Here is a 46,348-nt window from a genome sequence, read left to right on the forward strand (position 1 = left end):
AAAGTCCTGATCGGTGCCGTGGTCGCGGTCGTGGCCCCCATGGTCCGCGGTGACGATGATGACTACGTTTCCCTTGTACGCGCGGTTCGCGGCGGCGGCGATGCGGGCGACGGCGGCATCGGCGCGGCGGACGGCGAAGCGGTAGGGGGCGCTCATCCACCCGACCGAGTGCCCCGCGATGTCAGGGTCGGTGAGGTGCACGAAGACGAAGTTCGGGCGGCGATGGCGGAGGTAGTCCTGCACCTCCTGCGTGATTCGCGGCGCGGACCACAGGTCGTTGCCGTACGGCGCCATACGGAAGCGTGGCGCGTCGCGGCGGAGGAGGTGGCGGAACTTGGACTTCCCAAAGAACCCCGCCGTCGACTTTCCCGCGGCCTGTGCCAGGTCGAAGACGGTGGGGACCTGCACCGTGCCCACGTTCTCCACCTGCTCGAAGTTCCAGTTGATCCCGTGCACCTCGGGCGGGACGCCGGTGAGCATGGAGGTGTGCGAGGGAAGGGTGCGGCTGGGCATGATGGTTCGCGCGCGCAGCGTGTACGCCCCCTCGCGCATCATCCGCTGCAGGTTGCGCGCGCCCGATGCGGCGATGGCGTCGGGGCGCAGGCCGTCGATGGAAATGAGCACTACATTAGGGGTCTGCGCCTGCACCGGGGCGGCGACGACTGTAAGCGCCAGCGCGGCGCGGAGAATGCTGCGAAAGTCGGGCACGGACACCTCGGCCGAGTCTGTGGAGCGGATGGGCGGCGGATGAATCTTTCAGCCCGCTGCGTCGTATCAAAGCCGGTTCCCTTCCGGGCGCGGGCCCGGGCAAGGATGCAAGCGGCTTACCGGAGCGCAGGATGACCTGTCAAATGTGCGGAGCGAGCGTCCCCGAAGGGCGCACCTCCTGCTTGCAGTGCGGGGCGATGGTGGGGCGCGCCCCGGGAATGGCGGTGGCGGCGCGGAACACGTCGCACGGGCTGGACACGGTGCGCGTCTGCCCGCGCTGCGGCTTTCACGGCACCAGCGTGTCGTACTTCGCCACCGGCACCCACATCCTGGTGCTCGTAGGGCTCGCCGTCGTCACCAGCGGGATCGGGGCGCTCATCTACCTGCTGCTGCGCGGCGGGGAGCGGATCTGCCCCCAGTGCGGGCTCAAGTGGGGACGCGGCGGCTACCTGGCCCCCGCGGCGCCCCCGGGCTCCCCCGGCCAGGCGGCGGCTCCCGAGATCGCGGCGCTCTCCGACGGCGGGGCGAAGCGCGGCTTCGCATGGGTGCTCTGGGCGATGGCCGCGTTCTTCCTGATCATGGGGCTGGCAATGACCGAGGTGGTGCCGCTGGGGATTGCGATTATGGCGGGCGCGGGGGGGTACCTCCTCCGCCGCTCCGCGAACGAGGCGCGCGAGCAGCGCCGCGAGGCGCTCCTGCAGAGCCTGCAGCTTCCCGTGCTGCGCCTCGCCGCCCAGCGCAACGGGCGCCTGACGGTGACGATGGTGGCGCAGGACCTGGGTTGGACGCTCCCCCGCGCCGAAAAGGTGCTCCAGTCGATGGAGGACGGCTTCCGCGTGATGGGCGACGTGACGCCGGAGGGAGTGATCGTCTACGACTTCCCCGAGCTGAGGCACGCTGCCCCGCGTCCCGATCCGAACGCCACCCTCGCCGCTCCACAGGCCCCGGCTCCGCGGCTGATGGCGTGAACATGGCGGCGTAGAAATCGTAGAGGGCACGGAGACCGGATCTCCGTGCCCTCTGTTCCTTTGCATCATCCGCTGGTTACATTCAAAAGCATCAAACAGAGGGCGCAGAGGGAACCACAAGCCGCAGAGAAGCTCTCTCCGTTGTTCTTTCCGTACCCTCTGTGTCTCTGTGTGAGGCCCGCTGTTCAGGGAACCAGATCCGCCTCCGCGATCCCGGTGCCGCCCTCCTGCTTGGCGTCCTGCTTGAGCTCCGCGACGCGCTCGCCGAGGTGCTCCAGCGAGATCCACTTGGCCGGGTCCACGCGCAGGACGGCGGCGGAGAGGCGGGTGACCGGGAAGTAGCGCTCCACGCCGTAGCGGTCGCGCCCCCAATACGAGCCGGCCTCCACCGCCTCCTCCGGCAGATGGGGGATCAGGGCCTCGGCGAAGCGGCGCTGGGCATCCTTGGCGCGGACGCGGGCCTCGTCGGGGGGGGAGAGGAGGACGAAGTCGTCGCCGCCCACGTGCCCCACGAAGACGCCCGGTGCATCGCCGGCGGCGGCCACGGCGGCGCCCACCTCGCGGATCGCCGCGTCGGCCACCGCGAAGCCGAAGCGGTCCGCGAAGGGCTTGAAGTGGTCGAGGTCGAAGTAGCAGATCGCGAAAGGGGAACCCGACGCTCGCCGCCGCTCGACTTCGATGTAGAGCGCCTCGCCGCCGGGGAGCCCGGTGGTGGGGTTGCGGTCGCGGCCGCGGGCGGCCTGGCGCAGGAGGGCCGTGGCGCGCGCCACCAGCTCGCGCGGATCGAAGGGCTTCGCCAGGTAGTCGTCCGCGCCCGCGTCGAAGCCGCCCAGCCGGTCCTCGATCTTGCGCTCCGCGGTCAGGATGAGCACCGGGAGCCAGGAGAGCCCCGGATCGGTCTTGATCTGGCGGCACACCTCGAAGCCGTCCGGCGTTCCCATGCGGTAGTCCAGGACGGCCAGGTCGGGCGCGCGCTGCCGGAGCTCGGCGAGCGCCCGGGTGCCGTTCTCCACGGCGCGCACGGTGAAGCCGGCCGAGGTGAGCACGTCCGTCACCATCGACCGCAGCGCATCGTCGTCGTCCGCCAACAGAATCTCGTTCATCGTCTCCAGGCCGTGACTACTGCTTCTCTGCTCGCTTGCATCGCGCCGCGCCGGCTGGCCACGACGGCTGTTCTGGCGGTGGCACTTCTCGCGCCGCAACGCGCCGCCGGGAATCTAGCACCCCCGCGCCCCGCCGCCACCTCCCAATCTGCGCTTGCGGAGCGGATCGACTCCATCCTGCAGCGTCCGGCGCTCCGCCAGGCGCACTGGGGGATCATGGTGCAGGACGCGGCCACGGGGCGCGTGCTGTACGAACGGCAGGCGGAGCGGCACTTCATCCCCGCCTCCAACCTGAAGCTGGTGGTGAGCGCGGCCGCGGCGCACCACCTGCCGGCCGACTTCCGCTTCCGCACCACGGTGTACGGAACCGGGCCGGTGCAGGACGGCACGCTGCAGGGCGACCTGGTGCTCTTTGGCCGCGGCGACCCGATGATCTCCGACCGCTACTTCCCCTCGCGCACCGCGGTGTGGGAGGCGCTGGCGGACTCGCTGCGCGCGCGCGGCGTGCGGCGCGTGGCGGGCGCCGTGGTGGCGGACGAGAGCTGGTTCGACGCGGATCACGTGCGCGGCGACTGGGAGTCGTACGACACGCGCTGGTGGTACGGCGCGCCCGTCTCGGCGCTGGGCTTCAACGACAACTCGATCGACTTCCGCATCGAGGCCGCGGCGGCGGGCGCGCGCCCGCGCATCACCTGGGAGCCGCAGTCGTCGTACGTGTCGCTGGAGAACACGGCGGCGATGGGCGAGTCCGGGGCCCGCAACACGCTGGACTTCGAGCGCGGCCGGGGCAACGGCGTGCGCGCGTACGGCGTTTTCCCCGCCGGCACGGCGCCGCAGACGGAGCACTTCGCGGTGGCCGACGCGGCCGAGTACGCCGGCACCGTCTTTCGCGAGACGCTGGAGCGGCGCGGGATCGAGGTGGCGATCGACTCCGTGCGCGTGGTGTCCGATCCCGCGCGCTCCTCCTCGCGCACGGCGAGGGTGCTGGCGGAGCACCGCTCCCCGCCGCTGCCGCAGGCCATCGAGCCGATCCTCCTCCGCAGCCAGAACTGGTTCGCGGAGCAGCTTCTGAAGGCGATGGCGCGCGAGGTGGCCGGCGAGGGGAGCTGGGAGGCGGGGCTGCGCGTGGAGCGCGAGTTCCTGACCCGCGTCGTGGGGATCGACACGGCGGATGTGGTGCTGCGCGACGCCTCCGGCCTCTCTGCCGGGAACCTGGTGACGCCGCGCGCCCTGGTGCGTCTGCTGGAGTACGTGCGCCGCACGCCGCGCCAGGCGATGGTGCGCGACGCGCTTCCCGTGTCCGCCGGCAAGGGGTCGCTGCAGGCGCGCTTCACGGAGATGCCGGGACGGGTGCGCGCGAAGACGGGGTACATCGGCAACGTGGACTCGCTGGCGGGGTACGTGACCCGGGCGGATGGGAGCGAGGTGATCTTCGCCATCATCGCCAACGGCTCCGGCCAGCCGTCGTCGCGCATGAAACCGGGGATCGACGACATCGTACGGGCGGTAGCGGCGGATCGCGGACGTTGAGCTCCCAGAGCAGGCGGCAACGTCGACCGCGTCATTCAACAGGACATCCTTGAAGATCATCTACACGCTGGCCGCCACCCTCCTCGCCGCGGCGGGGGCACAGGGGCAGGCGCCCGGCTCCGCGGCCCGGCTCGCGACGTTCGACTCCGCCTGGTCCACGATCCACCGCACCCACTACGACACCACCTTCAACGGCGTGGACTGGCCCGCCGTGCGCACTGAGCTGCGCCCGCGCGCGGCGGCGGCCACCAGCGACGCACAGCTTCGCGGCGTCATCCAGGAAATGCTGGGGCGGCTGCGGCAGTCGCACTTCTACATCCTTCCCGGCGAGGTGGAGGCGGGGCTCACGCGCACCGTGAGCACGCGCGAGGCTGGCGACGGCGATGCGGGGATGGAGCTTCGCCTGGTGGACGGGAACTTCCTGGTGACGCGAGTGGCCCCCGGCGGCGCGGCGGCGAAGGCCGGGGTGCGCACCGGGTGGATCGTGGAATGGATCGGCCGGACGGATGCGGCCGGCGTGCTGCGGAAGCTCGCGCAGCTCCCCGCCGGCACGGACCCGCGCCTGCGCGAGCTGCGCGGGTGGAGCGCGATCGCTCCCGCGCTGATGGGCCCGGCGGGCACGATGGTCCCCGCGCGCTTCGTGGACGCGGGCGGCCGCGCGAGGAACGTGCGCCTGGTGCTGCGCCCCGCGCCGGGGGTGTTGACGCAGTTCGGCAACCTGCCCCCGATTCGCGTGACTGCGGAGCACGAGCGGGTGCGAGCGCCCGGCGGGGCATCGGTGGGCGTCATCCGCTTCAACTACTGGTTCCCGGCGATCGCCGCGCAGATCGACGACGCGGTGAACGAGCTGCGCGGCGCGGACGGCATCGTGATCGACATGCGCGGCAACTTCGGCGGGCTGGGCGGGATGGCGATGGGAGTGGCGGGGCACTTCACCGAGCGGCGCGACACCATCGGCACCATGATCATGCGCCAGAACCGGCTGCAGTTCGTGGCCAATCCGCGCCGCTCCACCCGCGCGGGGGCTTCGGTGCGCCCCTTCGCCGGGCCGGTAGCGGTGCTCACCGACGCGCTCTCCATCAGCACCGCCGAGATCTTTGCCGGCGGGCTGCAGAAGCTGGGGCGCGCGCGCGTCTTCGGAACGCCCTCGGCGGGACAGGCGCTGCCGTCGCTGGCCACGAAGCTCCCCAACGGCGACGTGCTGGTGCACGCGGTGGCGGACTTCCTCGGCCCCGGCGGCTACCGGCTGGAAGGGCCCGGCGTGGTGCCGGACGTGGCGGCGCCGCTCACCCGCGCCGCGCTCCTGGCCGGGCGCGACCCGGCGCTCGAGGCGGCGCTCAGGTGGATCGACGAACAGAAGGGTGCCGGCTCGCGCTGAGCCGTCCCGCAGACCGTGCCGGCAGCCGCCGGCCCACGTGCCCGCAGTGGGCGCACACTCGCAATCCTGGATGGAATCACATGAAGCATAGCTTCGGCCGTACCCTGGCTCTCACGGCGCTGGTGCTCGCGGGTTCCGCGCGCGGCGCCGCCGCGCAGGACCTTCCGCCCGCCAAGCAGATCGTCGACCGGTACGTGGAGGCGATCGGCAAGGGCGCGGCGTCCCGGCAGAACTTCCGCCACGTGGTGGCCGAGATGTCCATGCCGACCGGCACCATGACGATGGACATGAAGTTCGCGCGCCCCAACAAGTTCGTGATGAGCATGGAGATGCCGGGGCTGGGCTCCATGCGCAGCGGCTTCGACGGCGCCCGCGGCTGGTCCGTAAATCCGATGACCGGCGCGCAGCTCATGGACGGCAAGGAGCTGCAGCAGCTCGCCCGGCAGGCCGACTTCGACGCCAGCTTCAACCTCTCGGCTCAGTTCCCCTCCATGACGACCATGGAGCGCTCCACCGCAAACGGGCAGCCCTGCTACCGGGTGCGCATGGTGTCGGCCCAGCAGGACACCGTCTTCTCCTGCTTCGACGTCGCCACCGGGCTGATGTCGCAGATGCAGACCACGCAGGAGTCGCAGATGGGACGGATGCAGACGACCGTGAACATGCTGGACTACAAGGACTTCGGCGGGATGAAGATGCCCACCCGCACCGTTACGCAGGTGATGGGGCAGGAGCTCACGACGACGATCAAATCGGTCAGCACCGATCCCATCGCGCCGTCGCAGTTCGATCCGCCCGCGGAGATCAAGGCGCTGATCCAGCAGCAGCCCGCCGCGCCGAGGAACTAGGCGGAACGGCGGGTCTCACGCGGAGACGCGGAGGCACAGAACGGAGGCACAGAGGACGACTCTGTGCCTCCGTTTTCACTTCCTGAAGGAAACGCCAAGTGCTAGACCGCCCCCCCCGCGATGAAAGTGAACTCGCGGTCGAACACCTGGACTGCCTGCCAGCGCGTTGCAAGGCACCCATGGTCGCGGCTCGGCGTGCATCGGCTGCCCGGTGCCGGTAGCACCGCGTAGTAGTAGTTGGCGTCCTCGTAGAACTCCATGCCCGCCGGCGTGAGGCTGGCACCCGGTTCATGGGGCTGTGTGGTGAGCAGCGCCCGCAGACGCTGGCACGCGGCGGCATCTTGGACTCCACGGATACGGTCGCTCGCGCGCAAGCGATGCTGGCTCTTGAAGGACGTGTAACGGTCCGTGTTGGTGAACAGCTCCATCACGCGAAGCCCCTGGGCCGTCTCGGCAGGGCAGCCGGACTGCCGCGAGGGGGAGAGCGGTTGAAACGCAGTCCCGACTGAACCGCCGTGCAGCGCGACGGCGAGGACAAGGAATAGATAATTCATGGTATGCCGTTCGCTTAAGTTTTCGTTCAGTACCCGAACCGTGGGTCGTGTAGTCGAACAGCGTTTTCTTCGCCATTGAACTGGTGTATTCCGTCACGTCCAGCACCAAACCCGGCAGCGGCGTTCCCGCCCGAGGTACTCGTCCAGCGCGATCTTTCGTATCTGGGACGGATCTGGCAACCAGCGTAAAGCGTCAAAATGTGCGAGTCAGCCCTCATCCTCGGTTCTTCCACCTGCGCGCGCACGATGCGCCAGCGCTTTAAACCCAGCGACGTCCCCGTGGGTCGCACTAGTCCCCGGCTCACGCCCGCTTGCGGCGCTGCTCCGGCGTGCCGCGAATGAGGACGATGCCCGCGGCGATGAACCAGGCGGACTGGGCGAACAGGAGGAGGCCGAAGCCGTGCACGTCCAGGCGGACATGGCCGGAGAGGTACGCGGCGAGGGTGAGCGTGCTGACCGCCGCGCCGGCCACGCCGAGCCAGCGCGGGAAGCTCTTGCGGGCCAGGATCTGCGCGCACCAGAGCAGCACGGCGGCGGACGAGGCGACGATGAAGACGCCCGAGAATGCCCGGCCCGCGAGGCCAACGTAAAGGAAAAGAGCGCTCAGTGCCTCCAGCCTCATTCCTTGCGCCTCCATCATCCGCTGGGCGATCTTCGGACCCACCAAGCCGCTGTTCACCGTCGCGGACAGCGCCGCCACCAGGGCCGTCGCGTAGACGACGAGCGGCAGGAGTGATGGCGCGCGGCCGTTCGCGATCTGCCGGGAGAGCCCGATGGCGCCGGCCATCGACACCGGGCACGACGCGATGCCAAGCGCGTGTGTGGCCAGCGCGACGCGGGCAAGGTGGGCCGCTCCGTCTCCCGACGCCATCAGGTCGCCGCCGGAGGGGTGGAGGCCCATCGTCACCACCCCGCCGATCGCCCCCGCGATGAGTGCCCATCCGCTGAGATTTTCGCGCTGCACGGCTGTCTCCGGTTTGCTGGTTGAGGAGGGGACCCGTGCAACTCTACGTTGCTTCGGCCCGTGCGTCAGGGCGAAAGGGGAGTTCATGAACAACACCGGCCCGGCTGTACGGAATCGTGGCGTGGACCGGCGCGTGGTGCGCACCCGCCGCGCGCTTGGCGACGCGCTGATGCGGCTCCTGCAGGAGCGCAGCCTGGAGTCGATCACGGTACAGGACGTCCTCGATGCGGCGGGGGTGGGCCGCGCCACGTTCTACGGGCACTTCCGCGGCAAGCAGGACCTTCTGCTGAGCCACTTCGAATCCGTGATGGCGTGGATGGCCGCGAGGCTCCAAATCGATTCGCCCGAGTCGCGGCGCGTGGCACCGGTGGCCGAGATCTTTGCGCACGTCGCCCACGCCCGCGAGCCGATTGCCGCAGTCGCCGCATCGGGCCAGCTCGAGGCGCTGTGGGATTTGGGACGCTCTCACATGGAGGCGATGATCGCGGGCCGGCTCGCGCTGCTCAACCCGGGCGAATCGCCGCAGCGGATGGCCATCGCGAGCCACTTCTGCGCGGGGGCGCTCACGGAGCTGCTCCGGTGGTGGCTCTGGCGCCCGGACCGGCCCACGCCGGAAGAGATGGACGCCATCTACCACGAGATGGTTTGGAACGGACTGCCTCCAAGCACATAACCGCCCTCCCGCACTGGCCCGCGCCGAGGGGCGCGTCGTATCTTCCGCGCGTCCCCCCATTTCCCATCCGTCCTGGCGCGATGATCGAGCTTCACCGGCTGACCAAGCGGTACGGCGACTTCCACGCGGTTCGCGACCTTTCGCTGCGCGTCCCAGGCGGCGAGGTGTACGCGCTGCTGGGCGCCAACGGGGCGGGGAAGACCACCGCGCTCCGCTGCCTGGCGACGCTGCTGGAGCCGTCGTCGGGGACGGCGCGCATCGCGGGGTTCGACGCGCGCACCCACCCGCTGGAGGTGCGGCGCAGACTCGGCTTCCTGGCGGCGTCGATGGGTCTGTACGCGCGCCTCACCGCCCGCGAGCTCCTGCGCTACTTCGCCGACCTGCACGGCGTGCCGGCGGCGGAGGCTCTGGCGCGCATCGAGGCGGTGGTGGAGGCGTTCGGGCTGGGGGAGTTCGCGGACCGGCTGTGCGGCAAGCTCTCCACCGGCCAGCGTCAGCGCGTCTCCATCGCCCGCGCCGTGGTGCACGACCCGCCCGCGCTGGTGCTGGACGAGCCCACGCTGGGGCTGGACGTGCTGAGCGGCGAGTCGATCTATCGCTTCGTGGAGGATGCGCGCGACCGGGGGTGCGCCGTCGTCTTCTCCACGCACCAGATGAGCGAGGTGGAGCTGCTGGCGGACCGCGTGGGGATCATCGCCGGGGGGCGGCTGGTGGCGGAGGGGACGGTGGACGAGGTGGTGGCGGGGAGCGGCGAGGCAAGCCTGTCGCGCGCCTTTCTGCGCATCGTGCGGGAGGCCGCGTGAACCTGCGCACGGTGAAGACGGTAGTGCGGAAGGAGCTTCGCGAGACGCTCCGCGACCGCCGCACGCTGTTCATGATGCTCGTCATCCCCACCCTGCTGTACCCGGCGCTCTTCGTCGCGCTGGAGCAGCTTGCCCTCTTCGGCCAGCGGCAGCTCGAGGAGCGCGCCCCCACCGTCGCCATCGCCGGGGGCGAGGACGTGAGGGAGTTCCTGGCGCGCGACACCCTGCTCCGCGTCGTTCCCGCCGCCGACGCCACGGGGGCCGCGGTGCGCGCGGGACGGGTGCAGGCCGCGGTCGTGGTGGAGCCCGCGCCGCACGCGGAGGCCACGCGCACCGTCCGCGTGCTCTTCGACGAATCGGACGACCTCTCACGCCGCGCGGGGCAGATGGTGGCCGATCGGCTGGGCGCGTGGGGCGACACGCTGCTGGCGAGGCGGCTGGAGGCGCGCGGGCTCCCAGCGGGGTTCGCCGCGCCGCTGGCGGTGGCGGACTCGTCGGTGGCGACGGCGCAGGAGGCGGGGGGGTACGCGCTGGGCCGCTTCCTACCGGGGATCCTGGTGCTGATGACGCTGCTGGGCGCCTTCTACCCCGCCATCGACATGGCCGCGGGCGAAAAGGAGCGCGGCACGCTGGAGACGCTCCTGACCGCGCCCGTTCCCCCGCGCGAGATCGTCACGGGGAAGTTCCTGGCGGTCGCGCTGCTGGGGATGACGGCGGCGGTGGTCAATCTGCTGAGCATGCTGCTGACCTTCCAGTCGGGCGTGTTCCGCTTCGGCAAGGCGGCCAACCTCCAGTTCTCGCTGCCGTGGGGCTCGGCGTTGCTGGTGCTGATCGGCCTGGTGCCGCTGGCGGTCCTCTTCGCCGCGCTCTTTCTGGGCATCGCGGTACGGTCGCAATCGTTCAAGGAGGCGCAGAACGCGCTCACGCCGGTGCAGCTCGCCGTCATCATCCCCGTGATGCTGGTGGGGCTCCCCGGCATCGAGGCGAGCCCGCTGATCGCGGCGCTGCCGGTCGCCGGAGTGGCGATCCTCTTCCGCGACCTGATGTCGGGAACGGCGCGGCTGGGGCCGGCGCTGATCGCGTTCGGGGCGTCGATGGCGTACGCGGGGCTGGCGCTCGTCTTCGCGGCGCGCGCGTTCGGGCGCGAGGACGTGCTGTTCGGCGCCGGGCCGGGGACGGCGCCGCGCCGGTGGAGGGAACGGATGAAGCAGTGGCGCGGCGCGGCGCGGGGCATCCCCCTGCCGGCCGAGGGCTTCGCCTTCGTGGCGGTGCTGGCGCTCCTCTACTTCCATCTGGGCGCCGCGCTGCTGGGCAACCTTGGTGAGCGGGGGCTGCTCCTCTCGGAGATTCTCCTCCTGGCGCTCCCCGCCATCGCCTTCGCCACGCTGGGGCCGTACGACGCGCGCCGCACCCTGGCCCTGCGCCGGCCGAGCGGGCGTACGCTGGCGGCGGCGCTGCTGATCGCGCTCGGGGGGATTCCGCTGGGGTGGCTGATCGGATGGCTCCAGCTCCAGTTCTTCCCCGACGCCGCTGCCGCGCTCAGCGGGCTGGAGAAGCTGGTGACGGCGACCGACGCGCGGCGCGCGCTCTGGCTGCTCGTGCTGGTGGCGCTCACGCCGGCCGTGTGCGAGGAGCTGGTCTTCCGCGGCGTTCTCCTGCAGTCGCTCGGTCGCGAGGTGCCGATGGTACGCGCGGTGGCGGTCTCGGCCCTGATCTTCGGCGCCTTCCACCTGTCGCAGGAGACGGCGATCCGCTTTCTGCCGACGGCGTGGATCGGGGTGCTGATGGGACTCGTGGTGTGGCACGGCCGCTCGATATTCGCGAGCATGCTGATGCACTTCGTCAACAACGGCGTCGTCGTGCTGATCCTCTGGCAGCCCGAGGTGCGCCGATTCCTGCTGAACGGCGAACGCCCGGCCACGCTCCCGTTGCTGGTGGCGCCCGTGCTGCTCGGCGCCGGCATCTGGCTCCTCCCGCGCCGCAGCGCCGCGCCGGTTGACCCGGTGGCGGCGCCCGCCCAGTGAACCCGAACCTACGGAGATCCGCATGGTTGCCGCCGTGGTCCTGATCCGCGCCGTTCCCGGCGACGTTCCCGCCCTCGCCCGGCGCATCGCCGGCATCGACGGCGTCGCCGAGGTCTACTCCGTCTCGGGCGACTGGGACCTGATCGCCATCGTGCGCGTCGCCGAGTACCAGCGCATCGCCGAGATCGTCACCGAAGAGATCGCGCAGGTGCAGGGAATCGAGCGCACCAACACGCTGACGGCGTTCCGGGTGTTCTCGAAGCAGGACCTGGGGGCGGCGTGGGACATGTTCGATTGAGGTCCACCGCACGGTCCGCGCTGTTCGGCGACGCCGCAGCAATCGAACAGATGGTCTCACACAGAGCCACAGAGCGAACTGAAAGAACGACTGGAGGGGCTCTGTGCCCGTCCTTCGCTCTGTGTGTTCTGGGTGCGGAGCGCAGCGGAGGCATCAAAGGCGTTGCGGTGCACCGGGTGCAGCATTAGCGTAATTTCCTGCCCTCCGTTGTAAGACGTACCCGCCCGCCGAGCCGATGAACTACAAACAGTATCGGGCCCGCGCTCACTTCGCTGAGCTGGACGGCCTTCGCGCGCTCGCGATCCTGGGCGTCCTGTTCGCGCACATGCCGGGGGAGGTCTGGCGCCACTTCGCCGGGTACCTGGGCGTCGACGCATTCTTTGTGATCTCCGGCTTCCTGATCACCACGCTCGCGTTGCGCGAAGAGGAGACCCGGGGCCGGCTGGACGTGCGGGCGTTCTTCATCCGGCGCAGCTTTCGCCTCTTCCCCGCGTACTACCTCACCCTGGGGCTGTATGCCATCCTCCTGCTGGTTCTCGGCTTTACGCCGGAGCGGCGGGAGCATTTCGTCACCTGGCTTCCGGCGTACCTGTTCTACTTCCAGGAGGTGCCGTTCTTCACCCTGCCGAGCACTTCGTACCCCTTCTTTCACAGCTGGTCGCTGGGGATCGAAGAGAAGTTCTACGTGGTGTGGCCCTTCCTGGCGTTCGTGCTCCTGCGCGGGCGCGCTTACGCGCGTCCATGGGTGGCGCTCGCGGGAGCCTTGCTCTGCTCCGCGGCGACGGCGATCCACCCCGCCGGCGAGTTCGTGTTTCCGTACGGCGCCATCCTGGCGGGATGCCTGGTGGCGCTCCTGCTCCAGGAGCAGCGGAGCTTCGAGCGCGTGCGGGTGCTCAGCCGTCCCGCGGTCGTGGGCGGGCTGGCGCTGGCATGGCTCGCGATCCACATCGCCGTGGCGGCGGGCTTCTCGGCCGTGCGTCCGTCCTATGCCCTGGTGGTGGCCGTATTCCTGGCCGGCGTGGTGACGACGGAGGGGCGCATCCGCGACGCGCTCTCGGTGAAGCCGCTCACCAAGGTCGGTACGTTGTCGTATGGTGTGTACCTGCTTCACCTGCTCGTGCGGAACGTCGTGGAGAAGGTGATCCCGCCGCAGCAGGACGGGGCTGCCGCCCAGCTCGCCACCTTTGTCCTCACCGTGGCGCTGTCGCTCGCCGCCGCGGAGGTGATGATGCGCCTGGTGGAGCGCCCCATGCGCGACTACGGGCGACGGCTGAGCGCGCGGGTACAGAGGCGTGAGGCTCCTGCCGTTCAGGTGCCTGCTTCGCTCGCCGTGTCCTGACCGGCTGCGGGCACGACCAAAGGGGCCGGCATTGCGCCGGCCCCTTTTTCGTGGTGGTGTGTGGCGGCCCGGCCGGCGCCGGTGGCGGGCATCGGCGCCGCAGCCGGGGGATGAAATGAAATGAATCCCCCGGCTGCAACTACGGGAAGCCGGCTGAAGCCGGCTCGTGAAACGCGGAAATGGACCCGGAGTCCGCGCAGGCGGACTTTGTGCTGTTGTTGCCGCGAGTTCACTCGCCCGGCACCTTCAATCCCGCCGCCGCCCGCCTTTGCGGCCCTTGCGAGCGCCGCCGGTGCGGGCGGGGGCGCCGCCGCGGCCCTTGTGGCGCTGGCCTCGGCGGCGGCTTCCTTCCTCCTCGCCACCGCCGCCGCTCTCGGAGCGGGGGCCGCGGTCGCTGCTGGCGTGGCCTCGTCCCCGGCCCTGCCCGCGGCCTCGGCCGGGGGCGCGCTCGGCGCCGCCGCGCTTGGGGCGGTGGGGTGGGTCCTCGGGGCGCTCGCGGAGCATCGCCTCGCGCGCTTCCTCAAGGGTGGCGGCGCGGATGGCGTCGCGCTTGCCGCGGGTGACCGTCCAGTGGAGCGGGCGGTCGAACTCGGGGACGTCCTCGTCGTCGATGTAGTTGAGGAGCTTGGCTGGAATGCGGGCGCGCACCACCGGCTCGCCGTCCTCGAAGGCGTAGTCCAGCGGGTACTCGCGCCCTTCCAGGTAGACGTGGTCGGGAAGCGACATCCAGCGCTCGCGCTCGGCCGGGTCCACCAGCGAGTCGGCCTCGATGCGCAGCGGCGTCTCCAGGAAGTCGGCGTACGAGCCGACGCCGGCGAGCTGCGCGGCGATCGTCTGCGCCATCGTTTCTTCGCTGATCCCCGCCTTGCCGCCCGACTTGCGATGCACCTGCCGCAGGTGGCGCAGCGCCTCGCGGTTGGCGGCGGCGTCGCGGTGGAACGCCTCGCCGCTGACGACCGCCTCCGCCAGGGCTCGGCGGCAGGCATCCTCCATTCCCTCGGGGAAGCGGTCGATCGGCTGGTCGTCGGAGTCCAGGACGAAGCCGTGGTACTCCACCGAGCTGCGCAGCCGCAGCGGGTGGCGGCGGTGCGCGGCGTCGTAGACGACTTCCGGCTCCTCGCGCGCGGCGTGCTTCACCAGCAGCTTGTACGGCAGCTGCGTCCCCGCGATGGAGCCGCGCGCCTTCCCCATGCGGTCCGCGAAGAAGTTGATCTCCCCCGCCACCGGCCCCCAGGTGCCGCACACGCTCGTCTTGCCGACGCGCACCTCCTCGCCCCACGACGTCTCCTCGTCGATCACCAGCGAGAAGGGCATCACCCTGGCCAGCAGCTCCTGCCACTCGCGCTCCAGCTCGCGGCCGAGCGGCGGAAGGTTGCGCGGGAGCTCCAGGTCCAGCGAGCGGAAGATGGAGGCGATGGCGAGCGCCGCGTCCTCGATCGACCTCACCAGCACGCCCCGCTCGTCCGCCCACGCGGCCAGCGCCTCCTCGTCGAAGACGTGCCGCGGAAGGCCGTAAACGTGCCCCAGCGTGCCGCAGGTGACCAGCGCGTCCTGGTAGATGCGGTACGCCGTCAGGTGGTCGCTGCCGGGGACGATGTACCGGCTGATGTCGTTGTCCTGCTGGCGGAGCATGCGGTGCAGCGAGTCGATGGAGGCCATCGCGGCCACCAGCGGCACCATCCGCTCCTCCGCCTGCACCAGCAGCTCGCCCCAGGGGCGGTCCACGGGCAGGACTTCGACTTTGCGGCCGTAGTCGGTGAGGCGGTTGTTGGCGATGAGGCCGCGCTTGGTGAGCGTCTCCACCGCGCGGCGGTAGGCGATGCGGTCCAGGGGGACCGGAAGGTCCAGCTCGTCGGCGCGCACGCCCATGTCGGCGCAGGTCATCGCCACACGCTCGGGGTCGCCGGCGAGCTGGAAGTTGGGCGCGGTGGGGCGGAGCGAGCCGAAGTCGATCTCGCGCTCGCTCAGGATCCACACCTCGCCGTTCTCCACGCGCCCGTGCACGCGCCCCGCCATCTGCAGGATCTCGTTGTTCCCCAGCGGCTTGCGCGTCAGCACGCTGCGGCCCTTTTCGACCAGCGTGGTGAACTGCGCGTCCTCGATGACCACCGTGTCCAGCCCGCGGATGTTGAGCGCGGACTGTCCGGCGGCGGTCATGGAGAGGATGAAGGGATGCGGCGCTCCCTCGCCTTCCAGGAACGGGCGCAGCTTCGCGACCGGCTCGCCGCCGTGGTAGAACTCGGTGAGCATCTCCGGATACCGCTCCGCCACCGCCTTCACCACCTGCTCCGTCCCCGCGCGCGTGGGCACGAAGACGGCGACTCCGCGCTTCTCCTTGCGCACGTGCCGCATGAAGCGGTCACCCAGGAAGGCGCCGGGGTTCAGCGTGTTGGAAACGCGCACCGTGGCCGCGCGCCCGGGATCGAAGGCGGAGCTTTCAATGACGGCGGCCGAGCTGAGGTACTCCTTGTAGAACGTGGGATCGACGGTGGCGGAGAGCCAGACGAAGCGGCACCCGGCGCGCTTGGCGAGCGCCAGGCACAGCTCCAGCTCGGCCGAGGTCTGGTGGATCTCATCGACCACCACGATGTCGTTGCGATCGATCAGGTTGTCCTGCAGCCAGCGCCGCGCGATCCCCGTCGTGACGATGACGACGTTCCAGGTCGGCGTCTCGGGCGTGGCTTCGCGCTCGCGGTTGACGACGCCCACGCGCAGATCGGGCCCCACGACCGCCTCCGCGATGGGGCGGATGGCGAGCGTCTTCCCCGTGCCCGTGCCCGCGACGATGCCGAAGCCTGAGCCGGCCGCCGCCAGCTCGCGGATCTCGCCGCCGTGCTCGCGGTTGATGATGGTCTCGACGCCGGTGAGCTGCACGCCCAGCTCGATGGTCTCGCAGGCGGCGCGGGTGGGCGCGAAGACGACGACGCGTCCCTCGGGGGGGCGCCCCGGATAGCGTTCCGAGGGGGGTGTCGTCGAAACCTGGACCATGGATCACCGGACGTTGGGATGGGCTGGTTGACGCGGCGCGCGGGGCCGGGCCAGTATGTCGCGAAGAGGCGCACGAGCAAGAACCCAGCCATTTCCAGGTCTCGGCGATGTGAACTCTGTTCGTACGCGACCGAAGTCGCCGCCTGTTCCGGCCTGGGCCCCGGAGGACGCGGAACAACATGGACGCCCACGAGTTTCGACTAGCAGGAAAATCGGCAGGTGATCGGAGGATCAACTGGCGTGTCCCACACACTGCAGTCTCAGCCGGCATGCCTGATACGACACTCTTTACACCCAGTGGGATGACGATTACCTTCGCCACCGATGTACCTCGTGATCGGCAACCCAGTCATCGTCTTCGCTGAACTGCCGATCTGTCCTTTTTGACCAATTTCATGGCGCCGGCTAGCCCACTGGAGAAAATGTGAATTCGACCCACTTGGGGTATATCGTCGCAGTGATCACCGTGAGTGTCGGGATCATCGTGTATTGGCACCTGAAGTGGTCTGCGCGACGGCGCATCGGGTCGGATACATTCGAGACGTTTTTTCTCGCTGGAGGCAGGGTCGGTCGTACTTTGACGGCTCATAACAGCTGGGGGCTGGGCTTTTCCTTTGCGAACGCTATATGGTACTTCGCATTTCTTGGGTACTATTTTGGCCCCTGGATCTTCCTCCTCCAACTCCCATGGGTGTTCTCTGTGGGTTGTCTCGCTCTTTTGTTCCGCAAGTACGTTCGGGCGAGCCAGTTCGGGACTGTCCACGGGTTTATCAGTCACCACTTTGGTGCGCGCGCCGCGCTCGTGGCAGCTGGCGCAACACTGACCGGCTACGTTCTTAACAGTGGATTCGAAATGTTCTATTCTGCGCATTTGTTATCAGTAGCATTTGGAATTCAGTATATGGAGCTTATAATCGCATTTCTCATCGCTGTCTTTGTGGCCGCTTACTGCACGTCAGGGGGGTACTACGCGAGTATCGTCACTGATCGGTATCAAAATATCCTCGGCACCATTGCACTCGGTTTGTTGATAATTATGCTGATGCCAAGCTTCGTTGAAATTAACGGCAACTGGTCGGCATTCACAACACAGGCGCAGTTTTCCTCTCCGCCATGGCATTTCGTCCTCGGCGTCTCCGTATTCGCGTTTTTCTTCAACTTTGTGGATATGGCGAATTGGCAGTCGCTTGCCGCCAATAGAGATCTGCCCACATCGCGCTTCCGTGGGGTTCAAGTCGGCCTGCTTTTCTCGGCATCAGTTCAGTTAATAGTGCCCGCGTTTGCGGGAGTGTGGCTTGGTGTAATGCTCAAAGTTATGAACAGCCAACTTGCTGATGACGAACTTATTCAATTCGCTTTCGCGAAAGCATTCCAAAACTTGGGCCCGCTAACAGGGCTCGTTTTGGGGATAGTTGTCTTTGGGTTCCTTTCGCTCACCCTGTCTAGTTCCGGGAGCTATGTGGTTGCGGCCATGCAGACCCTTTCTCTCGATATGTTCAAACGCCGGGAAGCGGCGATTTATCAGGACCCTAAAACCGACGCAACTACGCGGTCACTCGTGGAACGCGACGTACTTGATTGGGCGAAACGGAACGTGATCGCGGTGTGCTTAGCGATGGTCGCGACGTTCTCCACACTCTACTACGGCCTCAGATACTTTGAGTCGGCAGCAATCGTTTTTCAGTTCCAGTTCGTGATGTATGGCGCGGCAGTCACCCTCGCCCCAGTGGTCTTGGCTAAGCTCGTCCACAGTTCGGAAGCCGCTTCAGTCACTAACCACTCAGCGGGTTTGTTATCCATCGCTCTCGGGTTGCTCTTCGTAATCGTACCATTTGCTATCGCTGCATTCTTCTGGAACACGCTACCACTTCAAGCTGTGAGGCGCATTGTTCCGTTTTCGCTGGCACCTGATGCGATCATCAATCTTACCCCTCTGTTAGGGCTGATTGCCGCACTGTTCAGTTATCTGTTCCTACGCGGGAGATCACCAGCATGAGAGTGCCGATCTTAGTCAACCTTCTGGTTCGCGTTGCCCTTAGCGCTGTTGTCGCGAAAGCTACTAAGGAGGGAATCCCAGAGTTAAATTTTTCTGGTGTGTTCAACGTGTTTCAACTCTGCTTTTTGTTGTCACTTACTGTGGTTCCTTTGCCTTGGGCATCACTTACTCTCGCCCAACAGATCTCTGAGAAGCACGCACGACTAATCCGCGAGGCAGAAGCGTTTTCAGTAAAGAGGGCAGGATTGTCGAGCAAAGTAGGGGTCGATTTTATCAACGGGATAGAAGGAACAATCGTTGATCGCTGTCTGGTTACGAGATCGCTAGCGGTTTTCGCAGCTAAAAAGAAGGACAAAATACAAGAAGGGCTCTACAAGAGCCTCGTGCCTGTGTTCCTCGTGTGTTCGCTCGTGTTGCTTGCTTCAATCGTAATACGGAAATGGAATCCAACCATTCACCCTGCACACGAGGCGGAACTATTCGTTTCTCTCACCCAAGCCTACATCAGCGCCGTGAGTTTCATCTGGACCATGGGTACTCTTTATGGCGAAGTCGATTCACATCGAGAGGTGATGAGGTCGGCCTTGTGAAATTCACAGTCTGTTGACCACGATTCCCCGTAAGCCGGCGGCAGATTACCTGAATACCTTCGCTGCCCCTCTATCTGAGGACGGGAGAGTCATCTTGAATGTTCGAGAGTGGAGGGGTGAGACGGCGCCACGCCGTCCTCCCCAGCGCTGGCGCTGGGGAGGATAAGCGTTTGTACTTTACCTTGAGTTTGCCTGGCATTGGCGTCGCTACGACGAGGGTAACGGATACCCATCATCAACCTAGGGAGGAGCCGTTCTCCTTTTCGATGGGTGCCACGTAAACCACCACTTGAAGCGGTTTTAGGTGGGAAAGAAGGCAGATTGGTCCACGAAATGCAACCAGACGCAGTGTGAAAATTCAGCCGAGGACTCTGACCCTCTTCGTGCGCGCTGCCGAAGTTGCCGCCTGCTCCGGTCCGCCGCGCCAGGCAGACGACGCGGACCCCGCTGCCACCCTCCGCGGTGCCGCAGTCGCGGTGGCGGGCGGGCGGATCGCGGAGGTGGGTCCGGAGGCGGAGCTTCGCTCGCGCTACCCCGGCGCGGTGGAGGTGGACTGCGCGGGCGGCACGCTGACGCCGGGGCTGGTGGACTCGCACACGCACGCCGTCTTCGGCCGCTGGCGCACGGAGGAGTACGCGCTCCGATGCCAGGGCGTGCCGTACATGGAGATCGCGCGGCGCGGCGGCGGCATCAACGCCTCCGTGCGCGACCTCCGCTCCCGCAGCGAGGACGAGCTGGTGGAGCTCGCCCTCCCGCGCCTGCGCGACCTCCTGGCGAACGGGATCACGACCGCCGAGGTGAAGAGCGGCTACGGGCTGTCCACGGAAGACGAGCTGAAGACGCTGCGCGCCATCCGCCGCCTGGCCTCCATGCAGCCGATCGAGCTGGTGCCGACTTTTCTCGGTGCGCACGAAGTGCCGCCTGAGTACCGCGAGCGCCGCGACGCCTACGTCGATCTGCTGGTGGAGGAGATGATCCCGGCGGTGGCGGAGGCGGATCTGGCGCGCTTCTGCGACGTGTTCATGGAGCCCGGCGTCTTCGACCGCGCCCAGAGCGAGCGGATCCTGCGCGCGGGCCTCGACCACGGCCTGCGCCCCAAGATCCACGCGGACGAGCTGGAGGGGAGCGGGGGTGCGGAACTGGCCGTGGAGCTGGGCGCCGCATCCGCCGACCACCTGGGCGACGTATCGGAAGCGGGGATCGCGGCGCTGGCCGGGTCGCGCACGGTGGCGACGCTTCTCCCGGCCACGCTCTTCTTCCTGGGCCGTCCGAAGTTCGCCCCCGCACGCACATTGCTGGACGCCGGCGCCACGGTGGCGCTGGCGACGGACTTCAACCCGGGTTCTTCGCCAACGCCGAGCCTTCCATTCGTGATGACGGCGGCGTGCTCGCGCATGGGGATGTCGCCCGCCGAGTCGCTCCGCGCCGCCACCGCCGGCGGCGCCGCCGCGCTGGAGCTGACGGATGGCCGCGGCACGCTGACCCCCGGTGCTCCCGCGGACCTGGTGCTCTGGCGCTGCGGGTCGGCGGGGGAGATCCCGTACCGGCTGGCGACGCCGGTGGTGGCGGGGGTGTGGAAGGCGGGGGTGCGGGTGGTGGGAGGGGAAGAAGTGCGTTAGTGCGTGAGTGCGTGAGTGCGGGGTGAGTCCGGCGGTTGAAACCGCTGCAACAACCGCGGGAAGCCTGCCTTCGCAGGCTCCGGGGGGCGGGATTGGTGCGGGGCGGTGGGCATTGGCGCCGCAACGCCGGGGGATAAATCCCCCGGCTGGAACGACGGGAAGGCGGCTGAAGCCGCCTGGAGAAGCGCGGCGTTGGACCGGAGTCCGCGGAGGCGGACTTCGTGTGGTTACAGCGGCGAATTCATTTGCCTGGAAGCCGGCTACGGCACGGTCCCATGGCACGGGCAGACACGTGGGTCTGCCCTACGGGATCTGCACGTCACGCAAAGGTCGAGGGGTGGGCGCGATGAATCGCGCCCCTACGGTGCGGCGGCGGCGCGGGGATTATGGGATACGGACGGATCTCCTCCCCGAGTCCGCGCAGGCGGACTTTGTGCTGTTGTTGCAGCGAGTTCACTCGCCACAGCCCCTCAGTTGGCAAACCCTTGCGCCGCGCGCTATCTTCGCCGGTCACACGTACTACGCTTCGTGGCAGGAGTCTCCCGCCCCAAACTCATGGCGAACATCGGAAAGCTGAGGGACCAGGCTCGCGCCTATGAGCAGCGGGACCAGTGGCGCGAGGCCATCGGCGCGTACCGCCAGATCCTGGAGAGCCCCGAGGGCGGCGAAGTCGACATCGCCCTGTGGAACCGCATCGGCGACATGCACCTCCGCCTCAACGAGACGGACAGGGCGGTGGAGGCGTACGAGGCGGCCGTCAGCGCGTACGTGGAGGTGGGGCTGTACAACAACGCCATCGCGCTCTGCCGAAAGATCCTGCGGCTGGTGCCGGGGCGCATCAACACATATCGCCGCCTGGGGCAGATCAGCGCGGCCAAAGGGTTTCTGGCGGACGCGCGCCAGAACTTCCTAGAGTACGCGGACCGGATGCGCCGCGCTGGGAAGCTCAAGGAGTCGTTCGAAGGGCTCAAGGAGTTCGCCGACCTTTCACCCGACGACACCGAGGTCCGCCGCCTCCTGGCCGATCAGCTCCTGGCGCACGGCGAGCGCAACGAGGCGGTGGTGCAGCTGCGCACGCTGCTCGGACCGCTCCTCCGCCTCGGCGACGCGGAAGCCGCCGATGCAGTGCGCGCGCAGATCCGCGAGATCGACGCCCTTGCCAGCACCGAGCCGTTGGCGCAGGCCACCGAGGCCGCCGCGTCCGACGACTTCGGCGTGTACGACACCGGCAACGTCCAGGTCGCCGAACCCGCCGCTCCCGAGCCGCCCGCCCGCGCCGATACGCCCGCCGGCTTCGAAATCGGCGCCGCCATCGACGCGGATGACGGGCCGGTGGAGCTGCCGTCGATCGAGGGGCTGGAGGTCTCGATGGACTTCAGCCGCCCGGACGCCGCGCCCGCGCCGGTGCAGGAAGAGCCGCGCGAGGAGGAAGACGACCTCCCCCTGCTCGACTTCGACGCCGCGCCCGACCCGGCCGCGTACGGCGAGGTCAGCCTCGATGTACCGGACGAGCAGGACGGCGAGCCGCTTCCCCTGATCGACGACGAGGACGAGGACGCGCTCCCGATGCTCGACATGGGGAGCGACTTCGGGGCGGTGGAGCTGCCGACGTTCGAGCCGGAGCCCGCGCCGCCCGTGCGCGACCGGCTGGAGCAGCTCCGCTCGCGCGTGGCCACGAATCCAGAGGACGCAGAAGCGCGCGACGCGCTGATCGACCTCCTCCACGAGCGCGGGGCGCACGACGAGGTGCCGCGCATCCTGGACGAGGCACACCGCGCGCTCGCCGCGCACGGGCTTTTTGGCGAGGCGGTGGGGCCGATCTCGCAGCTGATCCGCCTCAACCCCGGCGAGGGGCACCTCCTGCAGAAGCGGGTGGAGTACGCCTTCAGGTCCGGCGATCGCTCGGCGATGGTGGATGGGTACCTGGCGCTCGCCCGCTTCTTTGAGACGGGCGGCTCGCGCGACAAGGCGCGCGCCGTCTACGGGCGGGTGCTGGAGATCGAGGCGTACAACCCCGAAGCCCGCGGCGCGCTGGAGGCAATGGACGACGCCGCGCGCCGCGCCCGGACCGCCGCGCCTCCACCCCCGCCTCCTCCTCCGCCGCCCCCGTCCGCCCCCGCGAACGAGTACGTGGACCTGGGCGCGCTCATCCTGGGTGACGACGACGAGCGTGCACCGACTACGCGCTTCATCGTCGAGGAAAAGGAGCCCACGGGCGACGAGGATCGTGACTTCGCGGACATGCTGGCCCACTTCCGCCAAAAGGTCGCGGAGAACATCGAGGCCGAGGACTCCGCCAGCCACTACGACCTGGGGCTCGCCTTCAAGGAGATGGGGCTGATCGACGAGGCGATCGCCGAGTTCCAGGTGGCGCTGCGCGGCGGGGCCAACCCGCTGGCCACGCTGGAGGTGCTGGGGCAGTGCTTCGTCGAGAAGGCGCAGTACCCGGTCGCGACCCGCGTGCTGGAGCGCGCCCTGCGCCTTCCCAGCGTGGCCGACGCGGAGCTGGTGGGCGTGCTCTACCTCCTCGGCCGCAGCCATGAGGCGCTTGGGAACTCCGCGCAGGCGGTGGAGCTGTACGAGCGCGTCCTCTCGGTGGACATCCGCTTTCGCGACGCGGCGGGGCGCGCGGATGCGCTGCGTGGCGCCGGGCGGGCGCCGGGTTTTTGACACCACCGTGCGCCGCGGTTAGGTTGCCGCGTTCCGGCAGGTAAATCCAGGGCTCACACAGGCATGACGCTGCGCACGGCACCGCCCCGCCTTTCCGACGTCCAGGCCCCCATCCGCGAACGGCTCGACGCCGTGGTGGACGAGATCCGGCGCATCGTCGTCTCGGACTTCGCTCCCGTGGAGGAGGTCAACGCGTACCTCGCCAAGATCCGCGGGAAGCTCTTCCGCCCGGGGCTCCTCCTGCTGTGCGACGAGCTGGAGGGGCGTCCCTCCGAGCGCGCCGAGACGCTGGCGGCCATCGTGGAGCTGGTGCACCTGGCCACGCTGGTGCACGACGACGCGGTGGACCACTCGGTGCTGCGCCGCGGGATGCCCACGGTCAACGCCCTCTGGAGCCACCAGGTCGCCATCATCATGGGCGACTACCTGTACTCGCGCTCCATCACCGAGATCACGCGGCTGGGCGAGATCGAGCCGATCCGCGTCCTGGCCGACGCGGCCAACGCGATGACGGTGGGGGAGATGCGGCAGCTCTCCTCGCACGACGCGCTGGACTTCAGCGAGGCGGACTACTACCGGCTCATCGACAGCAAGACGGCCTCGCTGATGGCGGCCGCGTGCGAGCTGGGCGCGCTCACGGGCGCCCCGGAGCACCGCGAGCAGCTTCGCACGTTTGGGCGTGAGCTGGGGCTCGCCTTCCAGATCGCGGACGACCTGCTGGACTACACGGCCGACTCGGAGCAGACCGGGAAGCCGAGCGGGCTGGACCTGCGCGAGCACAAGGTGACGCTGCCGCTGATCGCCACTCTGCCGCGGCTCTCCGCGGCGGAGCAGGGCGACGTGGAGGAGCTCTTCGGCGCCGCGGAGCCCACCGACGAGCAGATCGCGCGGGTGGTGGAGTTGGTGGGCGCGCACGGCGGGCTGGACTACGCGCGCCAGGCGGCGCTGGAGTGCGCGGCGCGCGCGGAGGAGGCGCTGGAGGGGCTGCCGGAGGGTCCCGCGCTCGACGCGCTGCGGGCGAGCATCGCCCACGCGGTGGAGCGGCGCCGTTGACGGCACCGCATTTGCCAGCGTGGGCGCGGGGTCCGAGTGGTGCAACCGTTCACGGGGGTCGGGGAGAGGTGAGATGAACGTGGTGACACGCCGGCGCGCGGGGCGCCTGCTCCTGGTGGTGCTGATGGGGATGATCCTGGGAGCGCTCCTCTCGGAGCTGGTCGTCCGCTTCACGCCGGACAGCACGGCGCGAACCTTTTTCACCACCTCCGTATCGGCCGCCTTCGGGCCGCTGGTGGTGGACCTGGTGGCGTTCGGCATCACGCTCGGGCCCGTGGTGTTCCGCCTCGACTTCATGAGCGTGCTGGGCGTGCTCGTGGTTGCCCTCGCGGCGCGCACCTGGCTGTAGCGCCTCGCCAGGCTTGATCTTTCAGGAAGCGCGCGAGCCACGGTTCGCGCGCTTCCTGTTTCACGGAACTGCATTTCTCACACAGAGACACAGAGGAAACCGAGAGAAAAGCAGGAGGGAGTCTCTGTGCCCTTGTAGTCCACTCTGCGTCTCTGTGTGATGCTTTTCTCATGGCCGCTGACTCGTTCCTGACCCTAGCGGGCGAAGGCGTGGCGCAGACCCGCGTCAAAGGCTCCACCTTTTTCGCGCTGGCGGCGCCCGCGGCGGACGAGGCGGAGGCCCGCGCGCGTCTGGCGGCGCGCGAGCGCGAGATGTGGGACGCCACGCACCACTGCAACGCGTGGAGGATGCGAGGCGGGACCCACCGCGCCAACGACGCGGGGGAGCCCTCCGGGAGCGCCGGCGCGCCGATCCTGGCCGCCATCGACGGCGCGGGGGTGACGGACTGCATCGTGATCGTCACCCGCTACTACGGCGGCACCAAGCTGGGCGTGGGCGGACTGGTGCGCGCCTACGGTGACGCGGCCGCCGAGGCGCTCGCCGCCGCGCCGCGCCGCGTGGGGACCGTCGCTGTGCGCCTCACCCTGCGCTATCCGTACGAGCACACCTCAGCGGTGATGCGGGCGCTGGAACGGGCCGGCGCCGCGGAGGTGGAGCACGGTTATGCCCCCGAGGGGAACGCGGGGACGGTGGAGATGAGCGTCCCCGCGGGGGCGGAAGCCACGCTCCGCGAAGAGCTTACGGAGACCACCGCGGGCGTCGTCGCGCCCCTCGTCGTAGGACAGGGTGTGCTCTTTCGGAACGCGGGCAGTTGAGCGGCGTATTCATCTGACGTTCCTGCGGACGGCGGCCATTCCACCGCCGCCCGCCGCCGTGCGGGGAGGCCCCGCCCGTTCCGCCGGCCGCGCCCGCGTCCGCCACGGCATCGCCCTGAGGGAGAGTCGCGCATGGAGGGATCCGTGTTGGCGGAACCCATCATGGACCGCTTGCGGAAGCAATTCCCGGCGTACCACGACACCGCTTACCTCTTCGTCCTCGCCGCCCTCCACTTCACCATCGAGCGGGTGGGGGAGGCGCGCCACATCAGCGGCCGCGAGCTGGCCGAGGGGTGCCGCGACCTGGCGCTGGAGCGATACGGCCTCATGGCCCGCCACGTCCTGGAGTTCTGGGGGATCCGCGGCACGCGCGACTTCGGCGAGATCGTCTTCGCCCTGGTGGAGTGCGGCGTCCTGGTGAAGCAGGACGGCGACTCTCCCGGGGAGTTCGATGGGGTGTTCTGCTTCGCGGAAGCCTTTGAGAACAACTATCCGTGGCGTCCCTGCCGCTCCCTTCTGGCCGCGTCGTAGCCTGGAACAGGCCTTGCGGCGCGATTTCCGCCCGCCTGGGGCGGGGTCGGCGCCGGTGGAGAGGGGGTAAACGCAAGGGGAGGGGGTGCGCCATGCCGGACGTTCGCGAGTATCCGCAGTGCCAGAAGTGCAACGCAGGTCTGCTGCTTCCTCTGTCCGACTACGGCCGCGACGGCGCGCCGATCACCTACAAGGCCTGGGTCTGCACGAACCCGGAGTGCGGCTTCAACATCCGCATTGACAACGGCGAGATCAGCTTCGGCCGCACCATCGGCCAGAGCTACAAGTAGCGCAGCCCGCCCGCCTCCTCATACATGCCCACACCCTTCTTCGCCGGCGTGCGCGTCCCCGTGCTCGCCGCGGACGAGATGCGCGCGTGGGATGCGCACTCCATCCGCCAGATCGGGATCGCCGAAGCGGTGCTGATGGAAAGCGCGGGCCGCTCCGTCGCCGCCATCGTGCAGCGCCTCTGCCCCGCGGGACGGGTGGTTGCGGTCGTCGGCGCCGGCAACAACGGCGGCGATGCGCTGGTCGTCGCGCGCACGCTACGCGCGTGGGGGCGCGAGGTGGTGGCCGTCGCCGTGGGCAAGCGCCCGCCCGACCTCTCGCTCCTGCACGGCTGGGAGATGGAAATCCGCCCCGCGGGCCAGCTGTCTGCCGCGCTGTCCGGGGCCGCCGTGGTGGTGGATGGGCTGCTCGGCACCGGCGCGCGCGGTGCTCCCCGCGAGCCCGAAGCCGCCGCCATCGACGCGATCGGGCGCAGCGGCGTCCCCGTCGTGGCGCTGGACGGTCCTTCGGGGGTCGATCTGACCACCGGCGCCGCGCCTGGACCCGCGATTCGCGCCGCCGTCACCGTCACCTTTGGCGCTCCCAAGCGCGGCCTCCTCCTCTTTCCCGGCCGTGAGCACGCGGGACGGATCGTGGCGTTGGAGGTCGGATTCGCACCGCTTGCCGAGGCGGGCGCGGAGCTGATTACTCCTGGCTGGTCCGCGCATCATCTCCCTGCCGTTCCGGCCAACGCGCACAAGGGCGGAATGGGGCGCGTCCTGATCGTGGCGGGGCGGCGGGGGATGGCGGGCGCGGCGGTGCTCGCGGGGATGGGTGCGCTGCGGGCGGGTGCGGGCTACGCGATCCTGGTCTCGCCCGACGACAACCGCGCGATCATCCAGGGCTCGCTCCCCGAAGCCCTCTTCCTCGACCGCGCCTCTCTCCCCGACGGCTTCGCGGAGGTTGATGCCGTGGTCGCGGGCCCGGGGATGGGCACCGATGACGACTCGCTCGCCCTCCTGCGCCGTCTCGGCCGCGGCGCGGCGCCCTTCCTCCTCGACGCCGACGCCCTCACCCTCCTCGCGCGGAACCCCGCGCTCCGGGACGAGATCGAGCGACCGCTCCTCCTGACGCCGCACCCGGGCGAGATGGGGCGCCTCCTGGACCGCCCCATCTCCGCCATCACCGCCGACCCGTTCGCCGCCGCCGCCGAAGCCGCCGAGCGCTTCCGCTGCACAATGCTGCTCAAGGGCTCCCCCTCGCTCGTCGCGGAAACGGGCTCGCCGACGCTGGTCAACGTCGCGGGGCATTCCGGCATCGCCACGGGCGGCATGGGCGACGTGCTGAGCGGAATCGCGGGCGCCCTCGTCGCAGTCGGTGCCGCCCCGCGCGAGGCGGCCGCGCTGGCCCTCTTCCACGCCGGCCGCGCCGCCGAGATCGCGGGCCGCGGCAGGGGCCTGATCCCGCGCGACGTGGCCGAAGCGTTGCCGTCCGCGTTGTGCGACAGGCCTGCGGAAACCAGCGACCTTGGCCTGCCGGGAATCACGTTGGATCTGCCGCCGGCGCGGTAACGCGGAAGCCGGCGGGGAGGCAGGCACGGGCAGCCACGTGGGGCGGCCCCGACGAGGTTTCGGTGTGGAGGGACAAGGATCGAAGTCGGGGCGAGGGAGGGCAGACACGCAGGTCTGCCTTTACCGGTGACGGTGGGATGGGCGGTGGTCGAGGTGAGGGTTAGGGTGGGCGCGATAGATCGCGCCCCTACGAGTCGGTGCGGGAGCCTGCCGTTCCGAGAGGGGGCAGCGAGGAACGAGCGGGGGTGAGGGCCCGCCTCCGTTGACAGCTTGCACCGCCGTCCCTACGTTCCGCCGCGCTTCCCGAAGACCATTCCAGCAGAACCACTTCCGGCATCCATGGCGACCATCCAGAAGATCCGCGCGCGGGAGATCCTCGACTCGCGCGGCAACCCGACCGTCGAGGCCGACGTCGTGCTTTCCTCCGGGGCATTCGGGCGCGCGGCGGTGCCCAGCGGCGCATCCACCGGCGAGCACGAGGCCGTGGAGCTGCGCGACGGCGACAAGGGGCGGTACCTGGGGAAGGGCGTGCGCGGCGCCGTCGGCAACGTGAACGGCGAGATCGCGGAGGCGCTTCACGGGATGGACGCCTACGACCAGACCGGGATCGACCGCGCGATGATCGCGCTGGACGACACGCCAAACAAGGGCCGCCTGGGCGCCAACGCGCTGCTGGCCGTCTCGCTGGCCGCCGCGCGCGCCGCCGCGGCCGAGTGCAGACTCCCGCTCTACCGCTACCTGGGCGGTCCGCTGGCCAACATCCTCCCCGTGCCGATGATGAACATCCTCAACGGCGGGGCGCACGCGGCCAACAACGTGGACTTCCAGGAGTTCATGGTGATGCCGGTGGGGGCCAACTCGTTCTCCGAAGGGCTGCGCATGGGGACGGAGATCTTCCACGCGCTCAAAAAGGTGCTGACGACCCAGAAGAAGTCGACCGGCGTGGGCGACGAGGGCGGCTTCGCGCCGGACCTGGCGAGCAACGAGGAAGCGCTGGACGTGATCCTCACCGCGATCGAGCAGGCCGGCTACAGGGCCGGCGACGACGTGGTGCTCGCGCTGGACGTGGCCGCATCCGAGCTCCATCGTGATGGCGCCTACGTCTTCCACAAGTCGACCAACGAGCGCCGCACCTCGCAGGAGATGGTGAGCTTCTACGCGGAGTGGGCCGAGCGCTACCCCATCCGCTCCATCGAGGACGCGCTCGACGAGAACGATTGGGACGGGTGGAAGCTGCTGACCGACGCCATCGGCAAGAAGGCGCAGCTGGTGGGCGACGACCTCTTCGTCACCAACACCGAGCGGCTGGCGCGGGGGATCGAGCAGGGGATCGCCAACTGCATCCTCATCAAGGTCAACCAGATCGGTACCCTCACCGAGACGCTTGAGGCGATCGAGATGGCGCGCGGTGCCGGCTACCGCGCCGTCATGAGCCACCGCTCGGGCGAGACGGAGGACACCTTCATCGCCGATCTGGCGGTGGCGACGGGGGTGGGGCAGATCAAGACGGGGAGCGCGTCGCGCACGGACCGGGTGGCCAAGTACAACCAGCTCCTCCGCATCGAGGAAGAGCTGGGCTCCGCCGCCCGCTACCCCGGCAGGACGCTGTGGCGCTGAGCCCGCGCGCGGCGCGCCGCCTGCTGGCCGGAGGCGCGCTCGCGGTGGCCGGATACTACGCCCTCTGGGGGGGCGAGTACTCCGCGTGGGACCTGGTGCGCCTGCGCCGCGAGCGCGTCGCCGCCGAGGAGCAGCTCGCCGCCACGCGCGCCGGGGTGGACTCGCTCCGCCAGCTTTCCGTGCGGCTGGAGCGGCAGGACTCGGCGGTGGAGCGCATCGCGCGGGAGCGCTTCGGGATGATCCGCGACGGCGAGCTGCTGTACCGCTTCGTCCCCGTGGACTCGGCCGCGAAGGCACCCGCGGGGCCTTGACGATCCAGCCCTTCGACAGTACATTGGGTGCACTGATCGCGGGGTGGAGCAGCCTGGTAGCTCGTCGGGCTCATAACCCGAAGGTCGCGGGTTCAAATCCCGCCCCCGCTATGCCCGACCGGAGGGCCGGTCCTCACGGACCGGCCCTTCGCAGTGGCAGGGTAGCTCAGCTGGTTAGAGCGTACGACTCATAATCGTAAGGTCGGGGGTTCGAGTCCCCCCCCTGCTACTTATATCGAAAAGCCGCCTCCTTCCCGGGGGCGGCTTTCGTGCTTCTGGCAGCTGCTCTGATAACGAAATCGTTGGCAACACGCATGCACGGCGGTACCTTTTGCAGCAGACACGCCGGGTACTCTGAGTCCTCGATGGAGGAACCATGCGATCGCATCCAGGCATGAAGCTGATGTTCCAAAAGTGCGCGGTTTCGGCTGTAGCGGTCTTCGCTGCTTCGGCCTGTGCGTCAGCTGGACGGAGTGTCGGCGCGGAGTGTGTGGCGGTAGTGCGCAACAACACGACCCGCCCGGTGGACGCATACACCACCGGTGGCGTGTTCCTGGCCACGGTTCCACCCGGTTCCCGAGTCATCCCGCTGCAGGCCCGCACCGCGCTTTTGTTTCGTGTCTCTGCCGAGTCGGACCCTGACCGGAAATTTCTCGGCTTCGGTGACAGGCGGAGTCGGGGACGAGTCAACTACGAGATGCGGTGTCCCTCCGCGCAGTGACATAACGGCGCCGGGATTTCCGCGGTGGGGCAGGGGGCACACACACCGTCCGCCGTTGCAGACGCGACTCATCAACGAACAGCTTGCCTCGGCTCCCCGCGCGAGGACGAGCTCGTCTCGATGTTCGGGAAGTCAGTTCGGACGCAACGCGTGCGCGTTGACGCTCGACCTGTGCGGCCGCCCTCTCCACCTCCACCCCGAACCCGGTAACAGCGTACGAATTCAGTGGTATTCATCAGCGCCGCCCTGCTCGTCACCGCATCGGCGTCGCTGCACGCGCAGACGGGAGGTGCTCCCCACGTGTCGGGCGTGGCGATATCGGACGACTCGGTGGTAAGCTCACCTTCGCCAGTGCCCGCGACGACGGGGCTGGGGCTGAGTGTGAGGCCTCAGCCGCTCGCGAGCGGTGGCTTCCGGTGGGCGGACTACCCACTGGTGCATGAGGTGTATGCCGGCACCCCCGCGGCGCGCCTCGGAATTCGCCAGGGAGACCGGATCCTTTCGGCCAATGGCGTGGACGCCCGCGAGCCGAGAGCCACGCGCATCACGCACGTGGGCCAGCGCTTCGCCCTCCGCATCCGCCGGGGGAGCAAGGTGCGCAAGTACACCCTCGTCATCGTTCCCAACCCACCGGCGCGCTGACTAGGCTTCCTTCCTGAACGAGCGAGGCCCCCGCGATGTTCAGATCGCGGGGGCCTCTGCCGTTGCCGGGGGCGAGAAATCATCACACAGACGGAACTGCAAGCCACAAAGAATTCCTCTTCTGTTCTCTCCGTACCCTCTGTGTCTCAGTGTGAGATGCTGTTCCGCTCAGATGCCGTTCTCAGACCGCCGGGATCTCCGCGACCTCCGCCGGGGCCATCTTCCCCAGCACGCGCTCCATCGCCATGGTGTGGCTGCACACGCGGTGGTGCGAGAAGTAGTCGCAGTCGCAGCGCCAGTGCCCGTCCGTGAACTCCACCTGGTGGTTGCCGTTGTTGCCGTCGATCGCCGCGCGGAGGCTCTCGAAGTGGATCCGCTCGGGCTCCGATGCGTACTGCTTGGCCTTCTGGATCTTGTTGATCATTCCGGAATCGAGCATCCCGACCTCCCTGGGTGGATGATACAGAAAACGCCTCGCAGCATGCAGGCTACGGGGCGTTCCGGATGGAGCGTCGTTGGGGCGCGGCTTCGCTGTGCGGATCGCAAATCTTCATGGACCCACCTCCTTCGGACCGCGACACGTGCGAAAGGGCGCGGCGATCCAGCCGCTCCCCTCCAGTCCAGCGCTCTGAAGCGAACGTAAGGCCGCCGCGCGGTACGCGCAACACCCCCGGTTCAGCCCCGCGGCGCGCCGTCCACTCCCCGCGATTTCCGCTCCCGCCAGGCGTCCGCCGGGATTGCCGTGACGCGCCGGTATCCCGTTGTGGGAACACCTCTTGCGTTCCCGGCGCATCTCATTCGCCAGGCAGGAACTTCGCGATCAGGAGGAACGATGTCGGGATTGAAGGAAGGGCACCAGCAGGGCGGCGGCGTCACCACGGGCAACACGCCCAAGGGAACCCACGACGACAAGCCGAACACCCCCTCGACCTCGGGGACGAACCGCGACGCGGACACGTCAGGCGAGTCCAAGAACCAGGGCCACAGCCACCCCCGCCCCTCCGGCGCGGACTGAGCTGAAGGGCGTTGGAGGGGGTCCACGGGAGGCCGGCGGCAGTCTGCGCCGGCCTCCTGCGTACTGTGGAGATCTTGGCGAAAACCGGCATTTTACCGAAACTCACAGCCCGCCGCGGGGTATCAGGTGATGTAGGCAAGGTTGCACGCCTGAGCCCAGGAGGGACGATGACGCGTTCGCTGATCGACATCCCGCGCGCCGGCGGGGTGGACCTGTCGCGCCTGGAGCGCGGGGTCGGGCTGGAGGTGATGGGCGTTGGGCCGGGGCGCTACGCGGTGCGCGGCGGCAGCGAGCCGCACTGGGTGGACCTGCGCACGCCCAACCACCCCCGCTGCGACTGTGGCGACCACCTGTGGCGCGAGCAGATTTGCAAGCACATCCTCGCCGCGCTGCTGCGCGAGGGAGACGAGCGCGTGATCCGGGCAGTCGGGCAGCTCGTGACCGCGCTGCGCAGTGCCGCGGTGACCGCCAAGCGCGCCGCGTAAAGACCCGCCACCGGTTGCTGCGGGCGCACGCCACGCGGTAGATTCCGCCCCATGTCGAACTTCAACGCACTCCCCGGTTTCCGGGACTTCTTCCCCGACGACCTCGCCGTCCGCACCCACGTGATGCGCGCGTGGCGCGACGTGGCGCGCCGCTACGGCTTCCAGGAGTACGACGGCCCTCCGCTGGAGCCGCTCGAGCTGTACACGGAGAAGAGCGGGCCCGAAATCGTGCAGCAGCTCTACAACTTCACCGACAAGGGCGGCCGCGAGATCACGCTGCGCCCCGAGATGACGCCGACGCTCGCGCGGATGGCGGGCGCGCGCGCGGGTGGCTTCCGCAAGCCGATGAAGTGGTTCTCGGTGCCGCAGCTCTTCCGCTACGAACGGCAGCAGCGCGGGCGGCTCCGCGAGCACTTCCAGCTCAACTTCGACATCATCGGCGAAGAGGACGTCGCCGCCGACGCCGAGCTCCTGGCCGCGGCCATCGACATCCTGCGCACGCTGGGTTTGACGGCGCAGGACTTCGTCGCGCGCGTCTCGGACCGGCGCCTGTTGCGCGCCCTGTTGCTGGACGCGGGCGTGCCGGAGGACCAGCTCACCCTGGCGTACAACATCGTCGACAAGCTGGAGCGCGACACCCCCGAGGCCATCGCCGCGCGCCTCACGGGCGAGGCCGGCGTGTCGGGTGACGTGGCGGTGGCGGTGCTCGCCATCTTCCAGCACACGGACTTCGCGGGTGTGACGCAGGAGTACGGCGGCCGCCCGGGAATCGCGCTGGAGCTGGAGCGGATGGAGCGCTACTTCGGCTTTCTGCGCGACATGGGGCTGGGCGACTTCGTGCGCTTCGACCTGACGGTGGTGCGTGGGCTGGCATACTACACGGGACTCGTCTTCGAGCTGTTCGACACGCGCGGCGAGCTGCGCGCCATCTGCGGCGGCGGGCGCTACGACGACCTCCTGAAGCGCATCGCGGGGGTGGACCTTCCCGCCCTCGGCTTCGGCATGGGCGACGTGGTGCTGACGGAGCTCCTCCGCGACCGCAAGCTCCTTCCCGATCCCAAGCCGGTGCTGGACTTCTACCTGGCCGCGGCCGGGCCGGAGCAGCGCGGCGCCGTGCTCGTCCTGGCGCACCAGCTTCGCGACTCGGGGCACTCGGTGGAGTATTCGTTCGTGGAGGCGGGGCGCAACCGGCAGTTCAAGAACGCCTCCGCCCTCAACGCCCGTCGCGTCGCCTGGCTCGGCCCGGACGAGGTCGCCGCCGGCGAAGCCCTGGTGCGCGACACCGGCAGCGGCGAGGAGCGCCGCGTCCCCCTGGCCGAACTCGCCCGACCGTAGAAGGGCCTCACACAGAGACACAGAGAAGACAGCAAGAACGGAGTAAAGATTTCTATTCTCCTTTCCGTTTCCTCTGTGCCTCTGTGTGAGACCGCAGTTCTTTGGGATCTCGTTTACCTGAACAATCACGGACCGCGGGCGGGGTCCTTTTTTGACGAAACCGACATGGCAGACGACAAGAAGCTGACGACGCAGGCGGAGGATTTCAGCGCCTGGTACAACGAGGTGGTGCTCAAGGCCGAGCTGGCGGACTATTCGCCGGTGCGCGGGTGCATGGTGATCCGCCCCTATGGCTACCGGCTGTGGGAGCTGATGCGGGACCGGCTCGACCATCGCTTCAAGGAGACGGGGCACCAGAACGCGTACTTCCCGCTCTTCATCCCGCAGAGCTTTCTGGCACGCGAGGCGGAGCACGTGGAAGGGTTCGCCAAGGAGGCGGCCATCGTCACCCACACGCGCCTCAAGGCCGTGGAGGGCGGCGGGCTGATCCCAGACCCAGACAGCAAGCTGGAGGAGCCGCTGATCGTGCGCCCCACTTCGGAGACCATCATCTACGAGATGTTCTCCAAGTGGGTGCAGAGCTACCGCGACCTGCCGCTCCTCTACAACCAGTGGGCGAACGTGGTGCGGTGGGAGATGAGGACTCGCCTCTTCCTGCGCACCACCGAGTTCCTGTGGCAGGAGGGGCACACCGCGCACGCCACGCACGACGAAGCGGAGGCCGAGGCGCTCCAGATGCTCGGCGTGTACCGCGAGTTCATGGAGGAGTACCTCGCCATGCCCGTGGTCGTGGGCCAGAAGAGCGAGTCGGAGCGGTTCGCGGGGGCGCTGCGCACGTACACGTGCGAGGCGATGATGCGCGACAACAAGGCGCTGCAGAACGGCACCTCGCACAACCTGGCGCAGAACTTCTCCAAGCAGTTCGATCTCAAGTTCGCCACGGAGACGGGAGGCGAGGAGTTCGCCTGGAACACGTCCTGGGGGGTGAGCACGCGCATGGTGGGCGGCCTGGTGATGACGCACGGCGACGACGCCGGCCTGGTGATGCCGCCGCGGGTGGCGCCCATTCAGGTGGTCATCGTCCCCATCTACCGCAAGGACGAGGAGCGCGAGGTGGTGATGGCGAAAGCGCGCGAGCTGGCCGCGGCGCTCGCCCCCGCGCGCACGCACATCGACGCCCGCGAGAAGATGACGCCCGGCGCCAAGTTCTTTGAGTGGGAGCTCAAGGGCGTCCCCTTCCGCATCGAAGTGGGGCCCAAGGACATCGCCAAGGGGCAGGTGGTGCTCGCCCGCCGCGTGCTGGGCGAGGGCGACGAGCGCAAGCAGTTCCTCCCCGAGGCGGAGGTGACGGGCTCGATGCAGCAGCGGCTGGAGGAGTACCACACCTTTCTCTTCGAGCGCGCCCGCGCCCGCCGCGAGGCCAACTCGCACCGCGGCGTGACCGACTACGAGCAGTTCCGCGGGATCGTGGAGGGCGAGGGCGGCTTCGTGTACGCAGGCTGGTGCGGTTCGGCGGATTGCGAGGCGCGAGTCAAGGACGAGACCAAGGCAACCATCCGTTGCCTGCCGTTCGAGGAGTTCCGCTCGCCCACCCCGCCCACCGCGTGCCTCGCCTGCGGCGGCGAGGTGAAGCACGAAGCGGTGTGGGCGCGGGCGTACTAGCCCCCACCCCCGCTCGTCACCTCGCGGCCCCTCCCCCAATAACTACCCTGGGGGAGGGGCGTTTGGTGCATCGGTGCGGCGCGCGCGCGGCGCGGGGGCAAGGCCGAGCGCGCCGATTCCGCCCCCTCTCTCGATAACGGAGGCGCAGCCTCTCCTGTTATCGGGAGAGGGGGCAGCGAGGAACGAGCGGGGGTGAGGGCCCAGCCTTTTCCCACCGCCGCCCGCCGCATTATCTTCCTCGCTCCGCCGCCACCGCATCCCCGGACCGCACCGACATGGCTACCGCTGAACCCGCCACGCGCGTCGAAATGTTTCCCCGCCGCGACGGGGTGCTGCACTGCGAGGACGTACCCGCGAGCGAGCTGGTGGCGCGCTGGGGGACACCGCTGTACGTGTACAGCCAGAACGGCATCCGCGACCGCTTCCAGGAGCTGGACGAGGCGCTCGCCCCCGTGCCGCACCTGATCGCGTACTCGGTCAAGGCGAACGGCAACCTGGCGGTGCTCCGCACGCTGGCGGAGATGGGCGCGGGCGCGGACGTCGTCTCGGGCGGCGAGCTGCACCGTGCGCTCCTGGCCGGCATCCCCGGCGAGCGCATCGTCTACAGCGGGGTGGGGAAGACGGTCAACGAGCTCGCCGCGGCGCTCAAGGCGGGGATCTACGCCTTCAACGTGGAGAGCGAGGGCGAGCTGTGCGCCCTCAGCGACCTGGCGTGCGCCATGGGGACGCGCGCGCCGATCGCGCTGCGCGTGAACCCGGACATCGACACGCCCACGCCCCACGCGTACACGCGCACGGGGCACGCGGCCACCAAGTTCGGCATCGCGTACGAGCGGGCGCGCGACCTGTACTCCATCGCCGCCAAGATGCCCGGCATCCGGGTGCGCGGGGTGGACGTGCACATCGGCTCGCAGATCATGGAGGTGGGCCCCTTCGAGCGCGCGCTGACCCGCGTGCTGGACCTGGTGCACGCCCTCAAGCAGGACGACATCCCGCTCGAGTTCCTGGACCTGGGCGGCGGGCTGGGGATCGCGTACCAGGGCGAGGAGCGGATCACCGGCGCCGGCTTCGCCGAGTCGCTCCTCCCCGAGATCGCGGAGACGGGGCTGAAGCTGGTGGTGGAGCCGGGGCGCTTCATCGTGGGCGAGGCGGGTGTGCTGCTGACCCGCGTCATCTACGTGAAGGAGGGCGGTGGCAAGCGCTTCGTCATCACCGACGCGGGGATGAACGACCTGCTGCGCCCCAGCCACTACAGCGGATGGCACGCGGTGGAGCCGGCGGTGTCGCAGGGCCGCTCGACGGCGCGTGTGGACGTGGTGGGTCCCATCTGCGAGACGGGCGACTTCCTGGCACTGGACCGCGACATGGAGCTCCCCAAGCCCGGCGAGCTCCTGGCGATCCACACCGTGGGCGCGTACGGCTTCTCCATGAGCAGCCAGTACAACCAGCGCCCCCGCCCCGCCGAGGTGATGGTCGACGGCTCCGACGCGACCCTCGTGCGCCGCCGCGAGAACTACGAGGAGATGGTGGCGGCGGAATTGGATCTACAGGGCTAGCCCGGGCGAGTGAACTCGCTGCAACAAAAGCACAAAGTCCGCCTGCGCGGACTCCGGGTCGAATATCGTGCTACTCGAGCCCACTTCAGTGGGCTTCCCGTGGTTCCAGCCGGGGGCTTCAGCCCCCGGCGCGGAACGTCCTAGCCACAAAGAGCCCGCCCTCCGCATCGCAGCGGAGGGCGGACATTCGCTTGCGTCGGCAGCCCCGCTCAGCAGCCCACGAGCTCGGCGCTGAGCATCGCTTCGGCGATGACGGCGGGCATGGGGTCGGCGAAGAGGTAGCCCTGCACGTAGTCGCAGCGGAGCGAGCGGAGCTCGGCGAACTGCTCGTCCGTCTCCACGCCCTCGGCGATCACCTGCATGCGGAGGTTGTGCGCCAGGTTGATGATGGTGCGCACGATCTCCTTCCCCTCCTCGTCGCGCGTCATCCGGTCGATGAAGCTGCGGTGGATCTTCATCGTGCTGATGGGGAAGCGGTGCAGGTAGCTCAGCGACGAGTAGCCCGTGCCGAAGTCGTCCATCTGCAGCTCCACGCCGCGCGACTGGAGCTGGAGGAGGACCGCGTCCAGCATCTCCGTGTGCTCCACCAGGACGTTTTCGGTCAGCTCCAGCTTCAGCGAGGAGGCGTCGAGGTCCGCCTCATTGAGGATCTCGTCCACCGTGCGCGCCAGGCCCGGGACGAGCAGCTGCTTGCCGGAGACGTTCACGTTGATGGTGAGCGGCGGCAGGGTGGGGAAGCGGTCCTGCCATTCGCGCGTCTGCCGGCAGGCGTCGCGCAGCACCCACTCGCCCAGCCCCACGATCAGCCCCGTATCCTCGGCGCAGGGGACGAAGTGGGTCGGCTCCAGCAGACCCAGCGTGGGATGCTGCCAGCGGACCAGCGCCTCGAAGCCCACCACGCGTCCGTCCAGAGCCGCCAGGATCGGCTGGTAGTAGGTGCGGAACTCGGCGCGCTCCAGCGCCTTGCGCAGGTCGTGCTCCAGGCGGATGCGGACCATGGCCGCCGCGTGCATGTCCACGTCGAAGATCTCGTAGCGCGCCTTGCCGCGCGCCTTGGCCCGGTACATGGCGAGATCCGCGTCGCGCAGGAGCTCTTCCGGCTCGTCGTAGCCGTTGTCGCTCAGCACGATGCCGATGCTGGCGCTGGTGAACACCTCGTGGCCCGCGAGCGCGAAGGCCTTCCCCACCGCCTCCTGGATGCGGTCCGCCACGAGCGTGGCGTCGTTCAGGCCGCCGATGCCGTCCAGCAGCACCACGAACTCGTCGCCGCCCAGCCGCGCGCTCGTGTCCTCGGGGCGCACGCACGCCTGCAGGCGCCGCGCGATGGCGACCAGGAACTCGTCGCCCACCACGTGGCCCAGGCTGTCGTTGATCAGCTTGAAGCGGTCGAAGTCCAGAAAGAGCACGGCGAAGTGGTACTCGGGGTGCCGCTTGGCGCGGGCGATGGAGCGCCGGATCAGGTCCAGCACGAACGGGCGGTTGGGGAGCCCCGTGAGCGTGTCGTGCCCGGCCGCGTGCAGGATCTGCTTCTCCGCCATCTTGCGCGCGTGGATGTCGGTCTGCGAGCCGGCGATGCGGTACACCGTGTCCGACTCGCTGCGCACGGCCAGGCCGCGCGTCAGCATCCAGCGGTACTCGCCGTTGCGATGGCGCACGCGGTGCTCGCTCTCCAGGTGCGAGCTGCGCCCCTCCATGTGCCCGGCGATCTCCGTGCGCAGGTCCTCGACGTCGTCGGGGTGCACGCGGTCCAGCCACTCCCGCCAGTCGGTGCCAATCTCGTCGGGCGCGTACCCCAGCATCTGCTTCCAGCGCGGGGAGTAGTGGATGGTGTCGCGCAGCAGGTCCCAGTCCCACAGGCCGTCGTTGGCGCCGTCGGCCGCCAGAGCGTATCGCTCCTCGCTCTTGCGCAGCGCTTCGCGGGAGTCGCGCAGGTTCTCCGAGAGGAGCGCCATCTCGCCGGCCCACTTCTCGGCGCGGCGGCGTTGCAGCCAGAAGTACAGGGAAAGGCACAGCAGCGCCAGCACCAGCGTCCCCGCCGCGATCCGCCCGTACGACGGCGCCGTCACCAGCACGAAGTCCTCCGGCTGGCGCGCGGCCAGCTCGAAGCCCGCCTCCGAACGCCCCGCGACCCCCACCAGCTCCACCGCGTGCGACGCGACGAGGCCACGCACGAAGGCGCGGTCCTCGAAGAAGCGAGCGGGGGTGCGCACCGGCACGGTGCCGGAGTGATCCTTCACCACCAGCCCCCCGTGCGACTTCATGATGTCCGCGGGGATCACCAGCTCGCCCACGATGCGCACGAGCTGCCCCTGATAGCTCCCCGCCGCCAGCTCGCGCGCGAGCACCGGGATGGGTTCGGGGACGACGCCGTTGCCCAGCCGGCTCAGCTTCGTCACCGCCAGGCGCGCGCCGCCGTGGCGCATGCGCAGGCGCCCGCGCACCTCCACCCGCTCGCCCACGGCCAGATCGCCGGGGAGGAGGACGGAGTCGCGCGCGGCCAGGAGCACCCCGCCCGTGCTGTCCTGCAGGACGGCCGTCCGCTCACCCCGCTCGACCGCACCCGGCGCCGCAGTGATGGTGCCGGAGATGGTGACGGTGCGTCCGGCGCGGTTGCCGTCCGCGTCGCGCAGCAGCGACGCCACGGGGACCGGCTCCTGCGCACGGAGCGCCGTCGCCGGGAGGACGCACGCGGCGAGGGCTACGAGGCGGACGAGGACGCGCCGGGAGGGGGTGGGCGGATACATGTGGGGCTTCCATTCGCGGTTCCGAAAGGTGCTTCGGACCGTGGCTAAAGGAAGAGCCGTGCCACGAATGTTTGGCTAAAAAGCTAGGTTTTTCGGGGGTTTTTCGGAAACTTTCGTTGCACTATCCACGTGGTTCTTGCTTTCTGCATCAAAACTTCACAGCCCAAGTATCGCGCCACGACAACCCAAAAAGCGACCGCCCCTTCCCCCTGTAACAAAAAGGAGAAGGGGCGGCGGTGAGCGCGTGCGGCGCGGCTACTGGCCGAGTGCGGAGCTCGGCGAAGCGGGCACGCGCTGGCGCATGGCGGCGGCACCCTCGCGGTCGAAGCGGTCCACCGTGCGCACCAGCGAGGCCGGCGGGGTGAAGCGGCGCGCTTGCGGCACGGCCTCGCGGGCGAAGGCCCCGGCCATGGCGTCGTACTTCGACGTCGGGTGCCAGAAGATCCAGTCCTCCAGCCCCAGGTCGTGCACGGCGCGGATCTGCGCGGCGGCCTGCTGGGGGCCGTACTTGAACGACCGGTCGTTCCACGTGGCGGTGAACGCCTGAAGCCAGGGGACGATCCGCGCCGGCTCCTGCCCCGCGGCGGCCAGCCGCTGGTTGCGGATGACGCCCATCCCCACCGAACGGAAGACCGTCTCGTACGGCATCCGGTTGGGGCGCGACACCCCCTCCAGGTGCGTGGGGAAGTAGTGCGACGGGTAGACCATGGGCAGGAGACCGTCGATCCGCGACGAGAGCTGCTCCCACTGCTGCCCGATCCCCACGTCTCGCGACTCGTTCATCGACAGGCCGAAGACGTCCGCCGTCACCGTGACGCCCAGCGGGCGCAGGCGGCGCGTGGCCTCGCTGAGGAATGCGGCGATGGCGTCACCGCGCTCGCCGGCGGCGTGCGGGTGCACCTGCGTGGGGAGCGACCGGTACGCCTCCGGAAAGCGCACGTAGTCGAACTGGATCTCGCGAAAGCCGGCGCGCGCGGCCTCTTCGGCCACCGCGATGTTGTAGTCCCACACGCGGCGGTCCCAAGGGCTCACCCAGGTGATCTTCTGGTGGTCGCGCCAGAGCTCGGTGCCGGGGGTCTTGATCGACCAGTCCGGCCGGGCGCGGGAGAGCCGCGGGTCCTTGAAGACCACCACGCGCGCGATCGGGAAGATGCCGTGCGCCTTCATCGTATCCACCAGGCCGCGCAGGTCGCGCACCGGGATGCTGCCCCAGTGCGACGCCTCGCGCGCCAGCGGGACGGTGCTGTGGAAGCGCACCCCGTCCTCGTCCTTTACGTCCACCACCCAGGCGTTCAGCTCGGTGCTGTCCGTGAGCGCCAGCAGCTTGTTGCGCGTCACGGGGTTCCCCGCCGCGTACGAGCTGACGTAGATCCCCCGCACCATGCGCGGCACCGACTTTCGCGGCGCGGGCGGCTCCGGGCGCGGCTTGGGGGCCGGGCGCGCCTCGGCCTCGGAGCTCACGAATCCAGCCGCGAGCGCCGCGACGGCACTGGACGGACGGGGGGACAGGTCGGCGCACGCGGAGGCGAGCACCAGTGCGGCGATGCTCGCCGCGCGGACGGGGACGATGCGGCTCATCGGGGACTGCACTTGCAAGGCGCGGGCTGGGATGGGGGGGCGGGCGGATCGGATGCTTCGGCCAAAAGGCGGAGCACGCAAACACCCGTATTCTCGCCATGCGAAAATGGTGCCGCCGGGGCCATTCCGAAAGGGGGTCGTGAGCCCCTTTGCCGCGCCCGTGCCCCGGGCGTATTTTGCCGCGCCCCCGGACACTCTCCGGGACCTCGATCAAACCATGGCGGACGACCCGTGGATCCCAACCGCATCCTGATCATCGACTACGGCTCGCAGTTCACGCAGCTCATCGCGCGGCGCATCCGCGAAGAGCGCGTCTACTGCGAGATCCATCCGCCCACCCGCTCGCTGGAGTGGATCCGCGAGTGGGCGCCGCGCGGGATCATTCTCTCCGGCGGCCCCTCCTCCGTCTATGGCGAAGACGTCCCCACCGCTGACCCGCAGCTGCTGCACATGGGCGTGCCGGTGCTGGGGGTGTGCTACGGGATGCAGCTGATCACCTTCCTGGAGAACGGCGTCGTGGAGCCTGGGCGCCGCGAGTACGGCCGCGCGCACGTGCAGATCCGCGAGCCGGAGGGGATCTTTGCCGGCTTCACCGCCGGCGAGCAGACGATGGTGTGGATGAGCCACGGCGACCACGTGGTGGAGCCGCCGCCGGGGTACCGCGTCCTGGCCAGCACGCCGGACCTGCCGTGGGCCGCCTTCCGCGCGCCGGACCGCGAGATCTACGGCGTGCAGTTCCACGTGGAGGTGGCGCACACCGTGCGCGGCGCGGACATCATCGGCAACTTCCTCTTCCGCATCTGCCACTGCCAGCCCACGTGGACGGCGGGGTCGTACATCGAGAACGAGGTGGAGAAGATCCGCGCGCGGGTGGGTGACGCGCAGGTCATCTGCGGCCTGAGCGGCGGCGTGGACTCGTCGGTCGCGGCGTCGCTGGTGCACCGCGCCATCGGCGACCAGCTCACCTGCATCTTTGTTGACACGGGGCTGCTGCGCGCGAGCGAGCGCGAGTCGGTTGAGCGCACCTTTCGCGCGCACCTGGGGATTCGCCTGGAGGTGGTGGACGCCTCCGCCTTATTTCTGGAGCGCCTGCGCGGCGTCGAGGACCCCGAGCGGAAGCGCGTCATCATCGGCCACACCTTCATCGACACCTTTGAGGACGCCTCCGCGCGCCTCGGCGGCGACGCCCAGTTCCTGGTGCAGGGGACCCTCTACCCGGACGTAATCGAGTCCGCGTCGGTGAAGGGCCCCTCCGCCACCATCAAGACGCACCACAACGTCGGCGGCCTCAAGGCAGACATGAAGTTCGCCCTGATCGAGCCGTTGCGCGAGCTGTTCAAGGACGAGGTGCGGCAGGTGGGGCGCGAGCTGGGGCTCCCCGAGGAGATGGTGGGGCGCCACCCGTTCCCCGGCCCCGGCCTCGCCATCCGCGTGCTCGGCCCGGTGGACGAGCGCGAGCTGGCCATCCTGCGCCAGGCGGACACCATCTACCTGGAGGAGATCCGCGCGGCGGGGCTGTACGACGAAATCTGGCAGGCCTTCGCGGTGCTGCTGCCGGTGCGCAGCGTGGGCGTGATGGGTGACGAGCGCACGTACGAGAACGTATGCGCCCTCCGCGCTGTCACCAGCCGCGACGGGATGACGGCCGACTGGTACCCGTTCCCGCACGACGTCCTTGCCCGCATCTCCACCCGCATCATCAACGAGGTTACGGGGATCAATCGCGTCTGCTACGACATCTCCTCGAAGCCGCCGGCGACGATCGAGTGGGAGTAGGGGCCCTCACCCCCCCGACCCCCCTCTCCCGATAACAGGAGAGGCTGGCGCCTCTGTTATCGAGAGAGGGGGGAGGCTCGCCTGGATCTCGGCGCCTCCTCAATGCCGACGCGGCACGGAGCGCCCCCTGGAAACGAAAAGCCCGCCTTCGCGGACTCCAGGTCTGATGCCGTGCTTCTCGAGCCGGCTTTAGCCGCCTTCCCGTCGTTCCAGCCGGGGGCTTTAGCCCCCGGTGTGATGCGGCGACGGCCCCGACGCCCCGCGCCAACCCCGCCCCCGAACCTGCGAAGGCAGGTTTCCCGCAGTTGTTGCAGCGGTTTCAACCGCCGGGCTCGCCAGCCCCGCCCACCGTCACGTCCCCAGCCGCAGAATCCGCCCGCCGCCCCACAGCAGCGCGAGGTACAGCGCCGATAGCACCGGGAAGAAGAGGAGCAACCCGGCGGCGGTTAAGGCTGTGGCGAAGATGATTTTGAAGCTGGCAGCCACGAGCGCGGGGATGTTGATCCGGCGCGTGACGCTCGGCTTCGCCGTGACCGACAGCGCGCGAGCGGGTCCAGTGCGGGCGTGGACGGCGGTCTGCGCGGTGGGGGCTCCGCGCGCGCGGAGCCCGCGAAGCATGCCCGCGAACTCGGTGTTGGACGGGTCCAGCCAGACCGCGGCGCGGTAGGCGGCTTCGGCCTCCGGCCAGCGCTGCTGCTGCGCGAGGGCGGTGCCCAGGGCGGCATGCAGCGACGGGTCCGCCGGGGTGAAGGTGAGCGCCTGGCGGAACTCACCCTCCGCTTCCGGGGCGAGGCCCTGCTGAAGCAGGAGGAGCCCCGCTGCGAACCCATTCGCGGCCACCTCGGCCGCGTTCGGCGGAAGCGCGGCGGAGTCACGGCGCAGGGAGTCGGTCGTGGCGAGGTGCGCCGCGGCCGCGCAGTCGACGCGCCCGCCGTTCGCGGCGGTCCACGCGCCGTGCGGGCAGGAGGCGGCGAGCGCCTCGTAGCCCCAGCGCGCCTCCCCACGGTTGTAGCAGGCGGGAGTCGTCAGGCGCAGGCTGTCGCCGCGCGCGTCCGAGGCGCGGATCAGGCCGGCGGCGGATTCTTGCACAGCCGCGTATTCCAGGAGGCACTCGCGCGTGGTGCCTGTGAAGCGCCCCGACTCGGCGGCGGCGCGGGCGGCGGCGGCCATGAACGCGGTGCTGCATGCCCGCTGCCCCGGAGCCCCGCCATCGCCGCAGCGGTACTGGTTCAGCTCGGCGTACGATGCCGGCGCCCCGGCAGTGGTCGTAGGAGTGGCGGGAGCCGGAGCGGCGGCGGCCTTGATCGCCTCGCCCGCGGAGGCCGCGCGAGACATGCGGAGGTTGCGCACCCGCACGGCCGCGGGCGTGCCGCCGTCGTAGCGGATTACGGTGTTCGCGTCCGCATCCACCGCGTACTCCCCGGCGCGGATGCGGGCGCACCTCCCCTCCGCCGACACCGGCGCCGCGCTTCCCGTCACCACCACGTCGTAGCTCAGCTCCACGTCGTAGCTGTTGCCGTTGCGGATGACGAGCCGCCCGCCCGGCGCGGCCTGGTCCGTCTCGACGCGCGCGTGGAAGGAGACGCCGTTCTGCCGGAAGAGCACGGTGAAGGCGTCCAGCAGCGGCGGCTCCGCCCGCGAGTTGGTGAAGCCCGCCGCGGGGCAGACGGTCTGCGCGGCGGCGGGAAGGGCGCCGGTGGATGCGGCCAGCACGAGCGCGCAGAGGGCACCCCAACGCCGGACGGGGAGCGCGCCGAACAGGCTCGCTCCCACGTCAAGAATCCCGGCTCGTGCCCCGCAATCGTTCATCAGAGTCCGTTCACAGCAGAGAGTTCAGGTCCAGCGGAGCGTGTCGCCCGCGCTGGTGCCGGTGTCGCGGAGCGTGCCCGCGGGGAGCTCCAGCGCGTACCGGGCGGCGTGCCACCCGGTGCGGGCGCGGGGAGCGAGCCCGTGATACGTCGCCACCACGGTGCGGCGGTCGTCCACGAACGCGACGTCCAGCGGATAGCTCATCCCCAGCATGTGCACCGCGCGGCAGGGGTCCAGCAGGAGCCCGTCGCCCGGCGCGAGCGGCGGGCGCCCCAGCAGGCCGCGCAGCCGCAGCCACCACCGGTCCGCCACCGCCACGCTCGCGCCCAGCACGCTCCCCCGCGTGTCGTTGGCGATGCTCACCCGCCTCATGCCATCACCCCTGGCTCCCCAGTACCCGGCTGATCTGGATGATCGCGGGGCCCAGGAGCACCACGAACATCGCCGGGAAGATGAAGAGGACGAGCGGGAAGACCAGCTTCACCGTGGTCTTGGCGGCGGCCTCCTCGGCACGCTGGCGGCGCTTGGTGCGCAGCGTGTCCGCGTGCACCCGCATGGCCTGGGCGATGGAAGTGCCGAAGCGGTCGGTCTGGATCAGCATGGCAGCCAGCGAGCGCAGCTCGGCGACGCCGGTGCGCGAGCCCAGGTTGCGCAGGGCGTCAGGGCGCGGCACGCCGGCGCGGATCTCCAGGTTCACCAGTCCCAGCTCGTCGCCGATCAGCGCGCTCACGTGGCGGATCTCCTGCGACACCCGCATCAGCGCCTGGTTCAGCCCCAGCCCCGCCTCCACGCACACCACCAGCAGATCGAGCGCGTCGGGCAGGGCGCGCTGGATCTCGCGCTGGCGGGACTTGGCGCGGCGGCCCACGAAGAAGCCCGGGGCGATCCACCCGGCCGCGGCCATCCACACGGCCGCGAAGAGCGAGCCTCCCGTGCCCAGGCCGAAGAAGGGGAGGAAGAGGACCGCCGCTCCCCCCGCGGCGATGGGGAGCGCCACGCGCACGCCCCGGAAGACGGTGGCGGCGCCGGGACCGCGGAAGCCCGCCTCCACCAGCACCTTCTGGACGGTCACCACGTCGGTGTTCCCGCCGCGGCTCCACTCGCCCACGCGGTGGAGCCAGTCGCCGAAGCGCTGCACCGGACCGGGTCCCGCCTGCCCGTCGCCGGCCATGACGGCGGCGGCCGAGGCGCCGCGGTCGAGCTGCGCGAGCTGGCGCACCGCCATGCGGCGCGAATGGCCGGCCGCGACCTCGGCGGCCACCATCACCAGGAGGACCACCGAGAGCCCGATCATCGCTGCGATTGCGTAAATCATTGAGGCGGTCTCCGGGGTGTGGATCTGAGCGGGAGTCCTGAACCGTAGAGTCCTAAGTCCTAAGTCCTAAGTCCTAAGTCCTAAGTCCTAAGTCCTAAGTCCTAAGTCCTAAGTCCTAAGTCCTAAGTCCTAAGTCCTAAGTC

Annotated in this window: 39 protein-coding genes and 2 tRNA genes (1 of these 41 running past the window's edge); 30 read left to right on the top strand and 11 right to left on the bottom strand. The window is 69.4% G+C overall.

The features are described 5' to 3' along the window. Positions 1-708: the 5' portion of an alkaline phosphatase family protein gene (locus VF584_25095; GenBank protein ID HEX8213477.1), read on the bottom strand. Its footprint begins 174 nt before the window's first position; only the first 708 of its 882 coding nucleotides appear in the window; it begins with the start codon at positions 706-708; the stop codon falls past the left edge of the window. Between the two features lie 131 nt (positions 709-839). On the opposite strand from VF584_25095, the gene VF584_25100 reads away from it, so the two are divergent. Further along, positions 840-1,676, top strand: coding sequence for a hypothetical protein (locus VF584_25100; protein ID HEX8213478.1), 837 nt, complete (start codon positions 840-842; stop codon positions 1,674-1,676). A 185-nt stretch (positions 1,677-1,861) separates the two neighbouring features. Here VF584_25100 and VF584_25105 read toward each other — a convergent pair whose 3' ends face one another. Further along, the gene (locus VF584_25105) at positions 1,862-2,779 is read right to left on the bottom strand and encodes a response regulator (protein ID HEX8213479.1); all 918 of its coding nucleotides are present in this window, start codon (positions 2,777-2,779) and stop codon (positions 1,862-1,864) included. A 12-nt stretch (positions 2,780-2,791) separates the two neighbouring features. On the opposite strand from VF584_25105, the gene dacB reads away from it, so the two are divergent. From dacB to VF584_25120, 3 genes are all read left to right on the top strand, one after another. Then, positions 2,792-4,309, top strand: coding sequence for a D-alanyl-D-alanine carboxypeptidase/D-alanyl-D-alanine-endopeptidase (gene dacB / locus VF584_25110; GenBank protein HEX8213480.1), 1,518 nt, complete (start codon positions 2,792-2,794; stop codon positions 4,307-4,309). 49 nt (positions 4,310-4,358) lie between these two features. Continuing rightward, on the top strand, positions 4,359-5,687 hold the full coding sequence (locus tag VF584_25115) for a S41 family peptidase (GenBank protein ID HEX8213481.1): 1,329 nt from the start codon (positions 4,359-4,361) through the stop codon (positions 5,685-5,687). Between the two features lie 80 nt (positions 5,688-5,767). After that, positions 5,768-6,535 (top strand): hypothetical protein, encoded by a 768-nt coding sequence (locus VF584_25120; GenBank protein HEX8213482.1) that lies wholly within the window; start codon positions 5,768-5,770, stop codon positions 6,533-6,535. A gap of 101 nt (positions 6,536-6,636) precedes the next feature. Here VF584_25120 and VF584_25125 read toward each other — a convergent pair whose 3' ends face one another. Both VF584_25125 and VF584_25130 read right to left on the bottom strand, forming a co-directional pair. Then, entirely contained in the window at positions 6,637-7,089 is a 453-nt protein-coding gene (locus VF584_25125) for a hypothetical protein (GenBank protein ID HEX8213483.1), read from the bottom strand. Positions 7,090-7,390: 301 nt separating this feature from the next. Continuing rightward, on the bottom strand, positions 7,391-8,053 hold the full coding sequence (locus tag VF584_25130; GenBank protein ID HEX8213484.1) for a hypothetical protein: 663 nt from the start codon (positions 8,051-8,053) through the stop codon (positions 7,391-7,393). A gap of 85 nt (positions 8,054-8,138) precedes the next feature. On the opposite strand from VF584_25130, the gene VF584_25135 reads away from it, so the two are divergent. The 5 genes from VF584_25135 to VF584_25155 all read left to right on the top strand — a co-directional run bounded on the left by VF584_25135 (position 8,139) and on the right by VF584_25155 (position 13,190). Beyond that, positions 8,139-8,726 carry a helix-turn-helix domain-containing protein gene (locus VF584_25135; GenBank protein HEX8213485.1) on the top strand — a complete coding sequence of 196 codons (588 nt, stop codon included), beginning with the start codon at positions 8,139-8,141 and terminating at the stop codon, positions 8,724-8,726. Between the two features lie 80 nt (positions 8,727-8,806). Further along, the gene (locus VF584_25140; GenBank protein HEX8213486.1) at positions 8,807-9,529 is read left to right on the top strand and encodes an ABC transporter ATP-binding protein; all 723 of its coding nucleotides are present in this window, start codon (positions 8,807-8,809) and stop codon (positions 9,527-9,529) included. Further along, on the top strand, positions 9,526-11,553 hold the full coding sequence (locus VF584_25145; protein ID HEX8213487.1) for an ABC transporter permease subunit/CPBP intramembrane protease: 2,028 nt from the start codon (positions 9,526-9,528) through the stop codon (positions 11,551-11,553). Before VF584_25140 ends, VF584_25145 begins: the two co-directional genes overlap by 4 nt. A 22-nt stretch (positions 11,554-11,575) precedes the next feature. Next, complete coding sequence (locus VF584_25150) at positions 11,576-11,851, top strand: Lrp/AsnC ligand binding domain-containing protein (protein HEX8213488.1); 276 nt, start codon at positions 11,576-11,578, stop codon at positions 11,849-11,851. Between the two features lie 235 nt (positions 11,852-12,086). Then, positions 12,087-13,190 (top strand): acyltransferase, encoded by a 1,104-nt coding sequence (locus VF584_25155; protein HEX8213489.1) that lies wholly within the window; start codon positions 12,087-12,089, stop codon positions 13,188-13,190. Positions 13,191-13,436: 246 nt separating this feature from the next. On the opposite strand, the gene VF584_25160 is transcribed toward VF584_25155, so the two are convergent. Continuing rightward, the gene (locus VF584_25160; GenBank protein HEX8213490.1) at positions 13,437-16,178 is read right to left on the bottom strand and encodes a hypothetical protein; all 2,742 of its coding nucleotides are present in this window, start codon (positions 16,176-16,178) and stop codon (positions 13,437-13,439) included. Between the two features lie 424 nt (positions 16,179-16,602). Between VF584_25160 and VF584_25165 the strand changes: the two genes are divergently transcribed. From VF584_25165 to VF584_25235, 15 genes are all read left to right on the top strand, one after another. Further along, positions 16,603-18,174: a hypothetical protein gene (locus tag VF584_25165; protein ID HEX8213491.1), complete on the top strand. Its 1,572-nt coding sequence runs from the start codon at positions 16,603-16,605 to the stop codon at positions 18,172-18,174. Further along, positions 18,171-18,764, top strand: a complete 594-nt coding sequence (locus VF584_25170; GenBank protein ID HEX8213492.1) for a hypothetical protein — start codon at positions 18,171-18,173, stop codon at positions 18,762-18,764. The genes VF584_25165 and VF584_25170 overlap by 4 nt, the downstream gene beginning before the upstream one ends. A 383-nt stretch (positions 18,765-19,147) precedes the next feature. After that, positions 19,148-20,383 (top strand): imidazolonepropionase, encoded by a 1,236-nt coding sequence (gene hutI, locus VF584_25175; protein ID HEX8213493.1) that lies wholly within the window; start codon positions 19,148-19,150, stop codon positions 20,381-20,383. Positions 20,384-20,938: 555 nt separating this feature from the next. Beyond that, the gene (locus tag VF584_25180) at positions 20,939-23,053 is read left to right on the top strand and encodes a tetratricopeptide repeat protein (protein ID HEX8213494.1); all 2,115 of its coding nucleotides are present in this window, start codon (positions 20,939-20,941) and stop codon (positions 23,051-23,053) included. Between the two features lie 63 nt (positions 23,054-23,116). After that, a complete protein-coding gene (locus VF584_25185) occupies positions 23,117-24,106 on the top strand; it encodes a polyprenyl synthetase family protein (GenBank protein ID HEX8213495.1) in 990 nt (329 codons plus the stop codon). Positions 24,107-24,179: 73 nt separating this feature from the next. Next, positions 24,180-24,455 carry a hypothetical protein gene (locus VF584_25190; protein HEX8213496.1) on the top strand — a complete coding sequence of 92 codons (276 nt, stop codon included), beginning with the start codon at positions 24,180-24,182 and terminating at the stop codon, positions 24,453-24,455. 170 nt (positions 24,456-24,625) lie between these two features. Further along, the gene (locus VF584_25195; protein HEX8213497.1) at positions 24,626-25,270 is read left to right on the top strand and encodes a YigZ family protein; all 645 of its coding nucleotides are present in this window, start codon (positions 24,626-24,628) and stop codon (positions 25,268-25,270) included. A gap of 162 nt (positions 25,271-25,432) precedes the next feature. Further along, on the top strand, positions 25,433-25,801 hold the full coding sequence (locus tag VF584_25200; GenBank protein HEX8213498.1) for a Minf_1886 family protein: 369 nt from the start codon (positions 25,433-25,435) through the stop codon (positions 25,799-25,801). A gap of 92 nt (positions 25,802-25,893) precedes the next feature. Further along, positions 25,894-26,091: a hypothetical protein gene (locus tag VF584_25205; protein ID HEX8213499.1), complete on the top strand. Its 198-nt coding sequence runs from the start codon at positions 25,894-25,896 to the stop codon at positions 26,089-26,091. Positions 26,092-26,115: 24 nt separating this feature from the next. Then, positions 26,116-27,639 (top strand): NAD(P)H-hydrate dehydratase, encoded by a 1,524-nt coding sequence (locus VF584_25210; protein HEX8213500.1) that lies wholly within the window; start codon positions 26,116-26,118, stop codon positions 27,637-27,639. Between the two features lie 339 nt (positions 27,640-27,978). Then, on the top strand, positions 27,979-29,256 hold the full coding sequence (gene eno, locus VF584_25215; GenBank protein HEX8213501.1) for a phosphopyruvate hydratase: 1,278 nt from the start codon (positions 27,979-27,981) through the stop codon (positions 29,254-29,256). Next, entirely contained in the window at positions 29,247-29,567 is a 321-nt protein-coding gene (locus VF584_25220; protein ID HEX8213502.1) for a septum formation initiator family protein, read from the top strand. The genes eno and VF584_25220 overlap by 10 nt, the downstream gene beginning before the upstream one ends. 37 nt (positions 29,568-29,604) lie before the next feature. After that, positions 29,605-29,678, top strand: a tRNA-Met gene (locus tag VF584_25225). A 44-nt stretch (positions 29,679-29,722) separates the two neighbouring features. Further along, positions 29,723-29,796 (top strand) — tRNA-Met (locus tag VF584_25230). A 717-nt stretch (positions 29,797-30,513) separates the two neighbouring features. Then, entirely contained in the window at positions 30,514-30,930 is a 417-nt protein-coding gene (locus VF584_25235; GenBank protein ID HEX8213503.1) for a PDZ domain-containing protein, read from the top strand. Between the two features lie 181 nt (positions 30,931-31,111). On the opposite strand, the gene VF584_25240 is transcribed toward VF584_25235, so the two are convergent. Continuing rightward, positions 31,112-31,369 carry a hypothetical protein gene (locus VF584_25240; protein ID HEX8213504.1) on the bottom strand — a complete coding sequence of 86 codons (258 nt, stop codon included), beginning with the start codon at positions 31,367-31,369 and terminating at the stop codon, positions 31,112-31,114. 393 nt (positions 31,370-31,762) lie between these two features. On the opposite strand from VF584_25240, the gene VF584_25245 reads away from it, so the two are divergent. The 5 genes from VF584_25245 to lysA all read left to right on the top strand — a co-directional run bounded on the left by VF584_25245 (position 31,763) and on the right by lysA (position 36,983). After that, positions 31,763-31,945 carry a hypothetical protein gene (locus VF584_25245; GenBank protein HEX8213505.1) on the top strand — a complete coding sequence of 61 codons (183 nt, stop codon included), beginning with the start codon at positions 31,763-31,765 and terminating at the stop codon, positions 31,943-31,945. Between the two features lie 167 nt (positions 31,946-32,112). After that, positions 32,113-32,430: an SWIM zinc finger family protein gene (locus VF584_25250; GenBank protein ID HEX8213506.1), complete on the top strand. Its 318-nt coding sequence runs from the start codon at positions 32,113-32,115 to the stop codon at positions 32,428-32,430. A 51-nt stretch (positions 32,431-32,481) separates the two neighbouring features. After that, positions 32,482-33,765 (top strand): histidine--tRNA ligase, encoded by a 1,284-nt coding sequence (gene hisS / locus VF584_25255; GenBank protein ID HEX8213507.1) that lies wholly within the window; start codon positions 32,482-32,484, stop codon positions 33,763-33,765. A 165-nt stretch (positions 33,766-33,930) separates the two neighbouring features. Then, the gene (gene proS / locus VF584_25260; protein HEX8213508.1) at positions 33,931-35,427 is read left to right on the top strand and encodes a proline--tRNA ligase; all 1,497 of its coding nucleotides are present in this window, start codon (positions 33,931-33,933) and stop codon (positions 35,425-35,427) included. A 275-nt stretch (positions 35,428-35,702) separates the two neighbouring features. After that, positions 35,703-36,983 (top strand): diaminopimelate decarboxylase, encoded by a 1,281-nt coding sequence (gene lysA, locus VF584_25265; GenBank protein ID HEX8213509.1) that lies wholly within the window; start codon positions 35,703-35,705, stop codon positions 36,981-36,983. A 209-nt stretch (positions 36,984-37,192) separates the two neighbouring features. Here the strand turns inward: lysA and VF584_25270 are convergent, their stop codons facing one another. Together VF584_25270 and VF584_25275 are read right to left on the bottom strand one after the other, a co-directional pair. Next, complete coding sequence (locus VF584_25270; protein HEX8213510.1) at positions 37,193-39,727, bottom strand: EAL domain-containing protein; 2,535 nt, start codon at positions 39,725-39,727, stop codon at positions 37,193-37,195. 255 nt (positions 39,728-39,982) lie between these two features. After that, complete coding sequence (locus VF584_25275; GenBank protein HEX8213511.1) at positions 39,983-41,305, bottom strand: putative glycoside hydrolase; 1,323 nt, start codon at positions 41,303-41,305, stop codon at positions 39,983-39,985. Between the two features lie 231 nt (positions 41,306-41,536). Between VF584_25275 and guaA the strand changes: the two genes are divergently transcribed. Continuing rightward, entirely contained in the window at positions 41,537-43,081 is a 1,545-nt protein-coding gene (guaA, locus tag VF584_25280) for a glutamine-hydrolyzing GMP synthase (protein HEX8213512.1), read from the top strand. 351 nt (positions 43,082-43,432) lie between these two features. Here the strand turns inward: guaA and VF584_25285 are convergent, their stop codons facing one another. From VF584_25285 to VF584_25295, 3 genes are read right to left on the bottom strand one after another with little or no spacing between them, the layout of a single operon-like run. Further along, positions 43,433-44,854: a hypothetical protein gene (locus VF584_25285; GenBank protein ID HEX8213513.1), complete on the bottom strand. Its 1,422-nt coding sequence runs from the start codon at positions 44,852-44,854 to the stop codon at positions 43,433-43,435. A gap of 60 nt (positions 44,855-44,914) precedes the next feature. Then, positions 44,915-45,262, bottom strand: a complete 348-nt coding sequence (locus tag VF584_25290; protein ID HEX8213514.1) for a DUF192 domain-containing protein — start codon at positions 45,260-45,262, stop codon at positions 44,915-44,917. Between the two features lie 4 nt (positions 45,263-45,266). After that, positions 45,267-46,205, bottom strand: coding sequence for a type II secretion system F family protein (locus VF584_25295; protein ID HEX8213515.1), 939 nt, complete (start codon positions 46,203-46,205; stop codon positions 45,267-45,269). Positions 46,206-46,348: the final 143 nt, after the last annotated feature.

It is taken from the genome of Longimicrobium sp. (assembly GCA_036389135.1).
Taxonomy (GTDB): domain Bacteria; phylum Gemmatimonadota; class Gemmatimonadetes; order Longimicrobiales; family Longimicrobiaceae; genus Longimicrobium.

Coding starts and splice junctions, on each gene's coding strand:
- VF584_25100 (HEX8213478.1), top strand. CDS start 840: ATGACCTGTCAAATGTGCGGAGCGAGCGTCCCCGAAGGGCGCACCTCC.
- VF584_25105 (HEX8213479.1), bottom strand. CDS start 2,779: ATGAACGAGATTCTGTTGGCGGACGACGACGATGCGCTGCGGTCGATG.
- VF584_25120 (HEX8213482.1), top strand. CDS start 5,768: ATGAAGCATAGCTTCGGCCGTACCCTGGCTCTCACGGCGCTGGTGCTC.
- VF584_25125 (HEX8213483.1), bottom strand. CDS start 7,089: ATGAATTATCTATTCCTTGTCCTCGCCGTCGCGCTGCACGGCGGTTCA.
- VF584_25135 (HEX8213485.1), top strand. CDS start 8,139: ATGAACAACACCGGCCCGGCTGTACGGAATCGTGGCGTGGACCGGCGC.
- VF584_25140 (HEX8213486.1), top strand. CDS start 8,807: ATGATCGAGCTTCACCGGCTGACCAAGCGGTACGGCGACTTCCACGCG.
- VF584_25150 (HEX8213488.1), top strand. CDS start 11,576: ATGGTTGCCGCCGTGGTCCTGATCCGCGCCGTTCCCGGCGACGTTCCC.
- VF584_25155 (HEX8213489.1), top strand. CDS start 12,087: ATGAACTACAAACAGTATCGGGCCCGCGCTCACTTCGCTGAGCTGGAC.
- VF584_25160 (HEX8213490.1), bottom strand. CDS start 16,178: ATGGTCCAGGTTTCGACGACACCCCCCTCGGAACGCTATCCGGGGCGC.
- VF584_25170 (HEX8213492.1), top strand. CDS start 18,171: ATGAGAGTGCCGATCTTAGTCAACCTTCTGGTTCGCGTTGCCCTTAGC.
- VF584_25180 (HEX8213494.1), top strand. CDS start 20,939: ATGGCGAACATCGGAAAGCTGAGGGACCAGGCTCGCGCCTATGAGCAG.
- VF584_25185 (HEX8213495.1), top strand. CDS start 23,117: ATGACGCTGCGCACGGCACCGCCCCGCCTTTCCGACGTCCAGGCCCCC.
- VF584_25190 (HEX8213496.1), top strand. CDS start 24,180: ATGAACGTGGTGACACGCCGGCGCGCGGGGCGCCTGCTCCTGGTGGTG.
- VF584_25195 (HEX8213497.1), top strand. CDS start 24,626: ATGGCCGCTGACTCGTTCCTGACCCTAGCGGGCGAAGGCGTGGCGCAG.
- VF584_25200 (HEX8213498.1), top strand. CDS start 25,433: ATGGACCGCTTGCGGAAGCAATTCCCGGCGTACCACGACACCGCTTAC.
- VF584_25205 (HEX8213499.1), top strand. CDS start 25,894: ATGCCGGACGTTCGCGAGTATCCGCAGTGCCAGAAGTGCAACGCAGGT.
- VF584_25210 (HEX8213500.1), top strand. CDS start 26,116: ATGCCCACACCCTTCTTCGCCGGCGTGCGCGTCCCCGTGCTCGCCGCG.
- eno (HEX8213501.1), top strand. CDS start 27,979: ATGGCGACCATCCAGAAGATCCGCGCGCGGGAGATCCTCGACTCGCGC.
- VF584_25240 (HEX8213504.1), bottom strand. CDS start 31,369: ATGCTCGATTCCGGAATGATCAACAAGATCCAGAAGGCCAAGCAGTAC.
- VF584_25245 (HEX8213505.1), top strand. CDS start 31,763: ATGTCGGGATTGAAGGAAGGGCACCAGCAGGGCGGCGGCGTCACCACG.
- VF584_25250 (HEX8213506.1), top strand. CDS start 32,113: ATGACGCGTTCGCTGATCGACATCCCGCGCGCCGGCGGGGTGGACCTG.
- hisS (HEX8213507.1), top strand. CDS start 32,482: ATGTCGAACTTCAACGCACTCCCCGGTTTCCGGGACTTCTTCCCCGAC.
- proS (HEX8213508.1), top strand. CDS start 33,931: ATGGCAGACGACAAGAAGCTGACGACGCAGGCGGAGGATTTCAGCGCC.
- lysA (HEX8213509.1), top strand. CDS start 35,703: ATGGCTACCGCTGAACCCGCCACGCGCGTCGAAATGTTTCCCCGCCGC.
- VF584_25270 (HEX8213510.1), bottom strand. CDS start 39,727: ATGTATCCGCCCACCCCCTCCCGGCGCGTCCTCGTCCGCCTCGTAGCC.
- VF584_25275 (HEX8213511.1), bottom strand. CDS start 41,305: ATGAGCCGCATCGTCCCCGTCCGCGCGGCGAGCATCGCCGCACTGGTG.
- VF584_25290 (HEX8213514.1), bottom strand. CDS start 45,262: ATGAGGCGGGTGAGCATCGCCAACGACACGCGGGGGAGCGTGCTGGGC.
- VF584_25295 (HEX8213515.1), bottom strand. CDS start 46,205: ATGATTTACGCAATCGCAGCGATGATCGGGCTCTCGGTGGTCCTCCTG.